Source organism: Sphingomonas hylomeconis (genome assembly GCF_025370105.1).
GTDB lineage: Bacteria > Pseudomonadota > Alphaproteobacteria > Sphingomonadales > Sphingomonadaceae > Sphingomonas > Sphingomonas hylomeconis.
The window spans coordinates 56,032-111,020 of the sequence record NZ_JANQBK010000004.1; the positions used below are offsets into that span (position 1 = coordinate 56,032).

The window sequence follows — 54,989 nt, forward strand, 5'->3', positions numbered from 1 at the left end:
TGTACGCGCAGCGCGGCTCGGGCCGCCGCTCCTCCTTCTACAGCGACTATACGTTCGGCTGCTGGACCGAGGATGGCGAACTGCTGCCCGTCGGCAAGGCCTATTCGGGGATTACCGACGAGGAGCTCAAGGTGCTCGACAAGTTCGTCCGCACTCATACGCTCAACCGGTTCGGCCCGGTGCGCGAGGTCGAGCGGGCGCTGGTGCTGGAGATCGCGTTCGATTCGATCCACGAATCGAAGCGGCACAAGTCGGGCGTCGCGATGCGCTTTCCGCGAATCGCGCGGATCCGGACCGACAAACCTGCCGCCGAAGCGGATACGGTGGCGGCACTCAAGCGGCTGATCGTCTGACCTGCTTGGGCGGATAGGCAGCGGCCATGCTGCGCGATCGCCTCCCGCCCCCCCCCAAACGAGCGCAAAGAAAAACCCGGCGCGCCGCTGGGGCACGCCGGGTTTTCTTAGACTCGAACCGGGGTCGCTTTAAGCGATCGAGGTCAGGTTCACCGCTGCATGCTTGCCACGACGATCGACTTCGAGCTCGAATTCGAGCCGGTCGCCTTCGTTGAGGCTGGTCATGCCGCCGCGCTCGACCGCGGAGATGTGCACGAACGCATCGGGCTGTCCGTCATCGCGCTGAATGAAGCCGAAGCCCTTCATCGCGTTGAAGAACTTGACCGTGCCGGTCGCCTTTTCGCCGGTCAGCTGGCGCTGCGGCGCGCCACCGGTCGCGGCGCCACGCGGGCCGCCAGGGGCCGCGGCATCACGCTCGCGCGGCGGACCGCGGTCGGTGACGGCCATCGGCTCGCCGTCGATCTTGAGATCGGTCGCCGAGATGCGGCCACCGCGATCGACCAGCGTGAAGCCCAAGGGCTGACCTTCGGCCAGACCGGTGAGGCCGGCCTGCTCGACCGCGCTGATGTGAACGAACACGTCCTCGCCGCCGTCATCGCGCACGACGAAGCCGAAGCCCTTCTGGCCGTTGAAGAATTTGACCACGCCGGTGCCTTCGCCGACGACCTGGGGCGGCATGCCGCGCCCGGCGCCACCGCCACCCGGTGCACCGCCGAAGCCGCCACCGCCGCCGCTGCGGAAACCACCACCGCCGCCGCCGCCGCCGCCGAAGCGATCGCCGCCACCGCCGAAGCGATCACCGCCGCCGCCGAAACGATCGCCGCCGCCGCCGCCGCCGAAGCGATCGCCACCGCCGCCGAAGCTGCTGCCGCTGTTAAAATCATCGCCGCCGAAACCGTCGCGCTTGTCGCGGCCACGCCCACCGCGATCCCCGCGGCGTCCTTTATCGAAACTCATGCCCTGTTCGTCTTCCCGGTTCGTCCAAACTTGCCTGTAGAAACCGCACCGCCGGACGAAAAGCGCGGGCTTCCGGACACCAAACCGATCGTGCCACCGAATCGGTTTAGCCTAAAAAGAACGAGGCGGCGAATAAATTCGTCCAAATTGCGGCAATGCTTGAATCATATGCTTGCGGGAGTGTGTCCCGAACGGCACAGATCGGCTCATGTCCCTGCTCCAATTATTCTCCGATCCCGCCACCTGGGCCGCCCTTGCCACGCTGATCGTGCTTGAGGTCGTGCTCGGCATCGACAATCTCATCTTCATCTCGATCCTGTCGAACAAGCTGCCGGCCGCCCAGCAGAACAAGGCGCGCCGGCTCGGCATCGGGCTCGCGCTCGGGCTGCGCTTGTTGCTGCTCTCGATGATCGCCTGGATCGCCGGCCTCACCGCCCCGGTATTCGATCTCGGCCTGCAGGGCGCCACCGGGGCGCATGGCGAGCCGAGCTTCGAGACGGCGTTTTCGTGGCGCGACCTGATCCTGATCGCCGGCGGACTGTTCCTGCTGTGGAAGGCGACCAAGGAAATCCATCACACGATGGACCCGGCCGAATCGGGTACGCCGCTGGACAAGAAGGGCAAGACCGCGCTCAGCTTCGGCGCGGCGATCGCGCAGATCCTGGCGCTCGATCTGGTCTTCTCGATCGATTCGATCTTGACGGCGATCGGCATGACGGACGACCTGCCGGTGATGATCGTCGCGGTGATCGTCGCGGTCGGCGTGATGCTGCTCGCCGCCACGCCGTTGGCCAATTTCATCGCCGCAAACCCGACGGTAGTGATGCTGGCGCTGGGTTTCCTGCTGATGATCGGCGTGGTGCTGATCGCCGACGGCTTCGGGGTGCATGTCCCCAAGGGCTATATTTATGCCGCGATGGCCTTTTCGGCCGGGGTCGAGACGCTCAACATCCTCGCCCGCAACCGGCGTGAGAAGCGCGAGGCCAAGGCCGGCGGCGTACCGACAAAGCATTGAGCGCTTTGCCGTTCGCGGCTAGGCGGAGTGGATGACCGTATATCTCCACGAAGAAGACATTCCCGCCGGCCTGTTCGCGGACGGCGCCGATATCGCCGTCGACACCGAGACGATGGGCCTGCTCACGCCGCGCGACCGGCTGTGCGTCGTGCAATTGTCGGATGGCGGAGCGGACGAGCATCTCGTCCGCTTCGGCCCCGCCAGCGAGTATGAGGCGCCCAATCTGCGCGCGTTGCTGGCCGATCCGGCCCGTGTGAAGCTCTATCATTTCGGGCGGTTCGATCTCGCCGCGATCGATCATTATCTCGGCGTCAGCGCCGTGCCGGCCTATTGCACCAAGATCGCCTCGCGCCTGGTGCGCACCTATACCGACCGCCACGGGCTGAAGGAGCTGGTGCGCGAATTGCTGCAGACCGACATTTCCAAGGCGCAGCAATCGTCCGACTGGGGCGGGCCGGTCCTGTCCGAGGCGCAGAAGGATTATGCCGCGTCCGACGTGCGCTACCTGCACCGGTTGCGCGAGGAGCTCGATCGCCGGCTGGCGCGCGAGGGCCGTACCGAACTGGCGCAGGCCTGCTTCGATTTCCTGCCGCACCGCGCGGCGCTGGATCTCGCCGGCTGGCCGGAGACGGACATCTTCGCGCATGTCTGACGTCGCGGCGCGGGTCCGTTCCGAACGACAGGTGTGGGCCGCGCCGGGCAGCAGCCACGACCGCTTCGTCAGGATTTCGGCAATGGGCCTGCCGATCGCGATCGGCGTGCTCGCGGCCTTTCTCGTCATGGCGCCGCTCACCACGCGCGGCGATGTTTCCTTCCTGCTCGACAAGAACAAGGTCGAGGTCGCCAAGGAGCGGTTGCGGCTGCAGAGCGCGCGCTATCGCGGCGAGGATAACGAGCGCCGGCCGTTCACGCTGACCGCCGGCTCCGCCGTGCAGCGCAGCGCCAGCGAACAGGTCGTGCAGCTCAACGCGCTGTCGGCCGAACTGCAGATGCCCGACGGGCCGGCCAATCTGGTCGCAGACAAGGGCCATTACGACATGACCAGCGAGCAGGTGAAGGTCGACGGGCCGGTCCACTTCACCGCGGCCAACGGCTATAAGATCGATACGCAGGATGCCACGGTCGATCTCAAGACACGCAAGCTGCAAAGCGGCGGCGCGGTCACCGGCACGGTACCGCAGGGCAATTTCAGCGCGCAAAGCATGAAGGCCGATCTCAACACGCATGTCGTGACGCTGGATGGCAACGCCCGCTTGCGGATCGTCCCCGGAAGGAACAGATAAGCGCGATGACCACGCCCGTCCGCCTTCTCGCGCTCGTCGCCCTTGTCTCCGCTGTCGGCGCCGGGGCGCAGCGGCACAATTCGAACGCGCCGATCGATTTCGGCGCGGACCATATCGAATTGCAGGACAAGGCCAACCGCGCCGTGCTCGCCGGCAATGTTTCGGTGCGCCAGGCGGAGATGACGCTGAGGGCCGCGCGGATGACCGTCGCCTATACCGGGCAGGTCGTCGACGGCTCCCCACAGGTTTCGCGACTCGATGCCTCTGGCGGCGTGGTGGTGACCCGCCCGGATCAGACCGCGCGCGGCCAATATGCGGTGTACGATCTCAACCGCCGCGTCGTCACGATGCTTGGCGGCGTGTCGCTCGTGCAGGGTGGCAATACGGTGAATGGCGGCCGCCTGACGATCAACCTCGATACCGGGCGCGCGGTGATCGACGGGTCGTCGGTCGGCGGCACGCGCACCGGCGCCAATGGCAGCACGACGACTGCGCCCGGTGGGCGCGTCACCGGCCGCTTCTCGGTGCCCAAGCGCAACTGACGCTCCCGCGAAAACCACCCCCCAAAACGCGCCGTCCGCCGCTTCCCACTTCCAACCCCACCCAGTCTGGGGCAATAGTCATGCACGAAGCCTGCCACATTCGCAGCGCGGGCTTCCGCTAACCCTTATGCGAGCACGGGCCCTCAGATGACCGACACCGCGACCCTCGACACGATACCGCCGATCCACGAAGTGCCGAGTGGCACCGGGCTGTCGGTCGTGTCGATCGCCAAGTCGTACGACAAGCGCGTCGTGCTCACCGATGTCTCAGTCACCGTCGGACGCGGCGAGGTGATCGGGCTGCTCGGCCCCAACGGCGCGGGCAAGACGACCTGCTTCTATTCGGTGATGGGGCTGGTGAAGCCCGATTCGGGCCGCATCATGCTCGATGGCGACGATATCACCGGCCTGCCGATGTACCGCCGCGCGATCCTGGGCCTTGGCTATCTGCCGCAGGAAACGAGCATCTTCCGCGGCCTGTCGGTCGAGAAGAACATCCTCACCGTGCTCGAACTGTCCGAGCCCGACAAGGCCGCGCGCGCCGAGCGGCTGGAGCAGTTGCTCGGCGAGTTCGGGCTGACGCGGCTGCGCGATGCGCCGGCGATGGCGCTGTCCGGGGGCGAACGGCGCCGCGCGGAGATCGCCCGCGCGCTGGCCGCCGATCCCTCGATCATGCTGCTCGACGAGCCGTTCGCGGGGATCGATCCGATCTCGATTTCGGATATTCGCGATCTCGTCTGCCAGCTCAAGGATCGCGGCATCGGCGTGCTGATCACCGATCACAACGTCCGCGAGACGCTCGACATCGTCGACCGCGCCTATATCATCTATGACGGCCGCGTGCTGTTCACCGGGTCGCCGGCCGAACTGGTCGCCGACGAGAGCGTCCGCCGCCTGTATCTCGGCGAGGGCTTCTCGCTCTAGCCCATGAGCCTCGCCCCGCGTCTCGACCTCAGGCAATCGCAATCGCTGGTGATGACGCCGCAGCTGCAGCAGGCGATCCGCCTGCTCGCGCTGTCCAACCTCGAGGTCGAAGGCTTCATCGCCGAGGAGATCGAGCGCAACCCGCTGCTCGAAGCGTCCGCACCCGAAGATGACGGCCCCACGCTCGAGCGCGAGCCGCCGGGCGAGAGCAGCGCCGATCCCGCCACCGCCGACCAATTGCTGATGGGCGGCGCGGCGACCGGCGAGGCCTCGCTCGATGTCGATTTCTCTGCCGAAAGCTTTCATCACGATAGCCCTGTCGATGGCGCCGGCATGGACGGGTCGCTCGGCCTGTCTGGCGCCAGCAGTGGCGGGATGGGCGAGGACGGCCCCGATTTCGATTCCTTCGCCGCCGCCGATACCAGCCTGGCCGATCATCTGATGGCGCAGGCCGGGCCGGTGCTCGCGGGCCCCGACCTGATGATCGCCGCGCACCTGATCGACCAGATCGACGAATGCGGCTATCTCACCGTACCGCTGCTCGAGCTCGCCAACCGGCTCGGCGTGCCGCTCGCCCGGGTCGAACAGGTGCTTGGCGTGATCCACACATTCGAGCCGACCGGCGTGGGCGCGCGTAATCTCGCCGAATGCCTCAAGCTGCAGGCGATCGAGGCGGACCGCTACGATCCGTGCATGGCGCGGCTGATCGACAATCTTGATCTGCTTGCGCGCGGCGAACTCGCCCGGCTGAAGCGTATCTGCGACGTCGACGACGAGGACATGGCGGACATGATCCGCGAGTTGCGCGGCTATGATCCCAAACCCGGATGTCGCTTTGGCGGCGAGCCGGCGCAGGCGGTGACCCCCGACATCTTCGTCGCGCGGCGCACCATCGGGGGCAAGACCGGCTGGGGGATCGAGATCAACGCCGCGACGCTGCCGCGCCTGCTGGTCAATCGCGGCTATTATGTCGAACTGTCGGGCGGCGAGCAGGACAAGGCAAGCAAGGCGTGGCTCGGCGACATGCTGGCCAGCGCCAACTGGCTGGTCAAGGCGCTCGACCAGCGCCAGCGCACGATCATCAAGGTGGCGACCGAGATCGTCAAGCAGCAGGAGGCGTTCTTCCTGCACGGCGTCGCCCATCTCAAACCGATGACGCTGCGCCAGGTCGCCGACGCGATCGAGATGCACGAATCGACCGTCAGCCGCGTGACGAGCAACAAATATCTGTCCTGCGCGCGCGGGCTCTACGAACTCAAATTCTTCTTCACCTCGGCGATCCAGTCGTCCGAAGGCGGCGATGCGGTGTCGGCGCAGGCGGTAAAGGCGGCGATCCGCGCGCTGATCGGGGCGGAAGGCAGCAAGATCCTGTCCGACGACACTTTGGTCGAGCAGCTGAACGCCAAGGGCTTCGATATCGCGCGCCGCACCGTCGCGAAATATCGCGAGGCGCTGGGCATCGGCAGTTCGGTCCAGCGTCGCCGCGCCAAGGCGCTGGAAGGGGCTGGCTGAGTCTCTTCGTCAGAAGGGCAGCTTCAGTCGCACCATGAGCCTGTTGCTGACCTGCCCGCCAAGCAACGTGGCGCTTTCCACTTCCGCAGCGCCCTTCAGTCCGCCGGCAATGCCGATCTCCGCTTTGGGCGTCTCGCGATCAGGCTCGAACCGGGCGTGATCGAGCCGCGGCAGGCGATATCGGTCGGCACGCATGTTGCCGCACACGACGATATCCTCGGTATCGGCAGTGCGCGCCACTGCGCAGGCATCGCGCGGCAAAACCGGGGCATGCGCCAGATCGGCCATCGCGTCGGGTGCGATCGGTGCCGCGGCGCTTTGCAGAAGCCACAATAGAAAGATCTGCATCCGCCATCCTTCGGCCACCGGCGCGCCAGTTTCTACTGGTATATTCAGGGGCAATGGGGCCTAATTGCGGCCGGTACAGGATTCCGCACTATAAGCGGTTCGCCGATATTCTTGGGCGATCACCGTGCGCAGGGGATGGATAGTCTAAACGATGCGAATCATCCTGACGGCGATCGCCCTGCTTGTTGCCCCCCTGCTGACCACCCCCGCCGCCGCGGCCTGGCGCGAGGCGAGCAGCGACCATTTCCTGATCTATGCCGATAGCGAAGAGCGCTGGTTGCAGGGCTTTGCCGATCGGCTCGAGCGGCTCGACAGCGCGATGCGGCTGATCCGCGCAATCGGCACGCCGCCCGGCGCACGCTCCAACCGGCTGACCATCTATGTCGTGCCGAGCGCCGATGCGGTCGCCAGATTGTGCGGCAAGGGCTGCCGCAACATTGCCGGTTTCTACGTGCCCCGCGCCGGCGGGTCGATCGCCTTCACCCCGCGACGTGGCGATGCCGAGGCGGGCACGAACAGCATGAATGCCGATATCGTGCTGTTTCACGAATATGCCCATCACCTGATGCTGGAGAATTTCGCCGCCGCCTATCCACGCTGGTTCGTCGAGGGCTTTGCCGAGTTCAACGCCACCGCCAAAATCGACAAGGACGGTTCGGTAATGATCGGCGTGGCGGCGCAGCACCGCGCCAACGGGCTGATTCTCGCCGACCCGCTGCCGATCGAGACGTTGCTCGACGACAGCAAGGCCAAGCTCAACCCGCGGCAGCAGGATGTGTTCTACGGCCGCGCCTGGCTGCTGACGCATATGTTGACGTTCGATCCCGCGCGCCGAGGCCAGCTGTCGACCTATCTCAAGCTGATCAACGACGGCACATCCAGCCTGGCCGCCGCGCGCACCGCGTTCGGCGATCTCACGGTGCTGGCGAAGGACATGGAATCCTATCTCGATCGCCGTAAACTGTCCGGGCTCAACATCCCCGCCGCTCGGCTCAAGGTCGGCGCGATCACGCTGCGCACGATGACCGACGGCGAGGCGAGCATGATGGCGGTGCGCATGCGCTCGGACCGCGGCGTGAACCAAGCCCAGGCAGCCGAACTGGTACCCGAGGCGCGCCGTCGCGCCGCCGCCTTTGCCGCCGACCCCGCCGCGCAGGGCGTGCTCGCCGAGGCGGAATATGATGCCGGCCACGACGCGCTCTGCGAGGCGGCGGCCGACCGCGCGCTGGCCGTCAACCCCAAGGACCGCACCGCCCTGCTCTACAAGGGCCGCGCACGGTTGCGCCGTGCCGCCACCGCCAAGGCGACCGATCCGGCGGTGTGGAAGGAAGCGCGCAGCTGGTTCGTCAGGGCCAACCGGCTGGATACGGATGCCGCCGAGCCGCTGATGCTGTTCTACACCAGTTTCCTCGCCGCCGACCAGAAACCGAGCGCGAGCGCGGTGACCGGCCTGCTGCGCGCATTCGAACTGTCGCCGCACGATGATGGGCTGCGCATGCTGGTGGTGCGCCAGCTGCTGACCGACGACCAGCCCAGGCAGGCGCGCGTCGCGCTGCTGCCGCTGGCCTATGATCCGCACGCGCCGGCGGACAATGCCGCGAGCAAGCTTGTGGCGTTGATCGATGCCGGAACGTCGGGCCCGGCGATCCTCGCGACGATAGAGAAAAAGGGCAAGGAGACGCCCGCGCCAAACAAGCCCGCCGCTTAGTCGTCCTCATCCTCATAGCCGACCAGCGCCAGCGCGCGCGCCTTGATCTGCCGCGTCATGCACCAATGGACCAGCGCATCCTCGCGCCCGTGCGTCACCCATACTTCCTTGGGCGCGATCTCGGTCAGCGTGTCGGTCAGTTCGTCCCAGTCGGCGTGATCGCTGAGGATCAGCGGCAGCTCGACATTACGCTGCACCGCGCGCTGCCGCACGCGCATCCACCCGCTCGCCATCGCGGTGATGGGATCGGGCAGCCGCCTGGACCAGCGATCGTTGAGCGCGCCCGGCGGCGCCACCACCACCTTGCCCATCAGTTCCGCCTTGGGCGTGTCCGCGACCAGGCGCAGCTCGCCCAGATCAACGCCGAGCTCGACATAGAGATCGCACAGGCGCTGCACCGCGCCGTGCAGATAGATCGGATCGTCATGCCCGCGGTCGCGCAGCTCGCGGATCACGCGCTGCGCCTTGCCCAGCGCATAGGCGCCGACCAGCACGCAGCGCGTCGGGTTGGCGCGCAGCGCGGCGGTCAGTTTGTCGATCTCGTCGCCGGTTTCGGGATGACGGAACACCGGCAGGCCGAACGTCGCCTCGGTAATAAACACATCGCATTTGACCGGCTGGAAACCGGTGCAGGTCGGATCGGCGCGGCGCTTGTAATCACCCGACACGACGACCCGCTCGCCGCGATGATCGAGCACGATCTGTGCCGATCCGAGTACGTGGCCGGCCGGCACGAACGTCGCCTCGACCCCGCCGCCGCAATCGACCGTCTCGCCATAGGCCACCGGCACGCCGGCCTGCGGGCCGTAGCGCACGTCCATGATCGCCAGCGTCTCCGGCGTTGCCCATACCCGCTCATGCCCGCCGCGCGCGTGATCGGCATGGCCGTGCGTGACCAATGCGCGCGGCACCGGGCGCGAGGGATCGACCCAGATATCGGCGGGTTTGATGTAGATGCCGTGCGGTTGCGGATCGAGCCAGTCGCCGAGCTTTGCCATCGTCCCTATATGGTTGGGATGACTGGTTGTTCCATGCCTCGCCTTTTCTCCACGGCCGTCACCCTGAACTTGTTTCAGGGTCCACCGTGCAACCAGGGCCGATCGGGCATGAGGCGCGATGGATGCTGAAACACGATCAGCATGACGACAGTGGCGGTGAACCGACTGCCCTCCCCGCCCCCCTCGCCGCCTGGTTCGCCACGCGCGGCTGGGCGCCCCGGCGGCACCAGCTCGCCATGCTCGAGGTCGGTCGCGCCGGGCATCACGGCCTGCTCGTCGCCGCGACCGGGGCGGGCAAGACGATGGCCGGCTTCCTGCCCACGCTGACCGAGCTGATCGAGCAGCCGACCGAGGGTCTGCACACGCTGTACGTCTCGCCGCTCAAGGCGCTGGCGGTCGACGTGCAGCGCAACCTGATCAACCCGATCGAGGAAATGGGTCTCGACCTGCGCGTCGAAACCCGCACCGGTGACACGCCCAGCGACCGCAAGGCGCGCCAGCGCGTCCGCCCGCCGCAGATCCTGCTGACCACCCCCGAATCGCTCAGCCTGCTGCTCAGCTATCCGGACAGCGACCTGATCTTCGGGACGCTCAAGACGATCGTGGTCGATGAGGTCCATGCCTTCGCTACCGGCAAGCGCGGCGATCTGCTGGCCTTGTGCATGGCGCGGCTGCAACGCCTGTCGCCGAGCTTACGCCGCGTGGCCTTGTCCGCCACCGTCGCCGATGCCGATGGCTATCGCGCCTGGCTGGCGCCGGACGGCGATATCGACACGGTCGATCTGGTGCAGGGCGAACCCGGCGCGCCGGCCAAGATCGACATCCTGCTGCCCGAGGGTCGCGTGCCCTGGACCGGCCATTCCGGGCGCTACGCCGCCGAACAGGTGATGGCCGAGATCGAGACGCACAACACCTCGATCGTGTTCTGCAACACGCGCAGCCTGGCCGAGCTGATCTTCCAGGATCTGTGGAAGGTCAACGCGATGAGCCTGCCGATCGGCATCCATCATGGCTCCCTGTCGCTGGAGGCGCGGCGCAAGGTCGAGTCCGCCATGGCCGACGGCAAGCTGCGCGGCCTGGTCGCCACCGCGAGCCTCGATCTCGGGGTCGATTGGGGCGATGTCGATCTGGTCATCCAGATGGGCGCGCCGAAGGGTTCGTCGCGGCTGCTGCAGCGCATCGGCCGCTCCAACCACCGCATGGACGAGCCAAGCGAAGCGGTGATCGTGCCCGGCAATCGCTTCGAATATCTCGAGGCGCGCGCTGCGCTCGACGCGGTCGATGCGGGCGAGCTTGATCCCGACATCTTCCGGCAGGGCGGGCTCGACGTGCTCGCGCAGCACATCATGGCCTGCGCCTGCGCCGCGCCCTTCACGTCTGCCGACATGCTCGACGAGATCCGCTCGGCGCTGCCCTATTCGGCGCTGACCGTGGAGACGTTCGATCGCGTGCTCGGCTTCATCCGCGACGGCGGCTATGCGCTCAAAGCCTATGACAAGTTCAAGCGGCTGACGCAGGACGAAGAGGGGCTGTGGCGTGTCAGCCATCCGAAGTTCGTCGCCCAGCACCGGCTCAATGCCGGGATCATCGTCGAGGCGACGATGCTCACCGTACGCTTCAAGAACGGCCGCTCGCTCGGCAAGGTCGAAGAAGCGTTCGCCGCCACCCTGATGTCGGGCGACACTTTCTTCTTCGCGGGCATGAGCCTGGAGGTGATGGGCGTCTCGACCGAGGACCTGCTGGTCCGCGCCACTGCCCGGCCGGCGCGGATCCCGACCTATGGCGGCGCGCGCATGGCGCTGTCGACCAACCTGGCCGAGCGCGTCCGCGGCTTCCTCGCCGATCCCGCCCAATGGTCACGCTTTCCGAACGACGTGCGCGAATGGCTCGACATGCAGATGCGCCGCTCGACCCTGCCCAATCCCGGCCAGCTGCTGGTCGAAACCTTCCCGCGCGAAGGGCGGCATTACATGGTCGCCTACAGTTTCGAAGGCTGGAACGCGCACCAGTCGCTCGGCATGCTCGTCACGCGCCGGATGGAGACTTTGGGGCTCAAACCGATGGGCTTCGTGTCGAACGATTATGCGCTGGCCTGTTACGGGCTGGAGCCGATCACCGATCCGCAATCGCTCTTCTCGCCCGACATTCTGGAGGACGAATTCGTCGATTGGGTGCAGAGTTCGGCATTGCTCAAGCGCGCGTTCCGCGAGGTCGCGGTGATTGGCGGGCTGGTCGAGCGCCAGCATCCGGGCAAGCGCAAGACCGGCAAGCAGGTGACCTTCTCGACCGACCTGATCTACGACGTGCTGCGCAAATACGAGCCCGGCCATCTGCTGCTGCAGGCCGCCTGGGAAGACGCGCGCGCCAGGATGACCGATGTCGGGCGGTTGGCGAGCCTGCTCGACCGCGCGGTGGACACGATGCTTCACGTCGATCTCGATCGCGTCTCGCCGCTCGCCGTGCCGGTGCTGACCCTGATCGGGCGCGAGAAGATCGCCACGGGGCTGGCGGACGACGCGCTGCTGATCGAGGCCGAGGCACTTGCCGAGGAAGCCATGCGGCTCGACTGAGCCGGGCGGTCGCGGGCCGCGCGGCGTACGTGCGATGACATCTTGCGTTAGGGCCGATTCGGGCGCACCATCCGCCGATGGTGTTCAAGTCCGCTTTGCTGATTGTGCTTCTCGCCAGCGCACCGCCGCTCCAGGCGCCGCCCGATCCTGGGGCCACCGACCCGGTGCCCGATCCCGCCGCCGCCGCGCTCGACTTCGCGACCGAGCAGGATCGCATGACGCTCCCGGTCAAGATCGCCGACTCGGGCCCCTACGCCTTCATCGTCGATACCGGATCGCAACGCACCGTCATCTCGCGCCAGCTCGCCCAGCTGCTCAAGCTCAGCCCCGGCCGCGACGTGCGGATGACGGCGATGACCGGCGCCAGCACCGTCGCCACCGCGATCATCCCGCTGATCACCGTCGGCACGCTGGGCGGCGCGCGGATCGAGGCGCCCGCGCTCGAGGCCGAACATCTCGGCGCGGATGGGCTGCTCGGGCTCGATACGCTGCAGGGCCGCGCGCTGACGATCGACTTCGATCGCCGCCGCATGACCGTCGCCGCCGCGCGCCCCCGCGGGCGCAGACCCGCGCCCGCCGCGGACGAGATCGTCGTGACGGCCAAGAGCGTGCTCGGCCAGCTCGTTGTCACCGATGCGCTGTACGCCGGCACCCGGGTGCGCGTGATCCTGGATACCGGATCGGCGATCACGATGGGCAATCTTGCGCTCAAGAAGCGCGTGTCCCGCCCGGCGATGACGCCCATCTCGGTGATGAGCGTCACCGGCGCATGGCTCAGCGCCGACGCGACGCAGATCCGGCAGATCAAGGTCGGCGGCGTGACCTTCCAGAACCTGCCGATCGCGTTCGCCGACGCCGCGCCGTTCGAGCGGTTCGGGCTGCAGAAGCGCCCCGCGCTGATGCTCGGCATGGATGCGCTGCGGCTGTTCCGCCGCGTCGATATCGATTTCGCCAATCGCGAGGTGCGTTTCGCACTGCCCCGGAACGCCCATCGGCTCTAGCCCGTTGCGCGCCGCGCGCGCGCCGTTACCTTGGTCGCTCAACGATAGAGGGGTGCGACGATGCGGACGACCAAGCTGGCGACTTTGGGCATGGCCTCGATCCTCGCGCTGCAGCCCGCCGCGCTCCCCGCCCAGGCGCTCAGCCCCGACCAGCAGCGCTTCTTCGGCCTGTACAAGGAGCTGGTCGAGACCAACACGACGCTGTCGGTCGGCTCCTGCACCCAGGCCGCCGCGCAGATCGCCACGCGGCTCAAGGCGGCCGGCTATGCCGATGCGGACATCGTCCCCTTCTCCGTCCCCGATCACCCGCGCGAGGGCGGGCTGGTTGCGATGCTGCGCGGCAGCGACGCGGCGCTGAAACCGATGCTGCTGCTCGCGCATCTCGACGTGGTCGAGGCCAAGCGCGAGGATTGGGTGCGCGATCCGTTCACGCTGATCGAGGAGGACGGCTATTACTACGCCCGCGGCACGGTCGACGACAAGGCGATGGCGGCGGTGTGGGCGGACAGCATGATCCGCTTCAAGACCGAGGGCTATCGCCCCAAGCGCACGATCAAGCTGGCGCTGACCTGCGGCGAGGAAACCACTTTCGCGTGGAACGGCGCCCAGTGGCTGGCCAAGAACAAGCCGGACCTGATCGCCGCCGAATTCGTGCTCAACGAAGGCGGTGGCGGGCGGCTGGATGCGCAGGGCAAGCGCCAGGTGCTCGCCATGCAGGTCGGCGAGAAGGCAGCGCAGAACTATACGTTCGCCGCCACCAATCCCGGCGGGCACAGCTCGCAGCCAGTGCCCGACAATGCGATCTACGAGCTCGCCGACGCGGTCGAGGCGGTGCGCGGCCACGAATTCCCGGTCAAGTTCACCGATACGACGCGCGCCTTCTTCGCTGCCACTGCCAAATCCATGCCCGGCCCGATCGCCACCGCGATCACGCAGTTGCTCGCCAACCCGGCCGATGTCGCCGCGGACAAGATCGTCAGCCAGGACAAGACGTTCCATTCCACGCTGCGCACCACCTGCGTCGCCACGTTGCTGAACGCCGGCCATGCCGAGAATGCGCTGCCGCAGCGCGCCACCGCCAACATCAACTGCCGCATCTTCCCCGGCGAAACGGTCGAGGCGACGCTCGCCAAATTGCAGGAACTGGCCGGGCCCAAGGTCAAGGTGACGATCAACCAGCCGGTCCGCCCGACCGCGATCCCGACGCCGCTCGATCCCAAGATCCTCGGCCCGGCAACCACGCTGGCCGCTCGGCATTTCCCCGGCGTACCGGTCGTGCCCCTGATGTCGACTGGCGCCACCGACGGCATCTTCTTCCAGGCGATTGGCATCCCGGTCTACGGCGTGCCCGGCTTCTTCATCGACAGCGATTTCAACGGCGTCCACGGCCTCAACGAACGCATCCGCGTGAAGTCGCTGTATGACGGGCGGGCGTATCTGCACGATCTGGTCAAGGTTTATGCGGGCTAGCTATCCCACTGCCGTCATTCTGAACTCGATTCAGGATCCATCGTGCCGCACACTCGCGGCCGCTAATCATGCGGCACGATGGATCCTGACTTGCGTCAGGATGACGGTTTCGCGCTTTCAGCGCTCAGACCGTCACCTGTTCGCCCAGTTCCAGCACCTTGCCCGGCGGGATCTTGAAGAAATCGGTCGGGTCGCTCGCGTTGCGCTGCAGGAACATGAACAGCTGGTCCTGCCATAGCGGCATGCCCTCGTTGGCCGATGCCTTGAGCGTGTTGCGGCCGATGAAATAGCTCGTCTTGGCCGGGTTCAGCGTCTTCTTGTGCGCCGCCGCCTGCAGCCCGAGATCGGCTGGGACGTCGGGCGTCTCCATGAAGCCGTAGGTCAGCGTGACGATCGCGAAATTGGCATCGACCTTCTCCATCTTCACGCGATCGGCGTCCGCTGCGACCGGGCGATCGGTGGTGCGGATGCTGACCACCAGGTTGCGCTCGTGCAGCACCTTGTTGTGCTTGAGATTGTGCAGCAGCGCACCCGGCGCGTTGTGCGGGTTGGCGGTGAGGAACACTGCGGTGCCCTCGACGCGCTCCGGCGGCCGCCGCTCGAGCGCCGCCGCCAGATCGGCCAGCGGCACGCTCTGCCGCTCTTCGAAGGAACGCACGATTCCGCGCCCGCGCACCCAGGTATAGACCAGCAGCCCGATCAGCGCCGCCACCACCAGCGGCACCCAGCCGCCCTCCACCACGCGCAGGATGTTCGCGCCGAAAAACACGCTGTCGAGCGCGAGGAACGGCAGGATCACCGCCAGCGCCAGCGGGCGGCTCCAGTGCCAGCGATGCCGCACGACGATATAGGCGAGCAGGGTGGTCACCACCATCGTGCCGGTCACCGCGATGCCGTACGCCGCGGCCATCGCCGAGGACGAGCGGAATTGCGTGACAAGCACCAGCACGCCGGTCAGCAGCAGCCAGTTGATCGCCGGAAGATAGATCTGCCCGGCATGATGCGCCGAGGTCTGGCGGATGCGCAGCCGCGGCAGCAGCCCCAGCTGGATCGCCTGCTGGGTCAGCGAATAGGCGCCGGTGATCACGGCCTGGCTGGCGATCACCGTCGCGAGCAGCGACAGACCGACCAGCCAGGGCCGCAGCGCGTCCGGCGCCATCAGGAAGAACCAGTCCTGATTGACGAACGTCGCGCCGCTGGTCTCCGCCGCCTCCAGCGCGGCGAGCGCGAACGCGCCCTGCCCGAGATAGTTGAGCGACAGCGCCGGAAACACCAGAACGAACCAGCCGAGCCGGATCGGTGCGCGCCCGAAATGCCCCATGTCCGCGGTCAGCGCCTCGGCACCGGTCACCGTCAGGAACACTGCGCCGAGCACGAACAACCCGGTCACGCCATGGTTGAAGAGGAACAGCACGCCATAATGCGGCGAAAAGACGCGCAGGATCGAAGGCTCGTCGGCGATGTGCCACAGCCCGAGGCCGCCGATCGCCACGAACCACAGCACGCAGACCGGCCCGAACAGCGCCGAGATCCGCGCCGTGCCGCGCGCCTGGACCATGAACAAGGCGACCAGGATGACGATCGTCAGCAGCAGGATGCCGCGCTGGTCGATCGCCTGTTCGAGACCGGGAATCGTCTTCAGCCCCTCGACCGCGGACAGCACCGACAGCGCCGGCGTGATGATCGCATCGCCGTAGAACAGCGACGCGCCGCTCGCGCCCAGCACGATCGCGACCAGCGAGCGCTTGCCGAGCGCGCGTCGCGCCAGCGCGGTCAGCGCGAGGACGCCGCCTTCACCCTGATTGTCCGCGCGCATCAGGAACACGACATATTTGAGCGTCACGACGATGATCAGCGACCATAAAGCCAGGCTCAGCACACCGAGGATTTCGGCGGCGTCGATCCCGCCCTCCTTGGTCTGGCCCAGCGCTTCGCGGAATGCGTAGAGTGGGCTGGTGCCGATATCGCCGAACACCACGCCGATCGCGCCGACCGTTAGCGCCAGCAAGGCGGGGTGTGGCAGCGCGACCTGCCCGGGCGGTTGAGCGACGGATGACATGGGCGTTTGGCCTGTGGTGAAGCAGCGCGCGCTCTACGCCCGTTGCAGTGCAGCGCAAGGGAATAGATCATGCGGCGATAGCGCGTATCCCATACTGAACCATTGATCCCGGCCCGGTGCCGCGGCATAGCCGGTCCATGGTTCCCTTTTCGTTCGCCGGCCACTCCCTCTGCGCCTTGCCGCAAGGCGCCTTATACTGGCCGGCACGCAGGGCATTGCTGGTCGCCGACCTGCATTTCGAAAAGGCCAGCTGGTTCGCCGGCCGCGGCCAGATGCTGCCGCCCTATGACACGCTCGCCACGCTCGCCGATCTCACCGCGCTGGTCGCGGCGACCGGCGCCGAGGAGGTCTGGTGCCTGGGCGACAGCTTCCACGATTCCGCGGGCTGCGATCGCCTGCCTGCCCAGGCGCAGGACATGCTGCGCACGCTGACCGGCAGTACGCGCTGGGTGTGGATCACCGGCAACCACGATCCGCGCATCGATCGCTGCGGCGGCGAGGTGCTGGACGAAGCGGTGGTCGACGGGCTGGTGCTGCGCCACGAAGCCGACCGCCAGGAGCCGCGCCCCGAACTGTCCGGCCATTTCCATCCCAAGCTGCGCGTTCGCGTGCGCGGCCGCCTGGTCTCGCGCCGCTGCTTCGTGATGACGCCGACCAAGATGATCTTCCCGGCGTTCGGATCGCTGACCGGCGGGCTGGATGCCGGCCACCCCGAGATCGTTCGCGCGGTGGGCGGCGGCGCACAGGCGGTGATCGCGGTGGAGGATCGGCTGCTGAGGTTTGCGCTGGCGGCCTGAGATGATCGCCACCCGCTACCTACCGTCATCCCGGACTTGATGCGGGATCCATCGCGCCGCAATGGGCGGTTGCCAAGGGGCGAGATGGACCCTGAACCAAGTTCAGGGTGACGCCACTTTGGGGACCAGTTACCGCGCCAGCGTCGGGAAGCCGGCCTTGAACGCCGCGACCTTCGGCTTGTCCCACATCACGATATAGGGATGCCGCGGGTTCCGGTCGAAGAAGTTCTGGTGATAGGCCTCGGCCGGGAAGAAGGCGCCCGATTCCAGCCGGGTCACGATCGGCTTGGGAAACACCCTGGCCTGGCCCAGCTGGGCGATATAGGCCGCGGCCACCGCCTTTTGCTGCGCGCTCTGCGGGAAGATCGCCGAACGATAGCTCGGGCCCGTGTCCGGCCCCTGCCGGTTGAGCTCGGTCGGGTTGTGCGCGATCGAGAAATAGACGCGCAGCAACGTGCCGTAGCTCACCTGCTGCGGGTCATAGACCAGCTTCACCGCTTCGGCATGGCCGGTCTGCTCGGTGCTGACCGCATCGTAATTGGCCGTCGCCCTGGTCCCGCCGGCATAGCCCGCGGTGACCGCCTTGACGCCCTTCACGCGCTCGAACACCGCTTCCAGCCCCCAGAAGCAGCCACCGGCGAAGATCGCGGTCTGCAGCCCCGGCGCCTTGGGCACGTCGAGCTTGGCGGCGGGAATCGGCACGGCGCGTTCGGCCTGTGCGATGCCGCAGGCGGACAAGGTGGCGGCAAGGACCGCCGCGGCGATGAGCTTGTTCATGGGCACGGCCTCTACAGGAGCGACGCCGGATACGCTGGCGTCCACGTGACACGAATATAGTAAGGCGGATCGACGACCGCCAGATGCCGGGGGCTTAGCGGACCGGCTGCGTGGTGGTGGCGAACGGGCTGGTGACGGTGTCGGCCGGGGTCAGCGTGACCATGCCGAGCGCGCCGAGCGCGAAGCCGGCGGCGAACTGCCAGAGGAAGCTGGATTTGATGATACCGCGCATGATGTGATCCTTTGCGGCCCCCGCATTGCGTGCGCGGCGGCCATGAAACCTGTCGCCGCTGCAGATCGACCCTCGACCTGCAACCGACAATAGCGTTTTACGAAACCCTCGGTTGACCGCGCCTGAAGCGCGCGTTCATCGCGGGGATAGGTTGGCGAGGGCCGACGTCTCCCCGGCGGAGGCCGGCCGCCGCGCGGCACCCTATCGAATTAGCGGCCCCGGCCTGCGACGGGGCGACGCGTTACCTGAGCGCCGCGCACGCCGCCTGGATCCGCGTGCATGCCTCGCGCAGCAGCGCATCCGACGTCGCATAGGAAATGCGCATCGCCGGCGACAGGCCGAACGCCGCGCCCTGCACCGCCGCCACCTTGGCGTCGTCGAGCAGATAGCCGACGAAATCCTCGTCCGTCGCGATCCGCCGCCCGTTCGGCGTGGTCTTGCCGATCAGCGCGGAGAATTCCGGATAGACGTAGAACGCGCCCTCGGGCTTGGGGCAGGTGATGCCGACCGTGTCGTTGAGCAGGCCGACGACCAGATCGCGGCGCGACTGGAACAAGGCGGCATGGTCCTTGAGGAAGCCCTGATCGGCGGTCAGCGCCGCGACGCTCGCCGCCTGCGCGATCGAGCACGGGTTGCTGGTCGATTGCGATTGCAGCTTGGACATCGCCTTGATCAGCCACGGCGCGCCGCCGGCAAAGCCGATCCGCCAGCCGGTCATCGCATAGGCCTTGGAACAGCCATTGGCGGTCAGCGTGCGCTCGTACAGCGACGGGCAAACCTGTGCGATGGTGGTGAATTCGAAATCGTCGAACACGATATGCTCGTACATATCGTCGGCGAAGATCCACACGTGCGGATGGCGCTCGAGCACCGCGCCTAGCGCCTTCAGCTCGTCGCGCGAATAGGCCGCGCCGGTCGGGTTGGACGGCGAGTTCAGGATCACCCACTTGGTGCGCGGCGTGATCGCCGCTTCCAGTTGCTCGGGGCGCAATTTGTAGTTCTGCTCGGCGCCGGCCGCGACGAACACCGGCGTGCCGTTCGCGAACAAAACGACGTCGGGATAGCTCACCCAATAGGGCGCCGGGATGACGACCTCGTCGCCCGCATCGAGCGTCGCGACCATCGCGTTGAACAAGGTGTGCTTGCCGCCGGCATTGATCGTGATCTGGTCGCGCGTGTAGCTGAGGCCATTGTCGCGCTTGTACTTCAGGATCACCGCATCCTTCAGCTCGGGCGTGCCGTCGACATTGGTATATTTGGTCTTGCCGTCGCGGATCGCCTTGATGCCGGCTTCCTTGATGAAGTCGGGCGTATCGAAATCGGGTTCGCCGGCACCCAGGCCGATCACGTCCACGCCCTGCGCCTTGAGTTCCGCGACACGCGAGGTGATCGCCAGCGTCGGCGACGGCTTGATGCGGGCGAGCGCGGCGGAGGGCTGCATGATCGGGTTCCTGACGTTAGGGAAGCGCCGCGGCTATAGACGCGGGGGCGATCCATTCGCAACCGCAACAATCGCCGGAAACGTCCCGCGCAGCGCGTTGCCGAGTAGGAAGCCGTTGCTCAGGTCGCCGGGCACCAGATCCGCCTCGATCGCCGCGCCGGTGGCAAGCAGTTCGGCGCGCAGCACGCCGGGCAGCAGCCCGCGCGACAGCGGCGGGGTCAGCAGCACGCCATCGCGCGGCACGAAGATGTTCGTATAGCTGCCTTCGGTGAGGAATCCCTCGGCGTCGACGAACACCACTTCGTCGCGGCCCGCGGCGCGGCGCGCCGTATCGTAGAACGCCCGATCGCTGGTCTTGTGACGCAGGCGGAAATCGTCGCTGGCGACTGGCAGCGGGACGATCGCCACCTCGAGCGGCGCGGTGATCGCCGGCGGCAGCGGCGCGACCTCGATCGCGACCACGCCGCTGCGCGCGAGCAGCAGGCGCAGGCGCCGGCCGGCGCGCAGCCGGAAGGTCGCCGCCTGCAGCTCGTTGCGCACGGCATGGCGGTCGAACGCGAAACCGAACAGTTCGGCGCTCGCCTTCAGCCGCGCGAGATGCCGTTCGAGCTGCAGCACGCCGATCTCGGGGTCGAACGCCATCGTCTCGATCAGGTCGAAGCCGGTCTGCCCGGCGGTCAGGAAGGCACCCTTGGCCAGTGTCTCGTCCCATTCCTCGGCGGCGCGCGAATCGGCCACGATGCCTCCTCCTGCACCGAACGTGGCATGAGCGTCACCGTTCCGAATCGTCAGCGTGCGAATCGCTACGTTGAACAGCGCGCTCCGACCCGCCGGGCCATCGCCGTCGATCCGCCCGATCGACCCGGTATAGGCGCCGCGCGGGGTGCGCTCGATCGCGCCGAGCGCCTGCATCGCGCGAATCTTCGGCGCGCCGGTGATCGATCCGCACGGGAACAATGCGGCCAGCACGTCGATCGCGTCCTTTCCCGGCGCGAGCGTCGCGGTGACGGTCGAGACCATCTGGTGCACCGTCGGATAGGCTTCGATCTCGAACAGGCTCGGCACGGCGACGCTGCCGGGCGCGGCGATGCGCGACAGATCGTTGCGCATCAGATCGACGATCATCAGATTCTCCGCGCGCTGCTTTGTGTCGCTGGCGAGCGCCATGGCGAGGGCCTGGTCTTCCGCGGGCGTGGCGCCGCGCCGCGCCGTTCCCTTCATCGGCCGGCAGGTCAGCTCCCCCTGCTCCAGCCCGAAGAACAGTTCGGGCGACAGCGACAGCAACGCCTCCTGCCCGGTCCACACGACCGCACCGTAGCCGGCCTTCGCGCGCTGGCGCAGCTGCGCATAGAGCGCAAGCGGGTTGCCGGCGATCGCACAGGTCGCACGGTAGGTCAGATTGGCCTGGTAGAGATCCCCCGCCGCGATCAGATCGAGCACCGCGGCCAGTTGCGCGTCATACGCCGCACGGCTGACCAAGGGTACCGGCGCGCCGATCCACGCCCCCGCCGGGTCGGGCAGCAGATCGCCGACGTCCGCCACCGTCTCGTACCCATCGAACACGCCGAACCACAGCAGCGGCCCGCCCGGCGCCGCCCCGCCGACCGCCGGCTCCAGCCCCGCCCCCGCCTCATAGGCCAGGAATCCAGCGAGCGACGCGCCAGCCACATCGCGCATCGCCGCCAGCGCCGCGCCGACCTCATCGGTCCGCGACGCCGTGATGATGCGCCGCGGATCGCGGTACAGCCGCGCCCCCGCGCCGCCCGCGCGGGCGTCGTCGAGCAGGACGAAAGGGAGATCGAGCGCAAGCATGCCGCGACCGAGATGCAATGCGGCGTGCGCCACGGCAAGCGAAGGTTGCCGCAATAGCGCCGCGCGCCTATTTCGCGGTCATGGCACATCCTCCCTTGCGCGCTGCAATCATCCCCGTCACGCCGCTGCAGCAAAACTGCACGCTGCTGTGGTGCACCGAAACGATGCGCGGCGCGTTCGTCGATCCCGGCGGCGATCTGCCCAAGCTGACCGCCGCTGCCGCACAACACGGCGTGACGATCGAGAAGATCATCCTGACACACGGCCATTTCGATCATTGCGGCGAGGCCAAGCCGCTCGCCGAGCAGTTGGCGGTGCCGATCGAGGGCCCGCACGAGGCCGATCTGTTCCTGCTCGAAACGCTCGCCGAGGATGGCGCCCGCTTCGGCATCATGGGCGGCAAGGCCTTCGTCCCCGATCGCTGGCTGGTCGAAGGCGACATGGTGACCGTCGGCAAGCTCAAGCTCGACGTGTACGAAACGCCTGGCCACACGCCGGGCCACGTCATCTTCCATCACCGCGAATCGAAACTCGCTTTGGTCGGCGACGTGCTTTTCCAGGGCTCGGTCGGCCGCACCGATTTTCCGCGCAGCAACCATGCCGATTTGGTCGAATCGATCGTCACCAAGCTCTGGCCACTGGGCGACGACACCACTTTCCTGCCCGGCCATGGGCCGACCAGCACGTTCGGCCATGAACGGCAGTACAATCCGTTCGTCGGCGCAGGCGCCACGGGGTAGGCGCGCGCTCCATACCTCCGTCATCCCGAACTTGGTCCGGGATCCAAAGTGCCGCACTGGCGGCACTCACGCCTCTAAGCCCGGCCTAGCCGCCCGCTGGATCCCGGACCAAGTCCGGGATGACGAGAAGGGCGGCGGACCTCATCCTGCCGCCGGAACCGCCTCGACCGCGCCGTGCGGCGCACCATAATAAGCGATCAGCGGCAGCGCGATGGCATAGCCGCCCAGGCCGAGCAGCAGCACGAAGGTGATCAGGATGCCGATCATCCGGCCGCCCTTCATCCCGTCCATGCCCAGCGCATGCAGCGCGCGCGCCACCAGAAAGAGGATTGCCGCGATCCACAGCCAGGTCGACGTGCCGGTGGTGAATTCCAGCACCGCGATCAGCGCGACGATGAACGGCGCATATTCGGTATAATTGGCCTGCGCGCGCATCCGCGCGATCAGCGCCGCATCGCCGCCATCGCCGATGTCGATCCTCGCCTTGCTGCGCACCCAACCCGTGCGCAGCCCCAGCCACAAGGCGATAAACGCCGCGCCGCCGGTGGTCGCCAAGGTGATCGGTAAAGTGATGGTCGGCATGATATTCCCCCAAAAGATGTCGTCTCGCTTACCCTGCCGATTGCCGCAGCGGCTTGCAACGCCGGTAGGAATCGCTATAGGCGCAACGCTTCGCGACGTGTCCGGCCGCTGGTGCCACTGCGGCCGACTTCATGTCGGTTGCGTGGAACCCTCGAACGGGTCGGCGCAATGTACACCGATCAAGCACAAGGTTTCGCCGAAATGGCCGTCCCCAAAAGAAAAACCACGCCGTCCAAGCGCGGCATGCGTCGTTCACACGATTCGCTGACCGTCGCGTCGTTCCAGGAATGCCCGAATTGCGGCGAGCTGAAGCGCCCGCACAATCTGTGCGCGTCGTGCGGCCACTATAACGGCCGCGAGATCATCTCGGTCGAAGGCTGAGTCAGCACAGGAACGGAATCGACGTGACTGACAGTTCCCGGATTGCCGTCGATGCGATGGGCGGCGACAAGGGGCTTGCGGTCATGCTGGCCGGGGTCGCGCGCGCACGCCGCAACTTCCCGGATATGGGCTTCATCCTCGTCGGGGATGAGGCGCAGATCCGCGAAGGGCTGCAGTCGCATCCCAATCTGAGCGCCAATTCCGAGATCGTACACGCCCCCGAGGTGGTCGGCTCTAGCGATAAGGCCGGCCAGGCGCTGCGCCGCGCCAAGAAGACTTCGATGGGCATCGCGATCGATCTGGTCAAACAGGGTCGCGCCGGCGCCGCCGTGTCGTCTGGCAATACCGGCGCGCTGATGGCGATGGCCAAGCTCAGCTTGCGCATGCTGCCCGGAATCGATCGCCCCGCGCTCGCCGCGATGTTGCCCACGCTTGGCGACAACGACGTTGTGGTGCTCGATCTCGGCGCCAATACCGAGTGCGATACGCGCAATCTCGTGCAGTTCGCGGTGATGGGCGCGGCCTATGCCCGCACCAATCTCGATCTTGCCTCGCCGCGAGTCGCGTTGCTCAACATCGGCAGCGAGGACCAGAAGGGTACCGACGAGATTCGCGATGCGGCGCAGGCGTTGAAGGCCGCGACGCATCTGCCGATGACCTTCACCGGCTATATCGAGGGCGACAAGCTGTCGCGCGGCGATGTCGACGTGATCGTCTGCGACGGCTTTTCCGGCAACATCGCGCTGAAGACCGCCGAGGGCACTGCGCGCTTCGTCGCCGATCTGCTCAAGCGGGCATTCAGCTCGTCGATCCGCTCGAAGATCGGCTTCCTGATCTCCAAGCCGGCGACCGAATTGCTGCGCCACCATCTCGATCCCAATGTGCACAACGGCGCGGTCTTCCTGGGCCTCAACGGCATCGTGGTGAAGAGCCATGGCGGCGCCACCGAACTCGGTGTGGCCACGGCGATCGCCGCCGCCGCCAAGATGGTACGCGACGATCTGACGCGCCGGATCAGCGAGGATCTCGGCAATTTCGAAGCGGAAGCAGGTATGTTGATTCCTAAGGCGTCCGGCCTGTGATTCGCAGCGTCATCATCGGCACCGGCTCGGCACTGCCGGCGCGCCGTGTCTCCAATGCCGAGCTCGCCGAAACCGTCGACACGACCGACGAATGGATCGTCGAGCGCACCGGCATCCGCTTCCGCCATATCGCCGGCCCCGACGAAACCACCGCGACGCTCGCGGCGGACGCGTGCAAGGCCGCGCTCGGCGCCGCGGGCAAGTCTGCGCAGGAGGTCGACCTGATCGTGCTGGCCACTGCCACGCCCGACCAGACGTTCCCGGCCAGCGCGACCAAGGTCCAGGCGATGCTCGGGATCGACGATTGCGTCGCCTTCGATGTCGCCGCGGTCTGCTCGGGCTTTCTCTATGCGCTGCAGGTCGCCGACAGCATGATCCGCGCTGGCGCGTACCGCTGCGCGCTGGTGATCGGTGCCGAGACGTTCAGCCGCATCCTCGATTGGGAGGATCGCACCACCTGCGTGCTGTTCGGCGATGGCGCCGGCGCTGTCCTTTTGGAAGCGCAGGAAAGCGCGGACAGCGACGGTCGCGGCATCCTCGCGACCAAGCTGCACGCCGACGGGCGGCACAACGAACTGCTCTATGTCGATGGCGGCCCCTCCACCACCGGCACGGTCGGCAAGGTGCGGATGAAGGGCCGCGAGGTCTTCCGCCATGCGGTGGTCAATCTCGCCAGCGTGATGGGCGAGTCGCTCGCCATTGCCGGGCTCGGTGCTGAGCAGGTCGATTGGGTCGTGCCGCACCAGGCCAATGCCCGTATCCTCGATGCCACGGCGCGCAAGCTCGGGCTGGCGCCGGGCAAGGTCGTGGTTACCGTCGATCAGCATGCCAATACTTCCGCAGCCTCCGTGCCGCTCGCACTGGATACCGCGGTGCGCGACGGGCGCATCAAGCCCGGGCAGCTGATCGTGCTGGAAGCCATGGGCGGCGGCTTCACCTGGGGCGCCAGCGTCGTCCGCTTCTGATTGAGTCGGCAGGCATGCTGCCACCAAGGTACTTCACGACAAGGCCATGAATGTGTTAGGCAGTTTCTCTGCCACGTTCGTGAAGAAGGGGAGCGCATGGCGTCCGCGGGTACTTTGACTAGGGCCGATCTGGCCGAAGCGCTGCACCATCAGGTGGGATTGTCGCGTGCCGATTCGGCCAAGCTGGTCGAGGACATTCTCGGCCATATGTGCAACGCGCTGTCCAAGGGCGAAAACGTCAAGATATCGGGGTTCGGCACGTTCGTGCTGCGCGACAAGGGCGAACGTGTCGGTCGCAATCCCAAGACCGGCATCGAAGTCCCGATCGCGCCGCGCCGCGTGCTGACGTTCCGGGCGAGCCAGATGATGCGTGATCGCATCGTCAGCGGCGGCTGACGATGGCGCTGCCCGGCGCGCCCGACAAGGCGGCCGGCGCGTTCCGGACGATCGGCGAACTGTCGCGCGAGACGGGATTGCCGCAACATATCCTACGCTATTGGGAAACGCGCTTCCCCGAATTGCGCCCGCTGCAGCGCGCCGGCAACCGGCGGTATTATCGGCCGGCCGATGTCGCGCTGGTGCTGCGCATCAACAATCTGCTCGCCCAGGAAGGCTATACGATCCGCGGCGTGCAGAAATTGCTCGCGGCGGAACGCAAGCGGCCGGTGCCGGGCAGCGGGAAATCGCCGGGCGCCGGTGTCGACCAGGATGCCCTTCAGGCGGTGCGCGACGATCTGGCCCGCGCGCTCGACAAGGACGCCGAATAGCCCGCTCGGGTCAGGCGGTCACCGCGCGAAACGCTTGCCGCACGGCGGCATCGCTCACCGGTTTGGACAGGATACATGCAGGCGACGGGCACGGCCGGCACGCTGCCGGCGTCGCCGTGATGAAAATGACCGGCATCGCGCCCAGTTCGCGCTGGATCGCTGCCACGGCCTCGGGGCCGGAGCCTTCGCGCAACATCACGTCCGATGTTATCACGTCGGGCCGATGCAATCGCGCCGCGTCGATCGCCTCCTGCTCGGTTTCGGCAAAGGAAAAGGTCGTCGCACCGGTCCCGGCCAGAATGTCCTGGAGATCGAGGGCAATCAGCGCCTCGTCTTCGATAATCAGGACATGGCACACAAGAACAACTCCTTAAGGTGCTCCAACGGCCGGACGACAGAGATGGGTACGGTATAAACCATGTTTCTTTCCGCGCCTTAACGAAGGTCAGATCGCCATCCGGAAAGTGAAGCAGGTGCGCTCAGGCGACGACACCACGCCCAGCGTGCCACCATGTGCCGTGGCGATCTCCGACGCGATGTACAGGCCGAGCCCAAGCCCGGCCTTGTCACCGCGGCCGGCGCCGCGCTCGAACGGCTGAAACAGACGCGCGATCGCCCCCGGCGGGATTTCCGCACCACTGTTGGTGACGGACAGTTCGAACACGCCGTCCGCCGCCACGCCGATCACTTCGATCGGCGCATCGGTGGCACCGTGGCTCAACGCATTGCCGAGCAGGTTGGACAGCATCTGCGCGATGCGGCTGCGATCGCAATGCACAGGTTCGGCGAGATAGAGCCGCGCCTCGATCACGCGCAGCGGGTTGGCCGCCTGCAACTCCTCCACCACCAACGCAAGCACGTCGCTCAGATCCACGGTCTCGCGCTGCATCGCCAGCCCGCCGCCCAGCCGCCCGCGCGCCAGATCGAGCACATTGTCGATCAGTTTCGCCATCCGCACGACGCTCGATTGCATCATGCCGAGCACCGCGGTGGCTTTCGCCGGATCGGGGTTGCGCGACAGCAGCCGCGTGCCCGCGTCCAGCGCGGCGAGCGGATTGCGCAGATCATGCCCCAGCACGGCAATGAACTGTTCGCGCAGCTCGGCGGTCTTCTGTTCGTCGAGCAGGTTCGCCTCGCTCCGCTCGATCCGCGCCTGCGCATCGAGATGGAAGGCGATCAGATCGGCGAACATGCGAAACATGCCGATCGTCTCGGGATTGTGCAGCTTGGCCGGGCGCGGGTCGATCGCGCACAACGTGCCGAAGAACTGGCCGTCGGGCAGGTTGATCGGCACCGAGATATAGGATTGGAAGCCGTACAGCGCGGGCGTGCGATGCGCGCGGTACGCTTCGTTTTCGGCGACATGATTGATCACCACCAGTTCGCCGCTCTCGCGAATCTCGCTGCAGATCGTCGTCTCGACCGCGAGTTCTCCGCCTGGCGTCAGGCCGAACGCGATATCGTCTTTGACCGAACAGGCGATCCAGCGATCGCTGGTCACCCGCGCCACCGCGGCGAAGCCCATGCCGGTGATCCGGCAAACCGTGTCCAGGATCGTCGGCACCGCCGCGATCTTCTGGATCAAGTTTACATCGTCGCTGGTCGTTCGAGGCGGCGTATCGGAATGCACGCACTCATCTATACCACGACGCGACGTGCGTCACTCACTGGTTACCGCGCCGTGATTGACATTTTGCAGCGCAACATGCATAGCGCGCTCATCGAGGCGTCATGCAGCGTGATGGGACTAAGGTCCGGCTCCGCTTCGGTTGTTTGCAAACAGACTTCCCATTTCACGCGGGGTGTCACACTCCCCCGCCATTCGTGCGTCCGCTCAGCGGCGTGCGCCGATGGCCATTAGGCTATTAACTCCATGAATTTCGCACAACTCGGCCTTGCCGAACCTTTGGTCCGCGCGCTCGAAGCCAAGGGCTATACCACCCCCACCCCGATCCAGGCGCAGTCGATCCCCACGCTGCTGCAGGGCCGCGATCTGCTCGGCATCGCGCAGACCGGCACCGGCAAGACCGCAGCCTTCGTGCTGCCGTCGATCCAGCGCATGGTCGAGGCGCCCAAGCAGGTGCACCCGACGCATTGCCGCATGCTCGTGCTTGCGCCGACGCGCGAACTGGCCAGCCAGATCGCTGACAGCGCACGCGACTATGGCAAGTTCAGCAAGATGAGCGTCGCCACCGTGTTCGGCGGCACCAGCATCAACAAGAACCGCCAGGACATGGCACGCGGCGTCGACATCCTGGTCGCCACGCCGGGCCGCCTGCTCGATCTGATCGAGCAGCGTTTCGTGTCGCTTGCGATGCTCGAGATCCTCGTGCTCGACGAAGCCGACCAGATGCTCGATCTCGGCTTCATCCATGCGCTGCGCAAGATTGTTCGCATGCTGCCCAAGCAGCGCCAGACGTTGTTCTTCTCGGCGACGATGCCGAACGCGATCCGCGAACTCGCCGACCAGTTCCTGAAGGAGCCGGTGACGGTCAAGGTCGCGCCGGTTTCGACCACGGCCGAGCGCGTCGAGCAGTTCGCCACGCACGTCAACCAGTCGGAAAAGCAGGCGCTGCTGACGATCCACCTGCGCAATCCCGAGATCGAGCGCTGCCTGGTGTTCACCCGCACCAAGCATGGCGCCGACCGCGTCGTGAAGCTGCTCGGCCATGCCGACATCCCCGCCAACGCGATCCACGGCAACAAGAGCCAGCCGCAGCGCGAACGCGCTTTGGCCGAGTTCAAGTCGGGCAAGGTCAAGGTGCTGATCGCGACCGACATCGCCGCGCGCGGCATCGACGTGTCGGGCGTCAGCCATGTCTTCAACTTCGAACTGCCCAATGTGCCCGAGCAATATGTCCACCGCATCGGCCGCACCGCGCGCGCCGGCGCATCGGGCGTGGCGATCAGCTTCGTGGCGGATGACGAGCGTCCATATCTGCGCGACATCGAGAAGCTGACGCGCGTCAAGCCGACCGCCCTGCCGCTGCCCGAGGGCTTCCAGAACGAAGCCGCCAAGATCAAGGCCGCGCGCCCGGCCGGCGCCGACGATGATCGTCGCCGCGACGATTCGGGTCGTCACCGCGCGCCGCCGCGCGCCACGCATTCGGCACGGCCGACCGGCGAGCGTCCCGCGGGCGGCGCCGGTCGTCCGGCCGGTGGCGCGCGCCCGGGCGGTCCCGGCCGTCCCGGCGGCAATGCCGGTCGCCCGGCCGGCGGCCCGCGCCGCCAGGGCTCGGGCAATGGCGGCGGCGGTGGCCGTCGCTCGCCGGCTGGCTAAGCTCAACGCCTCCCCGGCACGGCGTGCCGGGGAGGATTACAGATGGCGCAAGACCCGCTATCCTTGCTGAAACCAGAGCAGGAGCAGCCGGATGGACATCGCCCACACCCCCGCCGTCGAGCGGATCGCTCGCGTGCTGACCGGCATGCTGGTCAGCGCCAATGGCGACGGCGACAATGCGTCCGCCAGCGATCTGGTCGATCGGCAATGGCGCGATCATGTGCCCGATGCACTGTGCGTGCTCCGGACGTTGCGCGAACCGTCCGAGGCGATGGCGGCCGCCGGCGATCTGGCGGTGTGGGAACGCATGATCCTGGCCGCAATCGCGGAAGCTGAGAAACCGGTGGTCGTGCTGTAGTTTTTTCCTCCCCGGCACGGGGAGGAGGACCATTCGCGTTCTTTACGCGAATGGTGGAGGGGGGCCTCCGCAAGCGCTGCGCTGCCGCCCCCCCTCCGTCAGCCTCCAGCTGTGTTTGGGCGAGATCGTATCCCCGGGATACTATCTCGCCCAAACACTCCCCGTGCCGGGGGGGGATTAGCTACGCTCGGTCAGCCACTCTTCCGTCGGTGCCCGCGCGGCGCGCAGACGGTTGGCCGGCTCGTCGACATCCTCATAGCCGATCGCCATGCCGCAAAACAGCATCCGCTCGGCCGGCGTGTCCAGGAACCCGGTCACCGTCTTGGGATAGACCGCCCAGCATTCCTGCGCGCAGGTCGCCAGCCCGGCCTCGACCGCGAGCAGCATCACGCTCTGCAGATACATGCCCAAATCGGCCCATTGCGGCGGCCCCATCTGCCGGTCGACCGTACAGAACAAGGCGGACGGCGCGCCGAAGAACTGGAAGTTGCGCGCGAACCACAGCCGGCGGGCCGCCTTGTCCTCGCGCGGGATGCCGATCTCGCCGTACATCGCCTCGCCGAGCGCAAAGGTCCGGTCGCGATACGGCGCGGTGAGACCGCGCGGATAGACGTCATAGGCCGGCGTCTCGGTCTCGCCCGCCCTCAGCTTGGCCATCATGATCCGCTTGAGCTCGTCGAGCGGCGCGCCCGAGACGAGATCGATGTGCCAGGGCTGGATATTGCCCCCGGTCGCCGCGCGCGACGCCTTGGTCGCGATCGCGCGGAGCAGCACCGGATCGACCGGCGTGTCGAGAAACCCGCGTACCGATCGTCGCGCCGCCATGGCTTCGGTGACCGTCATCATCCACTCCTCGTCTTTTACCAACCCCTTGCCCAGCGCGCGCGATTGGGCAAGAGAGGTTGCAAAGAAGAACTGATTGGGAGAGTCGAAATGGCCGAAGCCTATATCGTCGAAGCCGTCCGCACCGCCGGCGGCAAGCGCGGCGGTAAACTCGCCGGCTGGCACCCTGCCGATATGGGCGGCGCGGTGCTCGACGCAGTGGTCGATCGCACCGGGATCGATCCCGCCGCGATCGAGGACGTGATCATGGGCTGCGTCAGCCAGGGCGGCGAACAGGGCTTCCAGGTCGGGCGCGGCGCAGTGCTCGCCTCCAAACTGCCCGAAAGCGTCCCCGCCGTATCGATCGACCGGCAGTGCGGCTCGAGCCAACAGGCGATCCAGTTCGCCGCGCAGGCCGTGATGTCGGGCACGCAGGACGTGGTGATCGCCGCCGGCGTCGAATCGATGACCCGCGTTCCGATGGGCTCGACCGGCATGCTGTTCGCCAAGGCCGGGCTCGGCTCGTCCAAGTCCACGCGCCAGGAAGCGCGCTACCCCGGCGTGCAGTTCAGCCAGTTCGTCGGCGCGCAGATGATCGCCGACAAATACGGCTTCACCCGCGAGCAGCTCGACCACTATGCGCTCGAATCGCACCGCCGCGCCGCCGCGGCGACCGAGCGTGGCGACTTTCGCGACGAGATCGTCGGGCTCGAGATCGAGACGCCCGAGGGCGAAGCCTGCCACCTGACCGACGAGGGCATCCGCTTTGACGCGACCTATGAAGGCATCCATTCGGTCAAACTGCTGCAGGAAGGCGGCGTGATCTCCGCCGCCAATGCCAGCCAGATCTGCGATGGCGCCTCCGCCGTGATGGTGGTCAGCGAACGCGCGCTGAAGGAGCATGGCCTGACGCCGCTCGCACGCATCCACAACCTCACCGTCACCGGCGGCGATCCGGTGGTGATGCTGGAGGAGCCGCTGTTCGCCACCGACAAGGCGCTGAAACGCGCTGGGCTCAGCATCCAGGATATCGACCTGTACGAGGTCAACGAGGCATTCGCCCCCGTCCCGCTCGCCTGGCTGCGGCATACCGGCGGCGATCACGCCAAGCTCAACGTCAATGGCGGCGCGATCGCGCTCGGCCACCCGCTCGGCGCGTCGGGCACCAAGCTGATGGCGACGTTGGTGCACGCGCTGCACAAGCGTGGCGGCCGCTACGGCCTGCAGACGATGTGCGAAGGCGGCGGCCTCGCCAACGTGACGATCATCGAGCGGTTGTAACAGGCCGAGAAGCACTGCGTTACGCCGGCGGAAGCTGGGGTATCACGGTGGCGCGCGAACCGACCGCCCCTGCACATCCCGGCGTCCGCTCAGATGACGGTATAGGAAAACCATGGCCAGACCCGAAGCATGGCGGCTCGATCCCGCTTCCTACCCGCACCGTACGGTGATCCAGACACGCTTTCAGGATCTCGATCCGCTCGGCCATATCAACAATGTCGCGATGGCCGGCCTGTTCGAAACCGCGCGCGTGCGCTTCAATCGCGCGATGGGCCTGGCCGGCTGGCACGGGCATCGCTGGCTGGTCGCCAACATCACGCTAAACTATCTCGCGGAAAGCTATTTTCCCGAAGATCTCGAGGTCGCGACCGGCATCGGGCAGGTCGGCACGCGCAGCTGGCAGATCCTCAGCGCGGGGTTCCAGAAGGACGAATGTGTTGCCACCTGCGACGCCGTGATCGTGATGAGCGGCGGCGGCGGCGCCACCGCGCTGGCGGAGGATTTCCGCGCCGGGCTGGAGGCCAATCGGGTGATCAGGATCGGCGCATAAAGCGATTGAACGCATTGCCCGGTCGCGGCGTTTAGCGGGCATGACCGATCTCTTTCCCTTGGTGCTGCTGGGCGTTGCCGCCGGGCTGATCGCTTCCGCCGTGATGGAGGCATTCCAGGCGCTTGCGGCCACGCCGTTCGGGCAGACCGGCGGCGGCGATTCCGCCACGGTGAAGCTCGCCGACCGGATCAGCATCGCGCTGACCGGCGCGCCGGTGACGCAGAAGCGTCGTGCGCGGGCCGGGCAGGTCGTGCACTACGTCACCGGCATCGCGCTCGGCATCGTCTATGTCGTCGCCGCGGCGGACTGGCCGACGATCACCTTATGGTTCGGCGTCGCCTACGGCATCGGGGTGGCGATCGTGCTGGACTATATCGTCGTTCCCGCGCTCGGCCTTGGCCCCCCGGCATGGAAGACACCGCCCGCCACCCATGCGTACGGCCTGCTGTCGCACGCGGTATTCGGCGCCGCCTTGCAGGCCGCGCGCGAGATCGGCTTCCTGCTCTTCTGACGGTTACAGCGCGGCGCGCAGCACAGCGCGGACGCCGCCATGAGCGACGTCATATTCGACGATCGACTGCAGGCTCTGCGCCATCGCCCGGATCAACTTGGTGCCGAGCCCGGTGCCGCGCGGCGTAGCACCCGGGACCATGCCGATCCCGTCATCCTCGACCGCCAGCACGAAATGGCCCTCGCCATCTTGGCTGAGCGCGACGCGCACTTCGCCGGCGCGCGCGGGATAGGCATATTTGCAGGCGTTGCTGACCAGTTCGGTGACGATCACGCCGAGCGATACGGCGCGATCGGTGGTCAGCCGGATCGGCTCGGCGCTGAGCGAGAGCGTGCGCGGCGCGTCCGGCGTCGACCAGGTCTCGCCGAGCTCGCCGACCAGCGCCCCGAGATATTCCCGCATGTCGACGCTCTCGACCTGGTTCGACGTGTAGAGCCGGCGATGCACCTGCGCGATCGCCGCGATGCGGCGCTGCGTATCGGCCAGCGCATCGCGCGCCGCGCCGTCGTCGAGCACGCCGGCCTGCATGCCGACCATCGCCGAGACGAGCTGCAGGCTGTTGGCAACGCGGTGGTTGACCTCGCTGAGCAGTGTCTCCAGCCGGGCGTTGCTGGCGCGCAACTGCTCCTCGGCCACGGCCTTGTCGCGCTCCAGCGCGGCGCGCGCGATGACCTGTTCGAACGCCGACGCCAGCAGGTCGAAGAAATCCTCGCCGACCGTCTTCACGACATAGTCCGCCGCGCCGGCTTTCAGCGCGGCGACCGCAATGCGGCCTTCCTCCGAACCGGTGACATAGACCACCGGCGGCGGCGCCGGCAGCGTGCGCAGTCGGGCGAGCGTCTCCAGCCCGTCCATGCCGGGCATGTAGTGATCGACCGCGATCAGATCGAACGTGTCGGCCGCGGCCAGCGCGCAGCCCTCCGCGCCGCCTTCCGCCAGCGTCACGGCATAGCCGCGCCGCGCCAGCGACTTCGCCGCCAATCGGCGCAGTCCGGCATCGTCGTCGATATAGAGAACGCGGGTCAGGTTCACCCCTGCCCCTCGAGATCGGGCACCTGGATGACCGATAGGAACAGGCCGAGCTGGCGGATCGCCTGGGCGAAGCTTTCGTAATTGACCGGCTTGGTGATGTAGACGTTGCAACCGAGATCGTAGCAGCGCTGGATCTCGACCTTGTCGTCGGTGGTGGTCAGCACCACGACCGGGGTGCGCTTGAGCGCCGGCTCACTCTTGATCTTGGCCAGGATGTCCGTCCCGCTCATGTCCGGCAGGTTGAGATCGAGCAGCACCAGCGCCGGGCCGTTCAGCGCCGGGCCGTCGCTATGGTTGAACAGATAGTCGAGCGCCGTCGTGCCATCGGTGAAATGGGTGATCTCGTTGAGAATGCCGGCGCGGCGGATGTTCTTCTCGATCAGGCGGGCATGACCTTCGTCATCCTCGATCATCACGATGCTGACGGAATGATGGTCGGTCATTGTTTGCCCTCTACGTCTTGAAGTATTGCGGGAAGGTTGAGCCGGAACGTGGCGCCCTTGCCCAGTTCCGAACGCACGTCGATCACGCCGCCCAGGCGATAGGCCAGCGCGCGGACATGCGCGAGCCCGATCCCCTCGCCCGGCTGATCCTGATTGCCGGCGCGGCGAAACAGGTCGAACACGCGCTGGTGATCGGCCGGGCCGATGCCGCGGCCATTGTCCTCGATCTCATAGGTCACACGCGCGCCGACGCGCTGTCCGCGCACCACGATCCGCCCCGGACGCCCGGGCTGCAGATATTTGACCGCATTCTCGATCAGGTTGGAGAAGATCTGTTCGATTGCCAGCCGATCGGTGACGAGATCGGGCAGGTCGCCCTCGATGCTCAGCGCCGCGCCCTTGTCGTCGATCATATGCTGCAGTGAGCGGCCGATCGTCGCGACCAGCTCGGTCATCCCGACCTTGCCCGGCGCGAGCACGCGGCGGCCTTCGCGCGACAGTTTCAGGATCGCGTTGATCAGCCGGTCCATCTTCTGCGTCGAGGTCCGGATGAAGCCGATCGCCTCGGGCAGGTCCTCGCGCGCCGCCAGCCTGGCGTCCTCGGTGACGAGCCCGGGCGCGTCGCGCTCGGCGCGGTCGATCAGGTCGGTGATCGCCGCCGCCGCACTGTCCAGTTCGGCAGTGAAGCCCATCACGTTGACCAGCGGGCTGCGCAGATCGTGGCTGACGATATAGGCGAAGCGCTGGATCTCGTCATTGGCGCGGCTGAGATCGGCGGTGCGTTCCTCGACCTGCTCCTCGAGACTGTCAGCGAAATCGCGCAGCATGTCGCGCGACGCGCCGAGATCGCGCGTATAGCGCACGATCGTCGCGATCGACGCCAAGGCGGCGAGCAGCAGGAACAGGCCGGCAACGCCCAGGGTGATATAGAATAGACGGATATTGGCCTGCTGTTCGGCGTCGCGCCGCACCAGCAGCTGCTTCTCGCGGTCGCGCATCGCCGCGCCCATCGCCCGCAGCGTCGTCATCCGGCGCAGCACCGTTTCGCCCGAGAAGGAGGCGATCGCCTGTTCGATCCGACCCGCTTTGGCGAGCGCCAGTGTCATGTCGCGCTGCGCCTTCAATTCCGCGGCATGCGCCTTGAGCTGGGCGATCGCGGCCTGCTGCACGGGATTGTCGATCGTCAGCTGCTGCAGCCGGTCGAACGCCGGGCGGAGTTTGGCGGCGACGTCGGCATAGGTATCGAGATAGGGCTGTTCCCCGGTGAGCAGATAGCCGCGCCGCGCGGTCTCGCCGCGTTCGATCAGCGTGCCGACCTCGGCGATCGCGATCTCCACCTCATAGGTGTGGTTGACCCAGTGCGTGTGCTCCTGGTTGCGCGACGTCAGCCACGCCGCGCCCACGCCCGCCGCGATCAACGCAACGAAGCCCAGGATCATGCAGACGATCAGAAATCGCCGGGCAAGGCTCTCGCGCACGCCGAAGCGACTGACTAGGGATGGCACCATCGCCGGCCTGTTACGCAGCGACAACGACAAATACCAGCAATGGCTCGTTGAGCGACATCAATCGTCCCAAGCGAGGCTGCCCTGCGGACTCTGCCGACCGACCAATCCGCCGCCGCGGCGTCGCGCCAGCTCGGTCTCGGCCGTGTAGCGGACATCGATGTCGCGATCGCCGAGAAACTTGGTCAGGCTGTCGTCGTCGATCTCGGTCCAGGCCTTGCCGCGATCCGGCCCGAAGCGCACGCGCGGCAGCAGCCCGGGAATGTTCGACCAGTCGATCAGCTGCTTGAGGCTCGATTCGTTGAGCATGTCGCGCAGGTGGAAGGCAGTGACATAGGCATCGGGAAAGGCGCGATGCGCGGGCAGCCCGCGCTCATGCTCGATCCCGTGCGGCTTGCGCCAGTAGCGCAGCACCTGGTTGGAAAAGCTCGGGCTGTCCGGCCACAGCCGCAGTGCGCATTTCCACGTACAGATCCAGTCCGCGCCGCGGGTCAGCGCGGGCGTGCAATATTGCTGCTCGAAATCGGCGCGATGCGCGGCCAGCGCCACGCGCCGCGGATAGGGATCGAGCACCGGCCGCGCGACATCCTGCCAGAACGGCGCATCGGCGACCTGCTCGTCGAGGATGTGATGGATCGCCTGCGTGATCGGCGGGATCGGGCGGCCCGGGTTCACGTAACGCTGCCCGCCCTCGCCATACACTTCCCAACGCCCATCCGGGCCCAGCACGACATCCTGCCAGCCGATCTCGCACACGCCGTGCGCCGGCGGCGCCTGGCCGGTGGTTTCGAGATCGATGACGCGGATGATCGAGGGTTGCGAAGGAGGCATTGCCCTAAATGGCGGGTTTGCCTGGCGAATGCCAGCCCTGCCCGGCCTATCCGCGCTTGGTGGCCACGCCGGCGACGATGTCGAACCGGATCCGTACCCACACGCCGATCTGCGGACGGCCGCCGATCCGCGGCGGCAGCACGCGGAATTGCCACGCCGCCAGCCGCATCGCGCGCGAAATGCCCGCGCCCAGCGGCGATTCACCGAGCGAGCGGCAATTGTCGACGCGGTTGCCGGGGATCGTCTTGCACGCGACCAGGCCCCATCCCTCCTGCTGGTTCACGCCCTGCATGTAGAAGGCCATTTCCGCCTTGGTCGGCTCGCGTTCCCACTCGGCTTCATACAGGCGTTCGCCGCCCGGCCCCGCCCCCGGGCCGTAGACCGACCCGCTGTCCTTGCCGGAGCCCGAACCGCTGTCGCCGCCGCCGCGCTGTGGCAGATTGGCGATGTCGGCGGCCTGGAACAGTTCGTGCCCGCCGATCAACGTCGGCGTCGGCGGCGTCGGCGGCACCGGCGGCGCCTTGGCCGGCGCAGGCGTCGGCGCACGGCCGGGCGCGCCGCTTGCCGCGGTGGCCGGCTTCTTTTTCTCGATCTCGATCTCTTTCGCGCCGGGATCGGGCACCGGCCCGGGCACGTCGAACATCGTGAAGGCGGTCGGGTCCTTCTTGTCCGGGGTCATTAGTTTCGGCGCCATCGTCAGCATGATGACGAGCACGATGAGATGCGCGGCGACCGCCAGCCCGAGCCCGATCGCGCGGCGCCGCTTCGACGAGGATTGATAGGACGTCGACGGCATAGGCTGCGCCTAGACCGGTGGCTTGTGCGCTGCAACGAGAAGTGCGGACACAATCCGTTACAAAGAAATCCTTCCCCGCCGCGGGCGGGGAAGGATCGGCATTCAACTCAATGCCCGGCTTGTTCGCCGCGCTCCAAGCCGCTCGCCGCCAGTTGCTCGTCGATCATGGCGAGCAGGCGATCGAGCGCGGCCTGGTCCTTGGCTTCGGCCCGCGCGACCAGCACGTCCTGTGTGTTCGAGGCGCGCAGCAGCCACCAGCCGTCGGGCGTGTTGACGCGGGCGCCATCGGTGCGATTGACGTCGGCTCCCGAGGCTTCGAGCCGCTCGAGCACTTCCTCGATCACCGCGAACTTGCGACTCTCGTCGACCTGGAAGCGCATTTCCGGCGTGTTGACCAACGCGGGCATCTCACCGCGGATCTCGGTCATCGACTTGCCGATCATGTGCACCGCCCGGATCAGGCGGACAGCGGCATATTGCGCATCGTCGAAGCCGTAATATTCGTGCGCGAAGAAGATGTGGCCGCTCATTTCGCCGGCGAGCGGCGCATGCGTTTCCTTCATCTTGGTCTTGATCAGCGAATGGCCGGTCTTCCACATCAGCGGCTCGCCGCCCAGTTCGGCGATGCGGTCATACAGCATCTGGCTTGCCTTCACGTCGGCGATGATCGTCGCGCCGGGCAGTTCCTTCAGCACAGGTACCGCCAGAATGGAGAGAAGCTGATCGCCCCAGATCACGCGGCCCTGGCCGTCGATCGCGCCGATCCGGTCGCCGTCGCCATCGAAGGCCAGTCCGAAATCGAGCTGCTTCTCGGCGACGAGACGCTTGAGATCGGCGAGGTTCTTTTCCTCGGTAGGATCGGGATGATGGTTGGGAAAATCGCCGTCGACATCGGTGAACAACAGATGATGCTCACCCGGCAGGAGCTTGACGAGTTTCTCGATTACCGGGCCGGACGCGCCGTTGCCGGCATCCCAGCCGATCTTGTACGTGCCACCGGCATAGCCGGCGAGCAACCGGCCGACATAATCGTCCTCGATATCGGCGCTGCTGACCGTGCCTTCGCCCTCTTCCCAGTCGCCGGCTTCCGCCAGGCGCGCCAGATCCTGGATGTCGTCGCCGAAAAACGGCAGATGCTGCAGCACCATCTTGAAGCCGTTATACTCGGCGGGATTATGGCTGCCGGTTATCTGGATGCCGCCATCCACTTCTAGGATCGCCTCGGCATAATAGAGCATCGGCGTCGGCCCCATGCCGATCCGCACCACGTCCACGCCGCCAGCGATCAGCCCTGCGACCAGCGCCGCTTCGAGCTCGGGCGAGGAATGCCGACCGTCATAACCGACCGCGACGCGGGTGCCGCCGACGCGCCGCACGCGGGTCGCGAAACCGCGCCCGATCGCCGTCGCATCGGCCGCGCCGAGCGTTTTGCCGACGATGCCGCGGATATCGTATTCACGCAGCGACGTGGGATCGAAACGGTGCGTCATTCTGGCTCCTCGGTAAGTCTGTCGGTTCGATGGCGTAATGAGCGAACCGTGACTTTGGTTCAAATCTATCGCTTGAGCAGCGCGTCGCGCGCGGCGTTGATGCGGCGCGTCAGATCGGCCGAGCCGCCCTTGTCGGGATGCACCGCGTTGAGCAACCGGCGATGCGCGGCGCGCACTTCATCGGCATTGGCGGCGGCATCGACGCCCAGGATCGAGCGCGCCTCCTGTTCGTCGAGCCGCTCGGTCTTGGTCGTCCGGCGCAGCAGCAGCCAGCCGGCGAACAGGATCAGCCCGATCAGGATGATTTTCGACATCAGGCGGCGAACAAGGGCAGGGTAGCGTTCTGCTGCGTCGGTTCGGGCAGTGCCAGCGCCGCCATCATCTCGCGCAATTCCTGGCGCGCCGCGACATGGCTCAGGCCCATGCCGCCGAATTCGCCGGCATCGAGCATCGTCAGCCCCTTGGGAAACAGTTCGCGGTAGATCACGCGCTCGCCGAGCCCCGGGATGATGCGGAAGCCGACGCGCTTGGACAGCTGATCGAGCGCTTCGGACACGCGGCGCATGTTGCGCGCCTCGATATGCTGGACGCGGTTGCGCAGCACGACCCAGTCGATCGTCGAGCCGTCGGTCTTCGCGCGGGTCTTGCGCGCATCCCAGATCAGTTCGGCATAGAAGCTCGGCCGCGTCACCTTGTAGGTATCGGGATCGACCTGCCCGATCAGGTCGAAATCGACGAAGCTGTCGTTCATCGGCGTGACCAGCGTGTCGCCGCGCTCGGCGGCCAGCCGCGCGAAGCGGTCGTCGCGCCCCGGCGTGTCGATCACCAGGAAATCGCTGCCCTCGGACAGGGCGGCGAACACGTCCTCGAAACGCTCGAGCGTCTCGCCGTCATGCGTCGCATGGCGCGGGATCGGCAGCTCGCGCCCGGTGCGCTTCTGCGTCTCGGCGCGATTATCGAGATACCGCCCCATCGTCCGCTGCCGGTGGTCGAGATCGAACGCCGCGACGCGCGCGCCGCGTGCCTGCAGCGCGATCGCGACATGCACCGCGGTGGTCGACTTGCCCGTGCCGCCCTTTTCGTTGGCGAAGACGATGATGTGTGGCTTTTGCGCAACCGTAGACACGTCGCAAAAATTCCTTTGGTTGCTTGGTTGAGATGCCCCCCATAGAAGGCCCGGCCCATCCTTTACCCAAGGCCACACGCGCGTGCAAACCATCCGTCAGCTTGACCTGCTCCGCAACGGGATCGCCGATCTCCGCAGCGATGGCAGCCGCATCGCGCTGGTCCCGACCATGGGCGCGCTGCATGCCGGTCATATCGCGCTGATCGAGGCCGCCAAGCGCCCCGGCACCCGCGTCGTGGCGTCGATCTTCGTCAATCCCAAGCAGTTTGGCCCGAACGAGGATCTCAGCCGCTATCCGCGCAAGGAACTTGCCGATACGCGCATGCTGAACGAAGCAGGCTGCGACCTGCTGTGGATGCCGCCGGTCGAGATCATGTATCCGGAAGGCTTCGCCACCAACGTGTCGGTCGCCGGGGTCAGCGACGGGCTCGACGGCGCCGCGCGGCCCGGCCATTTCGATGGTGTGGCGACCGTGGTGACCAAGCTGTTCAACCAGGTCCGCCCGGATCTCGCCTATTTCGGCGAGAAGGATTTCCAGCAGCTCGCCGTGATCCGCCGCATGGTCGCCGATCTCGACATGGGGATCGAGATCATCGGCGTGCCGACGCAGCGCGAGGATGACGGGCTCGCTTTGTCCTCACGCAACATCTATCTCGACGAGGCCGAGCGCGCCAAGGCGGTCGCCCTGCCGCGCGCGCTTGGCGTCGCCGCCCGCGCGATCCAGAAGGGTGATGATGCGGAAGCCGCGCTGGCCGTCGCCCGCGAATCGCTGATCGCTGCCGGCTTCGTCATCGACTATGTCGAACTGGTCGATGCCGAGACGCTCGGCCGTCCCGATGCCGGCCGTCCCCGCCGGCTGGTCGCTGCCGCCCGGCTGGGCCAGACGCGGTTGATCGACAACCTCGCGGTGGAGCCCGTCGAATCTGCCTAACTGCCGTTAACCATTCCTTGAGACCGAGTTGGCATGGTCGATCCAGGGAAAATGGTTAACAGGGGTTAAGGGCATGGGCAACAGCCTGAAGAGTGCGCAGTTCTTGATCGACAGCCGCATCGCGGATGCCGCGCGCGGGAATATCGACGCCTATTACGATCTTGGCATGGCCTATTCGAGCGGCGCGGCCGGGCTCGATATCGATCTGATCGAAGCGCACAAATGGTTCAATCTCGCCGCCGTCGCCGGCAGCGAAGCGGCACAGGCGTGCCGCGCGGAAATCGCCGAGGACATGAGCGCACGCGAGATCGCCACGGCCCAGGCCGCCGCACGTGCCTGGCTGCGCAGCACGGAACGCCGCGCGGCCTAAAGCTCCTCCCCGTACGGGGAGGCGCCTTAGGCCACCGCCTTCTTCGCGGCAGGCTTCTTCGCGGCCGGTTTCTTCGCCGCCGGCTTCTTGGCCGCGACCTTTGTCGCCGGTGCCGCACCATCGGCCGCCTTCGCCGCAGCCGGCTTCTTCGCTGCCGCCTTCTTGGGCGCGGCCTTCTTCTTGACCTTCTTGGTCGGTGCCGCCGCGGCGCGCGCGTCGATCAACTGTGCGGCTTCCTCCAGCGTCAGCGCGTCCTTCTCGATCGACTTGGGCAGCGTGGCATTGGTCTCGCCGTCGGTGACGTAGGCGCCGTAGCGGCCCTCCATTAGCTTGATCTCCGCCTCGGTGCGCGGGTGCAGCCCCAGCATCTTGAGCGGCGCCTGGGCGCCGCGCTGCGGCCGCCCGCCGCCCGCCGCCGCTTCGGCGAGTTTCACCACCGCCGCGTTCATCCCCGTCTCGAACACATCGTCGGTCGAGGTCAGCCGGGCATATTTGCCCGCGTGCTTGAGGTACGGGCCATAGCGGCCGATCGCCGCGGTGATCGGCTCGCCGGTTTCGGGATGCGTGCCGATGGTGCGCGGCAGCGACAGCAATTTGAGCGCCCATTGCAGGTCAAGCTCGCCGATATCCTTCGGGATCGACGCCATCTTGCGCGTCTCGCCCTCGCCGATCTGGATATACGGCCCGAACCGCCCGGATTTGCGCTCGACCGGCAGGCCGGTTTCAGGATCGTTGCCGAGCGTCTCGGGGCCCGTATCGACACCCTCGCCATCGGCACCCGGCTGGCCGAAGCGGCGGGTATATTTGCACTCGGGGTAGTTGGAGCACGCCACGAACGCGCCGAACTTGCCGCCGCGCAGCGCCAGCCGCCCCTGCCCGCAATTCGGGCAGAGCCGCGCGTCGCCGCCATCGGCCTGCGCCGGGAACAGATAGGGCTCCAGGAAGATGTCGAGCGCCGCGGTCACTTCGGACGGCTTCTGCTCCATCACTTCGGTCGTGCGCGGCTTGAAGTCCTGCCAGAACGCCGCCAGCACCGCCTGCCATTCGGCGCGCCCGCCCGAGACTTCGTCGAGCTCGTCTTCCAGCCCCGCAGTATAGTCGTAACCGACATATTTCTCGAAGAAGCGCTCGAGGAACGCGGTCACCAGCCGGCCAGATTCCTCGGCGAAGAAGCGGTTCTTCTCGACGCGGACATAGGCGCGGTCCTTCAGCGTCTTGATGATCGAGGCATAGGTCGATGGCCGCCCGATGCCGAGCTCCTCCATCCGCTTGACCAACGAGGCTTCGGAGAAGCGCGGCGGCGGCTGCGTGAAATGCTGCTCGGCATTGACGGCTTTCTTGGCCGGCGCATCGCCCTCGCGCAACCGCGGCAGGCGGCGCGCGTCTTCGTCCTGGCTGTCGTCCGAGCCTTCCTCGTACAAAGCGAGATAGCCGGGGAACAACACGACCTGCCCGGTCGCGCGCAGGCCGGTATGGCCCGAACCGTCGAGCAGCTCGACGGTCGTCCGCTCCATCCGCGCGCTCGCCATCTGGCTGGCCAAAGCGCGCTTCCAGATCAGATCGTACAGCCGCGCATGATCGCCCGCGCCGACCTTGTCCTTGCCGAAATCGGTCGGGCGGATTGCCTCATGCGCTTCCTGCGCATTCTTCGCCTTGGTGGTATAGACGCGCGGCTTGTCGGGCACGTAGCTGGCATCGTAGCGATTGGCGACGGCGAGCCGCGCGGCGGAGATCGCGCTCGAATCCATCTGCACGCCGTCGGTACGCATATAGGTGATCGCGCCGTCCTCGTAGAGGCCCTGCGCGATGCGCATCGTGTGATCGGCCGAGAAACCGAGTTTCCGCGAGGCTTCCTGCTGCAAGGTCGAGGTGGTGAACGGCGGCGGCGGGTTGCGCGATGCGGGCTTGGTCTCGACGCTCTGGACGCTGAACCGCCCTTCCTCGACCGCGGCCTTGGCGCGCAGCGCGGTGCCTTCCTCGCCGATCGACAGGCGATCGAGCTTCTTGCCCTCGAACGTCACGAGGCGCGCCTGGAACGGCGTGCCGTCCTGTTCGAGATCGGCGGTGATCGACCAATATTCCTGCGCCCGGAACGCTTCGATCTCGCGTTCGCGGCTGACGATCAGGCGCAGCGACACCGATTGCACGCGCCCGGCGGACTTGGCGCCGGGCAGCTTGCGCCACAGCACCGGGGAAAGCGTGAAGCCGACCAGATAATCGAGCGCGCGGCGCGCGCGGTACGCATCGATCAGATCGTCGTCCAGTTCGCGCGGATGCTTCATCGCCTCGGTCACCGTTGCCTTGGTGATCGCGTTGAAGGTCACGCGCTGCACGTCCTTGGGCAGCGCCTTGCGGTTGCGCAGCACTTCCTGGACATGCCAGCTGATCGCTTCGCCCTCGCGATCCGGATCGGTCGCCAGGATCAGTCGGTCGGCGGTCTTGGCGAGATCGGTGATCGCCTTCAGCTGCTTCGACTTGTCCGCGTAATTTTCCCATTCCATCGCGAAGCCCTCGTCGGGATTCACCGAACCATCCTTGGGCGGCAGATCGCGGACATGGCCGTAGGACGCCAGGACGCGGTAATCGCTGCCGAGATATTTCTCGATGGTCTTGGCCTTGGCGGGCGATTCGACGATGACAAGCTGCATGGGGAAAGTGCGTCCTTACGTGTACGCGCGAGGATGGAGAGGCCGACCGGGCCGCGTCAAGCGGATCGATCGCCCCATCCGGGCGTGCATCGGCGCTCGCTAGTCGGCGCGGCGCGCAGCGTAAAGCGCTCAGGGCCCGTCGGCACCACGACGGCGCCTGAAAGATCAGCCCAGAATGTCGGCCTGCTGCGCCAGGATCGCGTCGATGGTCTTGGTCGTCCGCGCGCGCCCCTGTTCGGACAAGGCGATCCATTGCCCGTCCGCGCCTTCGCTGATCTGCACCAGGCCGTGTTGCTCGAGCGCGCGCACCCAGCGCGCGGCAACGCTCGGCGCCACCGTGGTGGCGGCGCAGGCCGCCTCGATCCGCATCGAGCCCGATGCGCCGGCGGTAAATAGCGACAAGAGAATTTCGACCGCCGGGTCCTGGGTCAGCCCGGCGGGCAGTGTCTCACGCAGCGTCTGCTTGGTCGCCAGGATGCTACGGGCGGCGATCAGCCGGATCTCGTGCGTTGAGGGTCGTGGTGCACCAGTCCAGAATTCGACGACGGCAGCAAGATCAGGCATGTTCGCTTCCCCCGGACGGTCCACCCGTATCGCATCAGCGCTATCGCGGTTTTAGGGCGCAACTCATCATAACATGGATCAGTCCAAGCGTCGGCTTACGAAACGTCACTCTTCCGCTTTCGCGCTGGTGCCGCCATTGCTAAGACCCGCTCGATCGGCATACCTGCGCATATGATGGTGCGGGAGCAGAATCCTTTCGAATTTTTTCAGTACGGTGCGGAGCATTTCCCCGGCGCTATAGCCGATGGCCTGGCCGATTTGCGGGCGGCGCTCGCGCACCTACCTTCGGAGCGGGCCGGTGTTCGCATCTGCGGCATCAAGGCACTGCGCCCGTTTCTCGCCTCCGATGGTGCAATTGGTTCGATTGCCGCGAACGTGCTGGGATCAAAGTGCCGTGCGGTGAGAGCGATATTCTTCGATAAGACCGTTGAAACGAACTGGTCGCTTGCTTGGCATCAGGACCGCACCATTTGCGTGAAGCAACGTATCAATGTGAATGGCTTTGGCCCTTGGACCACAAAGAGCGGTATGCAGCACGTTGCTCCTCCATTCGATCTGCTCACGCGCATGGTCACTTTGCGCGCTCATCTCGACGATGTTCCTGCAACCAATGCCCCGCTCATGATAGCGCCCGGCTCGCATACTGAAGGGCGCGTCCCCGTTGACGCGATCGAACAGGTCGTTAGCCGATGCGGCAAGCGGGTGTGCATCGCTAATGCCGGCGATGCGTGGCTCTATGCCACGCCGATTTTACATGCGTCTGAAACGGCCAGTCGTCCGGCGCATCGACGCGTCCTCCAAATCGATTTCGCCGCTGAGGAGTTGCCCAGTGGTTTGGAGTGGCTTGGCGTGTAACATCGGCTCTGCAGCAACGCCGCCGCGCTCAGATAAGGCTGACGCGGCCGCCGGCATGCCGCTCCAGCCGCCCGGCCAGCTCCAGTTCGAGCATGATGGTCTGCACGATCGCCGGCGCGAAGCCGGATTGGCGGATCAGTTCGTCGACCGCGACCGGCACCGGCCCGAGCAGGCCGATCATCACGCGACGCTCGCCGTCGCTGGCATCCTCCGGTGCCGCCGCGGCGAACCCGCGGTCGGGCGAGCGTACCATGCGGCGATCGATCGGGCCGATTGTCTCGACGATGTCCGCGGCCGATTGCACCAGCACGGCACCGTCACGGATCAGCCCGTTACAGCCTTGCGCGCGCGGATCGAGCGGCGAGCCCGGCACCGCCATCACGTCGCGCCCCGCCTCGCCCGCCAGCCGTGCGGTGATCAGCGATCCCGAGCGTGGCGCCGCCTCGATCACCACCGTGCCTACCGAAAGGCCGGCGATGATGCGGTTGCGATAGGGAAAATGACGCGCGCGCGGCTCGACGCCGGGCGGCTGCTCAGCGATCAGCAGCCCGTCCGTGGCGATCCGCTCCTGCAGCGCGGCATTCTCCGGCGGATAGGCAATGTCGAGCCCGCCGGCGATCACGCCGATCGTGCCGCCGCTCAACGCGCCGACATGCACCGCGGTATCCACGCCGCGTGCCAGCCCCGAAACCACGGCAATGTTCTGCTCGGCCAGCTGACAGGCGAGCTGTCGCGCGAAGCGGCATGCCGCGGCAGACGCATTGCGCGCGCCGACCATCGCCACCGCGGTGCGCTCGAGCAGCCCGGCCTGCCCGCGCATCGTCAACACGGGGGGCGCATCGTCGAGCTCGGCGAGCAGCGCGGGATAGGCGGGATCGTCGATGAACAGATGTCGCCCGCCGAGCCGCGCGACCTTGGCCAGTTCGCGTTCGGCGAGCGCCGCCTCCGCCACTGCCGGCGCGCGCCCGCCGCCGCGCTGCGCGAGGCCCGGCAGCGCTTCGATCGCCGCCGCCGCATCGCCGAAGCGCAGGATCAACTGGCGATAGGTGATCGGGCCGATCTGCGCCGTGCGGATCAACCGCAGCCGCGCGACCGTGCCCGCATCAGCCATGCTTGCGCCCGAGGCGCGGTTCGGTGCCGCTGAACAAACGGTCGATATTCTCGCGATGCTTGAACAGCACCAGCAGGCACAAGACCAGCAGCAGGACCACCAGATCGAAGCGCGAGAACAGCGCCGCGCTGACCGGCGCGCTGATCGCCGCCGCCATGCCCGCGACCGAGGAGATGCGCAGCACACCGAGCAGGCCGAGCCACACCACGGCGTAGACCAGGCCGCACGGCCAGTGCAGCGCGAGCAGGATGCCCATCAGCGTCGCCACGCCCTTGCCGCCACGGAATTTCAGCCACACCGGATAGAGGTGGCCGAGAAAGGCCGCCGCCGCCGCGAACAGCGCGGTGCCGGGGAACAGCCATTCGCACAGCAATACCGCCACGCCGCCCTTGGCGCCGTCGAGCAGCATGGTCGCCGCCGCCAGGCCCTTCCGTCCGGTGCGCAGCACGTTGGTCGCGCCGATATTGCCGGAGCCAATCGTGCGCAAATCGCCCGCACCGCCGAGCCGCGTCAGGATCACGCCAAACGGAATCGAGCCGAGCAGATAGCCCAACACCAGCGCCGCAAGCGGCGCCACCCAGAGATAGTCGGTCTGCAAAATCGTTCCCCGTGGCCCCCTTATGTTCGCGTATAGCCGAGTGCGTGCGGGAGTGCCAACAGTCTACCCATTTTCGCATCATCCTGGCGAAAGGCAGGATCCATCAGGATGGCGGCCTGCTGGGAGCCGCCCCTCGACATCAAGCAACGTTCGCCTAAATGGCCACTATGAACGACACGCGCCCGATCCTGTTCTTCGATTCCGGCGTGGGCGGCCTGTCGGTCCTCGCCGCGACGCGTGCGCTGCTCCCGGCGGCATCGATCGTCTATGCCGCCGATTCTGCCGGCTTCCCTTACGGCACCAAGAGCGAGGCAGAGATCGCCGTGCGCGTCCCCGCCTTGCTTGGCCGTCTCGCCGAGCGGTATCGCCCGCGCCTCATCGTCATCGCCTGCAACACCGCCTCGACGATCGCGCTGGCCGAGGTGCGCGCCGCACTGGATCTGCCCGTGGTCGGCACCGTCCCCGCGATCAAGCCCGCCGCCGCGATCAGCAAGACGCGCACGATCGGGGTGCTCGGCACCGATGCCACGGTGCGCCAGCCTTATGTCGACGATCTCGCCCGGCGCTTCGCCGGCGATTGCCTGGTGCTGCGCCACGGCTCGGCCGAACTGGTCCGTCTGGCCGAGGCGAAATTGCATGGCCACGCCACCGATCCGGCGCGCTATGCGGCGATCCTCGCCGGGCTGTTCGGCCAGGCGGGCGGCGATCGCATCGATACGATCGTCAACGCCTGCACGCATTTCCCGCTGGTCGCCGACGAACTGGCCGCCGCCGCACCGCCGGGCGTGGAATTCGTCGATGGCAGTGCAGGAATCGCGCGCCGGGTCGCCCATCTCACCGCCGGGCAGGATTGGGGCGCGGCACCGGGCGAGGGCATCGCCGTATTCACCAGGGGCGATGCTGACACGGCGGCGCTTGCCCCGGCCCTGGAGCGCTTCGGGCTGACGCGGCTCGAGTCGCTCTAGGCGAGCTCGGGCTCGCGGCTCAGTTCTGCGTAGCGCTTGGCCAGTTGCTCGTGCGCGATGCGCGCGCCGGGATCGGTGGCGCGCTGGCACAGCGCGCGCTCCTGCGCTTCGCGGCGGGCAAAATAGTCGGTACTGGCGGTGTTCATCCTGCGGCTGTCGGTCACGGCACATTCCTGGCGGCAGAGCGGGAGCGCAAACCCTCTCTCGGTCGCGGACCTGCTCTGAAGCGAACGTCCACGATGGATCGATCTTAACATGATCGATCCGATTCGGCACTTGATTTGAGGCAAGTCGACCGCGCGCAAATTGCTAGAATTCCGCGCCCGATACGTTTAGGGCGCTGGCTATGGACGCGGACCTCAAGGCCGTGCGCGGAGTCGACTATTCGCGCATCTTCACCCAGGCGATCGATCGCCTGCATGTCGAGGGCCGCTACCGCGTGTTCATCGATATCCTGCGCAACAAGGGCGCGTTTCCCAACGCGCGCTGCTTCGCCGGGCATAACGGCCCCAAGCCGATCACCGTCTGGTGTTCGAACGACTATCTCGCGATGGGCCAGCATCCGGACGTGATTGCGGCGATGGAAGCGGCACTGCATGATGTCGGCGCCGGCTCGGGCGGCACGCGCAACATCGGTGGAAACACCCATTATCACGTCGATCTCGAGGGCGAGCTTGCCGATCTGCACGGCAAGGAGGGGGCCTTGTTGTTCACCTCCGGCTATGTCTCGAACGAGGCGACCTTGGCCACGCTCGCCAAGGTGCTGCCGGGCTGCATCATCTTTTCCGACGAGCTCAACCACGCATCGATGATCGCCGGGATTCGAAATTCCGGCTGCGAAAAGCACGTCTTCCGCCACAACGACGTCGCGCATCTCGAGGAATTGCTCGCCGCGGCCGATCCCGCCGCGCCGAAGCTGATCGCGTTCGAGAGCGTCTATTCGATGGACGGCGACGTCGCGCCGATCGCGGCGATCTGCGACCTCGCCGATCAGTATAATGCGCTGACCTATCTCGACGAGGTCCATGCCGTCGGCATGTACGGCGCGCGCGGCGGCGGCATTTCGGATCGCGATGGAGTGGCCGATCGGCTGACCATCATCGAAGGTACGCTGGGCAAGGCGATCGGGGTGATGGGCGGCTATATCAGCGCCGATCAGACGATCATCGACGTGATCCGTAGCTACGCGCCGGGCTTCATCTTCACGACCTCGCTGTCGCCGGTGCTGGTCGCGGGCGCGCTGGCGTCGGTGCGACACCTCAAGGCGTCGAGCGTCGAGCGCGACGGGCAACAGGCCGCCGCGGCGATGCTCAAGACGCTGTTCGCCGATGCCGGGCTGCCGGTGATGGAATCGACCACGCACATCGTACCGCTGATGGTCGGCGATCCGGTCAAGGCGAAGAAGATCAGCGACATCCTGCTCGCCGAATATGGCGTTTACGTCCAGCCGATCAATTATCCGACCGTCCCGCGCGGCACCGAGCGGCTGCGCTTTACGCCCGGCCCGGCGCATGATGAGGCGATGATGGTCGATCTAACCAATGCACTGGTCGAGATCTGGAGCCGCCTGGAACTGCGCAAGGCCGCCTGATGCCGACGCGCAAGGCCGAAGACTGGACGCTCGCCCAGGGCAAGGCGGGCGACAATATGACGATCGTGCGCGCGCTGGCGCGCGTGCCTCTGGCCGAGCAGCGCGCGGCACGCCCGGTGCTGGTCACCATCACCTGGTCTTATGACGGCGAAGCGAGCGCGGGCATGCCGTCGCGCGCGCTCTACGATCGGATGGAGGGCTTCGAGGAAGTTCTGTTCGCCGCGCTGGACGAATCCGACTGGGCAACCGAGGCAGCGGCGATCACCGGTAACGGCGCCCGGCAATGGCGCTTTTATACCGCCGATGCCGAGGAGTTCGAAGCCCGGTTCAGCGCCGCGTTCACCGGCCACGCACTCTATCCGATCGAGCTGGAAGCGACCCCCGATCCCGAATGGCAGGGCCTGCGCGAGGTGCAGCCCGCGCCCTGACGCCGATGCGGCCGCAGAGCGCCGCATGCGCAACGGTCTACCGCTGCTCCCGCCACGGGGTCAGAGTATGACGATCGACTGCTCGGTCCCGGGCACCGCCAGCGCCTCGCCGAACCGCACGGTGCGCACGGAGGCATATTCGCCTGCAACCGGATCGGCATAGACATGCACGATCGAGCGGTCGCCATCGACCACCCAATACTGCGCGATGCCGGCATCGGCATAATCGACCCGCTTGTAGCCGAGATCGCGCCGGATCGTCGTCTCCGCCACTTCGACGACCAGCAGCATCTCGTGCGGGCGCATCCAGCGATCCTGCTCGGGCACGGCGCGCAGGATCGCCACGTCGCACCCGCGCACGGTATCGTTGCCGAGGTCGATGCCGATCTCCGCCGTCGCCTTCAGCGTCGTGCCGTCGATCGCGCGGGTCAGCGCGAACAACAATTGGGTCTGGCGGATGGAATGCCGCGATTTGGGAAAGTTCACCCGCTCCAGCCCCCCCTTGACCAGTTCGACCTTCATGTCGTCGAACGCCCCCGAAGCAGCCATGTGCGAGAACTCTGCGGTGGTAAACCGGGCGCAGGACTGCTGCGCCATGTCTGAACCTGCGACCCTGCTCATGCTTGGCAGATATCATGCCATCCGAGTCGTCGCGAGGGGAATTCAATCCGCGAAGCGGCCGGCGCGGTAGAGCAGGGTGATCGCGACACGGCGGTTGCGCGGGTCGGACGGGTGGTTGACGATCATCGGCTCGCGATCCGCCACGCCTTCGATCCGCTCGAACCGCTGCTCGGGAATGCCGCCATAGAACAGCCGTCGCCGTGTCGCCTCGGCGCGGCTCGAGGACAAGATCCAGTTGTTCATCGCCAAGGGATCGCCATAGGCCAGGCTATCGGTATGGCCACGGATCATGATCGGGTTCTGCATGCCGGTGATCGATTCGGCGATCAGCCCGATCAGCTTCGATGCTTGCGGATCGAGCTGCGTCGTGCCGAGCGCGAACATCGAATAATCGGCGTCATCGAGCAGATCGATCCGCATCCCGTCGCGCGTGCGCATGAAGCGGACATGCTTGCCCAGCCGCGCGAGCTTGGGATTGGCCGCCATCTCGCTTTCCACGCGACGGCGCATCTTCTCGAAATTGCGCTGGTCTTCGGCGCCGAGCTGCGCCTTGTTCTTGAGCGACCCCTTTTGCCCGGTGCCGACCGACAGGCCGCCGGATGCATCGGCCGGCACGGTCAGCGATTTGGTGCCGGTCTGCGCCGCCTTGTGAGGATAATTGTCCTTGTCGATCAGTGATTCGCCGCCGAACAGCCCGTCCGAACCGGCGCTGTTCTGCTTGAAATCGATCAGCGTCGGCGCGAAATAATCCGCCAGCGCCTTGCGCTGCTTCTCGTTGGTCGCACCGAGCAACCACATCAGCAGGAAGAACGCCATCATCGCCGTGACGAAATCGGCATAGGCCACTTTCCAGGCGCCGCCATGATGGCCGCCATGCCCTTCGATATAGATCTTCTTGTAGATGATCTTCGGCGGCTGGTTGCTGCCATGCGGTGCGCGCGCCGTCACGTTAGCGCCCTCTCAGTCCGTCGAACACTTCCGCGAAACCGGGCTGGTTGCTGTGCGCGATGCCCGAACGTGCCGCCTCGATCACCAGCGGCTGCGGATGCCCGTGCAGCGAGGCGATGATGATCTGCTTGACCACGTGATAGATCGCCGCATCGGCGTCGATCACCTGCTTCAGCCGATTGGCGAGCGGCGCGACGATGCCGTAGGCCAGCAGCACGCCCATGAACGTGCCGACCAGCGCTGAGCCGATCATCGCGCCCAGGATCGCCGGCGGCTTGTCGATCGAGCCCATCGTCTTGACCACGCCGAGCACGGCGGCGACGATGCCGAGAGCCGGCAATGCATCGGCCAGGCTGGCCAGCGTGGTGTGCGGGCTTTCCACCTCGTGGTGATGGGTCTTGATCATATTGTCCATCACGTCCTCGACCGCATGCACGTCGAGCGTGCCCGACGAGACGACGACCAGCCGCAGCGTGTCGGCGATCAGGTTGACCAGCGTATGATCGGCGAGCAGGCGCGGATATTCGGCGAAGATGGCGGAGGATGCAGGATCCTCGACATGCGGCTCGAGCGCGATCGGCCCCTCGGTGCGCAGCATCTTCATCAGCTTCGACACGAGGAAGATCGTGTCGAGATAATCCTGCTTCTTGTATTTCGGGCCCTTGAACACTTTGCCCAGGCCCGAGCCCAGCGCCTTCAGCTCCTTGCCCGAATTGCCGATGATCAGCGCGCCGACCGCGGCGCCGCCGATGATCAGCATCTCGTGCGGGATCGCTTCCATCACGGGGCCGAGAGCTCCGCCGGTGATGGCGAATCCGCCGAAGATCATCACGAGGAGGACGACGAGGCCGATGACCGGAAACATGGTGTGTGGAAATTCCCCCTAGGCAGGTAAGCGCCTGTCGTATCGAGCGTTAACCGGTCTTCGTAGCCAAGCGGTTAACCAAGCCGCCTCAGCTGAGATAATTGAACAAGGAGAGCGAGCTGAGCTTCGAAAAGCTCGCCTGCGTCGCTTCCAGCACCGTCATCATCTTTTTCAGCTCGGTGATCGCGGCGGTCGCGTCGGTATCCTCCAGCCCGACGCGATCCGATTCACGCGTGATCGCGGTATCGCTCAACCGATCGAGTTCGAGATCCAGCCGCGCGCCGCGCGCGCCGACCGAACCGCGGGCGGAGGCGACCTGGGTCAACACCGCCTTGAGATCGGTCCCCGCTTGGGTCGCGGCGGCGGTCGCGGCGGCGGTCGCGTCAGTATCGCTGGTAAGCGCCTCGGCAAGCGTGGAAATGATCGCGAACATGTCACTGGTGCCAGACCCGCTGGCGATCCCGCCGAACAATCGCGCCGCGCTGTCGTTCGCTTGCACGGTAACGCCGTCGCCAACCGGGATCGGTGCGGATTCGCCGGTTCCGGTAAAATGCACGCTGCCGTCGGCCCCCTGCGTCACTGCCGTGTCGCCGGTGGCGGCGCCGAACAGCGGCTGGCCGCGCACGTCCTTGGTGTTGGCGAGGCCGACCAGATCCTGCACGATGCCCTTGAGCTGCTCGCCGATCACCTTGCGGTTTTCCGGCGACAATGTGCCGTTGTTCGCCTGCGTCGCAAGCTCGGCGGCGCGCTGCAGCTGGTTTTCGATCGACGCCAGGGTCGTATCGGATTGCGCGAGTACCGATGTCGCGACGTTGATGTTCGCGGTATAGGCTTGGTCGTTGGCGCCGGCGCGCTTGAGCGTCGCCAGCTTCTGATAGGCGACGACGTCGTCGGACGGCGCGGTCAGCCTGATACCGGTCGAAATCTGCGTCTGCAGCTTGTCGGCGCGCGCCGACAGCGATTGCATCATGGCGGTCGATCGGTCGTAGAGCTGGCTGGTGCTGATCTGCATCGCTATCACCGTATATCGAGGATCGACTGCATCGTTTCGCGCGCCACCTGGATGATGCGTGCCGATGCCTGATAGGCTTGTTGGAAGCGCAGCAGGTCGACCGCCTCGCTATCGAGGTTGACGCCGGTCGCACTGTCGAGCGCGGCCACGGCATTGTCGCGGATCGCGCCCTGTGCCTCGGCCACCGCCTGCTTGCCCGACAGGGCCGAGGCGTTGCCGGCAACGAGCGCGGTGACGCCCGCTTCGATCTGGCTGCTGTTGCGCAGCGTTTCGAACTTGGCGAGATTGCTGTTGTCGCGCGCGCCGCCGCCGGCCGCCGCTGCGGCCAGGCCCCGTGGATCGCGCAACACCATGCTGACGTCGCTCGGCGTCGCGCCGGCGGCGAACATCGCAGCACCGGGGCCGCCGTCCAGGTCCTGACCCTGTGCCTGCACCGCATTGATGCCGTCGACGAACGTTGTGGCGAGCGTGTTCAATTGATCGCGCGCCGCGGCGACCCGCTGGACGCCCTCGGCAATACCGGCGAGCACGCCGCCATTGGGGCTGAGCGTGCTGTTCGTTCCCGCGCGTTCAACGGCGAACGACACCGCGCCCTCCTCATTGCGGACATAGCTGACATGCCCCGCCTCGCTGCCGGCGACGAATACCGGCCCGGCGGCGCCGCCGAGCCTGACGGTCGCGCGCCCGGCGGCGTCGGTGACCACCGAGACGTCGCTGATCGCGCTCATCTGTTCGAGCAGTTGGTCGCGCTGATCGGCCAGTTGCGCCGCACCGGCAGTGCCTGGTTGCGTCCGTCCGAGCGCATCGTTGATCTTGGCCAGCGAGGCGCCGAGCCCATCAAGGCCGGCAGCCGCCTCCGTTGCCGTGACGTCCAGCTCGGCCGCGACCGCATCGAGCTGCTTGCCGGTGCCGGTGAACGCCTGCGCCACCGCGGTTGCGGATTCGAGCATCGCCTGGCGCGGCGTGCTGGCCGAGGGATCGGCGGCCACTGCCTTGGTCGCGTTGAAGAAACTGGTCAGTCGGTTGCCCAGTTGATTGCCGGTCAACGCGGTCTGGATCGCGCCGAGCGATCCGATCGCCGTCTCGGACCGCGCCAGATCGGCGCCCGCCGCGCGGACATCCGCCGCGCGAAACGCATCGG

The 54,989-nt window shown here is 66.7% G+C and carries 59 protein-coding genes (2 of these 59 only partly in view); 29 read left to right on the forward strand and 30 right to left on the reverse strand.

Annotation, left to right across the window (positions count from 1 at the left end; all coding sequences use genetic code 11):
• Positions 1–353, forward strand: partial view of a cisplatin damage response ATP-dependent DNA ligase gene (locus NV401_RS06730; RefSeq protein WP_261293637.1) — the 3' portion only. It extends 1,243 nt beyond the left edge of the window; 353 of the gene's 1,596 nt are visible here — the last part of the coding sequence; its start codon lies beyond the left edge, outside the window; the stop codon is at positions 351–353.
• A gap of 129 nt (positions 354–482) precedes the next feature.
• Here the strand turns inward: NV401_RS06730 and NV401_RS18775 are convergent, their stop codons facing one another.
• The gene (locus NV401_RS18775; RefSeq protein ID WP_315369059.1) at positions 483–1,310 is read right to left on the reverse strand and encodes a cold-shock protein; all 828 of its coding nucleotides are present in this window, start codon (positions 1,308–1,310) and stop codon (positions 483–485) included.
• A gap of 208 nt (positions 1,311–1,518) precedes the next feature.
• On the opposite strand from NV401_RS18775, the gene NV401_RS06745 reads away from it, so the two are divergent.
• From NV401_RS06745 to rpoN, 6 genes are all read left to right on the forward strand, one after another.
• The gene (locus tag NV401_RS06745) at positions 1,519–2,325 is read left to right on the forward strand and encodes a TerC family protein (protein ID WP_261293638.1); all 807 of its coding nucleotides are present in this window, start codon (positions 1,519–1,521) and stop codon (positions 2,323–2,325) included.
• Between the two features lie 31 nt (positions 2,326–2,356).
• Positions 2,357–2,977 carry a ribonuclease D gene (locus NV401_RS06750; protein ID WP_261293639.1) on the forward strand — a complete coding sequence of 207 codons (621 nt, stop codon included), beginning with the start codon at positions 2,357–2,359 and terminating at the stop codon, positions 2,975–2,977.
• A complete protein-coding gene (lptC, locus tag NV401_RS06755) occupies positions 2,970–3,608 on the forward strand; it encodes an LPS export ABC transporter periplasmic protein LptC (RefSeq protein WP_261293640.1) in 639 nt (212 codons plus the stop codon). The genes NV401_RS06750 and lptC overlap by 8 nt, the downstream gene beginning before the upstream one ends.
• A gap of 5 nt (positions 3,609–3,613) precedes the next feature.
• Positions 3,614–4,150, forward strand: a complete 537-nt coding sequence (locus NV401_RS06760) for an LptA/OstA family protein (protein ID WP_261293641.1) — start codon at positions 3,614–3,616, stop codon at positions 4,148–4,150.
• Positions 4,151–4,297: 147 nt separating this feature from the next.
• The gene (gene lptB / locus NV401_RS06765; protein ID WP_261293642.1) at positions 4,298–5,074 is read left to right on the forward strand and encodes an LPS export ABC transporter ATP-binding protein; all 777 of its coding nucleotides are present in this window, start codon (positions 4,298–4,300) and stop codon (positions 5,072–5,074) included.
• 3 nt (positions 5,075–5,077) lie between these two features.
• Positions 5,078–6,586, forward strand: a complete 1,509-nt coding sequence (gene rpoN / locus NV401_RS06770; RefSeq protein ID WP_261293643.1) for an RNA polymerase factor sigma-54 — start codon at positions 5,078–5,080, stop codon at positions 6,584–6,586.
• A gap of 9 nt (positions 6,587–6,595) precedes the next feature.
• Here the strand turns inward: rpoN and NV401_RS06775 are convergent, their stop codons facing one another.
• A complete protein-coding gene (locus NV401_RS06775; protein WP_261293644.1) occupies positions 6,596–6,934 on the reverse strand; it encodes a hypothetical protein in 339 nt (112 codons plus the stop codon).
• A gap of 151 nt (positions 6,935–7,085) precedes the next feature.
• On the opposite strand from NV401_RS06775, the gene NV401_RS06780 reads away from it, so the two are divergent.
• Complete coding sequence (locus NV401_RS06780; RefSeq protein ID WP_261293645.1) at positions 7,086–8,642, forward strand: hypothetical protein; 1,557 nt, start codon at positions 7,086–7,088, stop codon at positions 8,640–8,642.
• Here the strand turns inward: NV401_RS06780 and NV401_RS06785 are convergent.
• A complete protein-coding gene (locus NV401_RS06785; protein ID WP_261293646.1) occupies positions 8,639–9,640 on the reverse strand; it encodes a ligase-associated DNA damage response exonuclease in 1,002 nt (333 codons plus the stop codon). The genes NV401_RS06780 and NV401_RS06785 overlap by 4 nt on opposite strands.
• A gap of 122 nt (positions 9,641–9,762) precedes the next feature.
• Here NV401_RS06785 and NV401_RS06790 point away from each other — a divergent pair, with 122 nt between their 5' ends.
• The 3 genes from NV401_RS06790 (at position 9,763) to NV401_RS06800 (ending at position 14,681) form a co-directional block, all read left to right on the forward strand.
• Positions 9,763–12,210 (forward strand): ligase-associated DNA damage response DEXH box helicase, encoded by a 2,448-nt coding sequence (locus NV401_RS06790; RefSeq protein ID WP_261293647.1) that lies wholly within the window; start codon positions 9,763–9,765, stop codon positions 12,208–12,210.
• A gap of 80 nt (positions 12,211–12,290) precedes the next feature.
• Positions 12,291–13,211, forward strand: a complete 921-nt coding sequence (locus NV401_RS06795; RefSeq protein ID WP_261293648.1) for a retroviral-like aspartic protease family protein — start codon at positions 12,291–12,293, stop codon at positions 13,209–13,211.
• A 60-nt stretch (positions 13,212–13,271) separates the two neighbouring features.
• Entirely contained in the window at positions 13,272–14,681 is a 1,410-nt protein-coding gene (locus tag NV401_RS06800; protein WP_261293649.1) for a M20/M25/M40 family metallo-hydrolase, read from the forward strand.
• A 124-nt stretch (positions 14,682–14,805) separates the two neighbouring features.
• On the opposite strand, the gene NV401_RS06805 is transcribed toward NV401_RS06800, so the two are convergent.
• Entirely contained in the window at positions 14,806–16,740 is a 1,935-nt protein-coding gene (locus tag NV401_RS06805; RefSeq protein ID WP_261293650.1) for a potassium transporter Kup, read from the reverse strand.
• 137 nt (positions 16,741–16,877) lie between these two features.
• On the opposite strand from NV401_RS06805, the gene pdeM reads away from it, so the two are divergent.
• Entirely contained in the window at positions 16,878–17,537 is a 660-nt protein-coding gene (gene pdeM / locus NV401_RS06810; protein ID WP_261293651.1) for a ligase-associated DNA damage response endonuclease PdeM, read from the forward strand.
• Positions 17,538–17,666: 129 nt separating this feature from the next.
• Here pdeM and msrA read toward each other — a convergent pair whose 3' ends face one another.
• The 4 genes from msrA to pabB form a co-directional block, all read right to left on the reverse strand.
• The gene (gene msrA / locus NV401_RS06815; RefSeq protein ID WP_261293652.1) at positions 17,667–18,314 is read right to left on the reverse strand and encodes a peptide-methionine (S)-S-oxide reductase MsrA; all 648 of its coding nucleotides are present in this window, start codon (positions 18,312–18,314) and stop codon (positions 17,667–17,669) included.
• Between the two features lie 94 nt (positions 18,315–18,408).
• Positions 18,409–18,546, reverse strand: a complete 138-nt coding sequence (locus NV401_RS06820; protein WP_261293653.1) for a hypothetical protein — start codon at positions 18,544–18,546, stop codon at positions 18,409–18,411.
• A gap of 241 nt (positions 18,547–18,787) precedes the next feature.
• Complete coding sequence (locus NV401_RS06825; RefSeq protein WP_261293654.1) at positions 18,788–19,987, reverse strand: pyridoxal phosphate-dependent aminotransferase; 1,200 nt, start codon at positions 19,985–19,987, stop codon at positions 18,788–18,790.
• Between the two features lie 33 nt (positions 19,988–20,020).
• Positions 20,021–21,799, reverse strand: a complete 1,779-nt coding sequence (gene pabB, locus NV401_RS06830; protein WP_261294051.1) for an aminodeoxychorismate synthase component I — start codon at positions 21,797–21,799, stop codon at positions 20,021–20,023.
• A gap of 80 nt (positions 21,800–21,879) precedes the next feature.
• Here pabB and NV401_RS06835 point away from each other — a divergent pair, with 80 nt between their 5' ends.
• Positions 21,880–22,539 (forward strand): MBL fold metallo-hydrolase, encoded by a 660-nt coding sequence (locus tag NV401_RS06835; protein ID WP_261293655.1) that lies wholly within the window; start codon positions 21,880–21,882, stop codon positions 22,537–22,539.
• Between the two features lie 141 nt (positions 22,540–22,680).
• On the opposite strand, the gene NV401_RS06840 is transcribed toward NV401_RS06835, so the two are convergent.
• Positions 22,681–23,121 carry an MAPEG family protein gene (locus NV401_RS06840; RefSeq protein ID WP_261293656.1) on the reverse strand — a complete coding sequence of 147 codons (441 nt, stop codon included), beginning with the start codon at positions 23,119–23,121 and terminating at the stop codon, positions 22,681–22,683.
• A gap of 201 nt (positions 23,122–23,322) precedes the next feature.
• Here NV401_RS06840 and rpmF point away from each other — a divergent pair, with 201 nt between their 5' ends.
• The 5 genes from rpmF to NV401_RS06865 all read left to right on the forward strand — a co-directional run bounded on the left by rpmF (position 23,323) and on the right by NV401_RS06865 (position 26,316).
• Complete coding sequence (gene rpmF, locus NV401_RS06845) at positions 23,323–23,502, forward strand: 50S ribosomal protein L32 (RefSeq protein WP_261293657.1); 180 nt, start codon at positions 23,323–23,325, stop codon at positions 23,500–23,502.
• Positions 23,503–23,525: 23 nt separating this feature from the next.
• Positions 23,526–24,584, forward strand: coding sequence for a phosphate acyltransferase PlsX (gene plsX / locus NV401_RS06850; RefSeq protein ID WP_261293658.1), 1,059 nt, complete (start codon positions 23,526–23,528; stop codon positions 24,582–24,584).
• Positions 24,581–25,549: a beta-ketoacyl-ACP synthase III gene (locus tag NV401_RS06855; protein ID WP_315369060.1), complete on the forward strand. Its 969-nt coding sequence runs from the start codon at positions 24,581–24,583 to the stop codon at positions 25,547–25,549. The genes plsX and NV401_RS06855 overlap by 4 nt, the downstream gene beginning before the upstream one ends.
• 96 nt (positions 25,550–25,645) lie before the next feature.
• Complete coding sequence (locus NV401_RS06860) at positions 25,646–25,945, forward strand: integration host factor subunit alpha (RefSeq protein ID WP_261293659.1); 300 nt, start codon at positions 25,646–25,648, stop codon at positions 25,943–25,945.
• Between the two features lie 2 nt (positions 25,946–25,947).
• Positions 25,948–26,316 (forward strand): MerR family transcriptional regulator, encoded by a 369-nt coding sequence (locus NV401_RS06865; RefSeq protein WP_261293660.1) that lies wholly within the window; start codon positions 25,948–25,950, stop codon positions 26,314–26,316.
• A gap of 10 nt (positions 26,317–26,326) precedes the next feature.
• Here NV401_RS06865 and NV401_RS06870 read toward each other — a convergent pair whose 3' ends face one another.
• Positions 26,327–26,674: a response regulator gene (locus tag NV401_RS06870; RefSeq protein ID WP_261293661.1), complete on the reverse strand. Its 348-nt coding sequence runs from the start codon at positions 26,672–26,674 to the stop codon at positions 26,327–26,329.
• A gap of 87 nt (positions 26,675–26,761) precedes the next feature.
• On the reverse strand, positions 26,762–27,946 hold the full coding sequence (locus NV401_RS06875; RefSeq protein ID WP_261293662.1) for a GAF domain-containing sensor histidine kinase: 1,185 nt from the start codon (positions 27,944–27,946) through the stop codon (positions 26,762–26,764).
• Positions 27,947–28,189: 243 nt separating this feature from the next.
• Here NV401_RS06875 and NV401_RS06880 point away from each other — a divergent pair, with 243 nt between their 5' ends.
• Together NV401_RS06880 and NV401_RS06885 are read left to right on the forward strand one after the other, a co-directional pair.
• Positions 28,190–29,596, forward strand: coding sequence for a DEAD/DEAH box helicase (locus NV401_RS06880; RefSeq protein ID WP_261293663.1), 1,407 nt, complete (start codon positions 28,190–28,192; stop codon positions 29,594–29,596).
• A gap of 91 nt (positions 29,597–29,687) precedes the next feature.
• Entirely contained in the window at positions 29,688–29,954 is a 267-nt protein-coding gene (locus NV401_RS06885; RefSeq protein WP_261293664.1) for a hypothetical protein, read from the forward strand.
• A gap of 177 nt (positions 29,955–30,131) precedes the next feature.
• Here the strand turns inward: NV401_RS06885 and NV401_RS06890 are convergent, their stop codons facing one another.
• Entirely contained in the window at positions 30,132–30,797 is a 666-nt protein-coding gene (locus NV401_RS06890; protein ID WP_261293665.1) for a nitroreductase, read from the reverse strand.
• A gap of 90 nt (positions 30,798–30,887) precedes the next feature.
• Here NV401_RS06890 and NV401_RS06895 point away from each other — a divergent pair, with 90 nt between their 5' ends.
• The 3 genes from NV401_RS06895 (at position 30,888) to NV401_RS06905 (ending at position 33,118) form a co-directional block, all read left to right on the forward strand.
• Positions 30,888–32,057, forward strand: a complete 1,170-nt coding sequence (locus tag NV401_RS06895) for an acetyl-CoA C-acetyltransferase (RefSeq protein ID WP_261293666.1) — start codon at positions 30,888–30,890, stop codon at positions 32,055–32,057.
• A gap of 112 nt (positions 32,058–32,169) precedes the next feature.
• On the forward strand, positions 32,170–32,607 hold the full coding sequence (locus NV401_RS06900; RefSeq protein ID WP_261293667.1) for an acyl-CoA thioesterase: 438 nt from the start codon (positions 32,170–32,172) through the stop codon (positions 32,605–32,607).
• 40 nt (positions 32,608–32,647) lie between these two features.
• Entirely contained in the window at positions 32,648–33,118 is a 471-nt protein-coding gene (locus NV401_RS06905; protein ID WP_261293668.1) for a DUF1440 domain-containing protein, read from the forward strand.
• A 3-nt stretch (positions 33,119–33,121) separates the two neighbouring features.
• On the opposite strand, the gene NV401_RS06910 is transcribed toward NV401_RS06905, so the two are convergent.
• The 8 genes from NV401_RS06910 to NV401_RS06945 all read right to left on the reverse strand — a co-directional run bounded on the left by NV401_RS06910 (position 33,122) and on the right by NV401_RS06945 (position 40,341).
• Positions 33,122–34,150, reverse strand: a complete 1,029-nt coding sequence (locus NV401_RS06910) for a sensor histidine kinase (RefSeq protein WP_261293669.1) — start codon at positions 34,148–34,150, stop codon at positions 33,122–33,124.
• Positions 34,147–34,593, reverse strand: a complete 447-nt coding sequence (locus tag NV401_RS06915) for a response regulator (RefSeq protein WP_261293670.1) — start codon at positions 34,591–34,593, stop codon at positions 34,147–34,149. Before NV401_RS06915 ends, NV401_RS06910 begins: the two co-directional genes overlap by 4 nt.
• The gene (locus NV401_RS06920; RefSeq protein ID WP_261293671.1) at positions 34,590–36,101 is read right to left on the reverse strand and encodes a sensor histidine kinase; all 1,512 of its coding nucleotides are present in this window, start codon (positions 36,099–36,101) and stop codon (positions 34,590–34,592) included. Before NV401_RS06920 ends, NV401_RS06915 begins: the two co-directional genes overlap by 4 nt.
• A gap of 57 nt (positions 36,102–36,158) precedes the next feature.
• Positions 36,159–36,929 (reverse strand): 3'-5' exonuclease, encoded by a 771-nt coding sequence (locus NV401_RS06925; protein ID WP_261293672.1) that lies wholly within the window; start codon positions 36,927–36,929, stop codon positions 36,159–36,161.
• A 46-nt stretch (positions 36,930–36,975) separates the two neighbouring features.
• The gene (locus NV401_RS06930; protein ID WP_261293673.1) at positions 36,976–37,725 is read right to left on the reverse strand and encodes a hypothetical protein; all 750 of its coding nucleotides are present in this window, start codon (positions 37,723–37,725) and stop codon (positions 36,976–36,978) included.
• Positions 37,726–37,832: 107 nt separating this feature from the next.
• Positions 37,833–39,215 (reverse strand): phosphoglucomutase/phosphomannomutase PgmG, encoded by a 1,383-nt coding sequence (gene pgmG, locus NV401_RS06935; RefSeq protein WP_261293674.1) that lies wholly within the window; start codon positions 39,213–39,215, stop codon positions 37,833–37,835.
• A gap of 65 nt (positions 39,216–39,280) precedes the next feature.
• Entirely contained in the window at positions 39,281–39,529 is a 249-nt protein-coding gene (locus NV401_RS06940) for a DnaJ domain-containing protein (protein ID WP_261293675.1), read from the reverse strand.
• Positions 39,529–40,341 (reverse strand): division plane positioning ATPase MipZ, encoded by an 813-nt coding sequence (locus NV401_RS06945; protein WP_261293676.1) that lies wholly within the window; start codon positions 40,339–40,341, stop codon positions 39,529–39,531. The genes NV401_RS06940 and NV401_RS06945 overlap by 1 nt, the downstream gene beginning before the upstream one ends.
• Before the next feature lie 82 nt (positions 40,342–40,423).
• On the opposite strand from NV401_RS06945, the gene panC reads away from it, so the two are divergent.
• On the forward strand, positions 40,424–41,272 hold the full coding sequence (panC, locus tag NV401_RS06950) for a pantoate--beta-alanine ligase (RefSeq protein ID WP_261293677.1): 849 nt from the start codon (positions 40,424–40,426) through the stop codon (positions 41,270–41,272).
• Positions 41,273–41,345: 73 nt separating this feature from the next.
• On the forward strand, positions 41,346–41,642 hold the full coding sequence (locus NV401_RS06955) for a hypothetical protein (RefSeq protein WP_261293678.1): 297 nt from the start codon (positions 41,346–41,348) through the stop codon (positions 41,640–41,642).
• Between the two features lie 26 nt (positions 41,643–41,668).
• Here the strand turns inward: NV401_RS06955 and topA are convergent, their stop codons facing one another.
• Positions 41,669–44,290: a type I DNA topoisomerase gene (gene topA, locus NV401_RS06960; protein ID WP_261293679.1), complete on the reverse strand. Its 2,622-nt coding sequence runs from the start codon at positions 44,288–44,290 to the stop codon at positions 41,669–41,671.
• 165 nt (positions 44,291–44,455) lie between these two features.
• Complete coding sequence (locus NV401_RS06965; RefSeq protein WP_261293680.1) at positions 44,456–44,854, reverse strand: hypothetical protein; 399 nt, start codon at positions 44,852–44,854, stop codon at positions 44,456–44,458.
• A 171-nt stretch (positions 44,855–45,025) separates the two neighbouring features.
• Between NV401_RS06965 and NV401_RS06970 the strand changes: the two genes are divergently transcribed.
• Positions 45,026–45,709, forward strand: a complete 684-nt coding sequence (locus NV401_RS06970) for a phytanoyl-CoA dioxygenase family protein (protein WP_315369061.1) — start codon at positions 45,026–45,028, stop codon at positions 45,707–45,709.
• Positions 45,710–45,737: 28 nt separating this feature from the next.
• On the opposite strand, the gene dprA is transcribed toward NV401_RS06970, so the two are convergent.
• Together dprA and plsY are read right to left on the reverse strand one after the other, a co-directional pair.
• Entirely contained in the window at positions 45,738–46,820 is a 1,083-nt protein-coding gene (gene dprA, locus NV401_RS06975) for a DNA-processing protein DprA (protein WP_261293681.1), read from the reverse strand.
• Positions 46,813–47,418: a glycerol-3-phosphate 1-O-acyltransferase PlsY gene (gene plsY / locus NV401_RS06980; RefSeq protein ID WP_261293682.1), complete on the reverse strand. Its 606-nt coding sequence runs from the start codon at positions 47,416–47,418 to the stop codon at positions 46,813–46,815. The genes dprA and plsY overlap by 8 nt, the downstream gene beginning before the upstream one ends.
• Positions 47,419–47,585: 167 nt before the next feature.
• Here plsY and murI point away from each other — a divergent pair, with 167 nt between their 5' ends.
• Positions 47,586–48,383 (forward strand): glutamate racemase, encoded by a 798-nt coding sequence (gene murI, locus NV401_RS06985; RefSeq protein ID WP_261293683.1) that lies wholly within the window; start codon positions 47,586–47,588, stop codon positions 48,381–48,383.
• Here murI and NV401_RS06990 read toward each other — a convergent pair.
• Complete coding sequence (locus NV401_RS06990; protein WP_261293684.1) at positions 48,380–48,547, reverse strand: hypothetical protein; 168 nt, start codon at positions 48,545–48,547, stop codon at positions 48,380–48,382. The genes murI and NV401_RS06990 overlap by 4 nt on opposite strands.
• Positions 48,548–48,729: 182 nt before the next feature.
• Between NV401_RS06990 and hemA the strand changes: the two genes are divergently transcribed.
• Complete coding sequence (gene hemA, locus NV401_RS06995) at positions 48,730–49,974, forward strand: 5-aminolevulinate synthase (protein ID WP_261293685.1); 1,245 nt, start codon at positions 48,730–48,732, stop codon at positions 49,972–49,974.
• A complete protein-coding gene (locus tag NV401_RS07000; RefSeq protein ID WP_261293686.1) occupies positions 49,974–50,402 on the forward strand; it encodes a DUF695 domain-containing protein in 429 nt (142 codons plus the stop codon). The genes hemA and NV401_RS07000 overlap by 1 nt, the downstream gene beginning before the upstream one ends.
• A gap of 60 nt (positions 50,403–50,462) precedes the next feature.
• On the opposite strand, the gene NV401_RS07005 is transcribed toward NV401_RS07000, so the two are convergent.
• The 5 genes from NV401_RS07005 to flgK all read right to left on the reverse strand — a co-directional run.
• Positions 50,463–50,951 (reverse strand): Uma2 family endonuclease, encoded by a 489-nt coding sequence (locus tag NV401_RS07005; protein WP_261293687.1) that lies wholly within the window; start codon positions 50,949–50,951, stop codon positions 50,463–50,465.
• A gap of 114 nt (positions 50,952–51,065) precedes the next feature.
• Positions 51,066–51,971 carry a flagellar motor protein MotB gene (locus tag NV401_RS07010; RefSeq protein ID WP_261293688.1) on the reverse strand — a complete coding sequence of 302 codons (906 nt, stop codon included), beginning with the start codon at positions 51,969–51,971 and terminating at the stop codon, positions 51,066–51,068.
• Position 51,972: 1 nt separating this feature from the next.
• Positions 51,973–52,836, reverse strand: a complete 864-nt coding sequence (gene motA, locus NV401_RS07015) for a flagellar motor stator protein MotA (RefSeq protein ID WP_261293689.1) — start codon at positions 52,834–52,836, stop codon at positions 51,973–51,975.
• Between the two features lie 88 nt (positions 52,837–52,924).
• The gene (gene flgL, locus NV401_RS07020; RefSeq protein WP_261293690.1) at positions 52,925–53,848 is read right to left on the reverse strand and encodes a flagellar hook-associated protein FlgL; all 924 of its coding nucleotides are present in this window, start codon (positions 53,846–53,848) and stop codon (positions 52,925–52,927) included.
• Between the two features lie 5 nt (positions 53,849–53,853).
• Positions 53,854–54,989, reverse strand: partial view of a flagellar hook-associated protein FlgK gene (flgK, locus tag NV401_RS07025; protein ID WP_261293691.1) — the 3' portion only. Its footprint extends 211 nt past the window's final position; the window shows 1,136 of its 1,347 coding nt (coding positions 212–1,347); its start codon lies off the right edge, out of view; it ends in the stop codon at positions 53,854–53,856.

Bases quoted from the DNA above. Each gene is read 5' to 3' on its own strand.
- NV401_RS18775 (WP_315369059.1), bottom strand. From the start codon at position 1,310: ATGAGTTTCGATAAAGGACGCCGCGGGGATCGCGGTGGGCGTGGCCGC.
- NV401_RS06745 (WP_261293638.1), top strand. From the start codon at position 1,519: ATGTCCCTGCTCCAATTATTCTCCGATCCCGCCACCTGGGCCGCCCTT.
- NV401_RS06750 (WP_261293639.1), top strand. From the start codon at position 2,357: ATGACCGTATATCTCCACGAAGAAGACATTCCCGCCGGCCTGTTCGCG.
- lptC (WP_261293640.1), top strand. From the start codon at position 2,970: ATGTCTGACGTCGCGGCGCGGGTCCGTTCCGAACGACAGGTGTGGGCC.
- NV401_RS06760 (WP_261293641.1), top strand. From the start codon at position 3,614: ATGACCACGCCCGTCCGCCTTCTCGCGCTCGTCGCCCTTGTCTCCGCT.
- lptB (WP_261293642.1), top strand. From the start codon at position 4,298: ATGACCGACACCGCGACCCTCGACACGATACCGCCGATCCACGAAGTG.
- rpoN (WP_261293643.1), top strand. From the start codon at position 5,078: ATGAGCCTCGCCCCGCGTCTCGACCTCAGGCAATCGCAATCGCTGGTG.
- NV401_RS06775 (WP_261293644.1), bottom strand. From the start codon at position 6,934: ATGCAGATCTTTCTATTGTGGCTTCTGCAAAGCGCCGCGGCACCGATC.
- NV401_RS06780 (WP_261293645.1), top strand. From the start codon at position 7,086: ATGCGAATCATCCTGACGGCGATCGCCCTGCTTGTTGCCCCCCTGCTG.
- NV401_RS06785 (WP_261293646.1), bottom strand. From the start codon at position 9,640: ATGGCAAAGCTCGGCGACTGGCTCGATCCGCAACCGCACGGCATCTAC.
- NV401_RS06790 (WP_261293647.1), top strand. From the start codon at position 9,763: ATGCTGAAACACGATCAGCATGACGACAGTGGCGGTGAACCGACTGCC.
- NV401_RS06800 (WP_261293649.1), top strand. From the start codon at position 13,272: ATGCGGACGACCAAGCTGGCGACTTTGGGCATGGCCTCGATCCTCGCG.
- NV401_RS06805 (WP_261293650.1), bottom strand. From the start codon at position 16,740: ATGTCATCCGTCGCTCAACCGCCCGGGCAGGTCGCGCTGCCACACCCC.
- pdeM (WP_261293651.1), top strand. From the start codon at position 16,878: ATGGTTCCCTTTTCGTTCGCCGGCCACTCCCTCTGCGCCTTGCCGCAA.
- msrA (WP_261293652.1), bottom strand. From the start codon at position 18,314: ATGAACAAGCTCATCGCCGCGGCGGTCCTTGCCGCCACCTTGTCCGCC.
- NV401_RS06820 (WP_261293653.1), bottom strand. From the start codon at position 18,546: ATGCGCGGTATCATCAAATCCAGCTTCCTCTGGCAGTTCGCCGCCGGC.
- NV401_RS06825 (WP_261293654.1), bottom strand. From the start codon at position 19,987: ATGCAGCCCTCCGCCGCGCTCGCCCGCATCAAGCCGTCGCCGACGCTG.
- pabB (WP_261294051.1), bottom strand. From the start codon at position 21,799: ATGCTTGCGCTCGATCTCCCTTTCGTCCTGCTCGACGACGCCCGCGCG.
- NV401_RS06835 (WP_261293655.1), top strand. From the start codon at position 21,880: ATGGCACATCCTCCCTTGCGCGCTGCAATCATCCCCGTCACGCCGCTG.
- NV401_RS06840 (WP_261293656.1), bottom strand. From the start codon at position 23,121: ATGCCGACCATCACTTTACCGATCACCTTGGCGACCACCGGCGGCGCG.
- rpmF (WP_261293657.1), top strand. From the start codon at position 23,323: ATGGCCGTCCCCAAAAGAAAAACCACGCCGTCCAAGCGCGGCATGCGT.
- NV401_RS06860 (WP_261293659.1), top strand. From the start codon at position 25,646: ATGGCGTCCGCGGGTACTTTGACTAGGGCCGATCTGGCCGAAGCGCTG.
- NV401_RS06865 (WP_261293660.1), top strand. From the start codon at position 25,948: ATGGCGCTGCCCGGCGCGCCCGACAAGGCGGCCGGCGCGTTCCGGACG.
- NV401_RS06880 (WP_261293663.1), top strand. From the start codon at position 28,190: ATGAATTTCGCACAACTCGGCCTTGCCGAACCTTTGGTCCGCGCGCTC.
- NV401_RS06885 (WP_261293664.1), top strand. From the start codon at position 29,688: ATGGACATCGCCCACACCCCCGCCGTCGAGCGGATCGCTCGCGTGCTG.
- NV401_RS06890 (WP_261293665.1), bottom strand. From the start codon at position 30,797: ATGACGGTCACCGAAGCCATGGCGGCGCGACGATCGGTACGCGGGTTT.
- NV401_RS06895 (WP_261293666.1), top strand. From the start codon at position 30,888: ATGGCCGAAGCCTATATCGTCGAAGCCGTCCGCACCGCCGGCGGCAAG.
- NV401_RS06900 (WP_261293667.1), top strand. From the start codon at position 32,170: ATGGCCAGACCCGAAGCATGGCGGCTCGATCCCGCTTCCTACCCGCAC.
- NV401_RS06905 (WP_261293668.1), top strand. From the start codon at position 32,648: ATGACCGATCTCTTTCCCTTGGTGCTGCTGGGCGTTGCCGCCGGGCTG.
- NV401_RS06915 (WP_261293670.1), bottom strand. From the start codon at position 34,593: ATGACCGACCATCATTCCGTCAGCATCGTGATGATCGAGGATGACGAA.
- NV401_RS06920 (WP_261293671.1), bottom strand. From the start codon at position 36,101: ATGGTGCCATCCCTAGTCAGTCGCTTCGGCGTGCGCGAGAGCCTTGCC.
- NV401_RS06925 (WP_261293672.1), bottom strand. From the start codon at position 36,929: ATGCCTCCTTCGCAACCCTCGATCATCCGCGTCATCGATCTCGAAACC.
- NV401_RS06930 (WP_261293673.1), bottom strand. From the start codon at position 37,725: ATGCCGTCGACGTCCTATCAATCCTCGTCGAAGCGGCGCCGCGCGATC.
- pgmG (WP_261293674.1), bottom strand. From the start codon at position 39,215: ATGACGCACCGTTTCGATCCCACGTCGCTGCGTGAATACGATATCCGC.
- NV401_RS06940 (WP_261293675.1), bottom strand. From the start codon at position 39,529: ATGTCGAAAATCATCCTGATCGGGCTGATCCTGTTCGCCGGCTGGCTG.
- NV401_RS06955 (WP_261293678.1), top strand. From the start codon at position 41,346: ATGGGCAACAGCCTGAAGAGTGCGCAGTTCTTGATCGACAGCCGCATC.
- topA (WP_261293679.1), bottom strand. From the start codon at position 44,290: ATGCAGCTTGTCATCGTCGAATCGCCCGCCAAGGCCAAGACCATCGAG.
- NV401_RS06965 (WP_261293680.1), bottom strand. From the start codon at position 44,854: ATGCCTGATCTTGCTGCCGTCGTCGAATTCTGGACTGGTGCACCACGA.
- NV401_RS06970 (WP_315369061.1), top strand. From the start codon at position 45,026: ATGATGGTGCGGGAGCAGAATCCTTTCGAATTTTTTCAGTACGGTGCG.
- dprA (WP_261293681.1), bottom strand. From the start codon at position 46,820: ATGGCTGATGCGGGCACGGTCGCGCGGCTGCGGTTGATCCGCACGGCG.
- murI (WP_261293683.1), top strand. From the start codon at position 47,586: ATGAACGACACGCGCCCGATCCTGTTCTTCGATTCCGGCGTGGGCGGC.
- hemA (WP_261293685.1), top strand. From the start codon at position 48,730: ATGGACGCGGACCTCAAGGCCGTGCGCGGAGTCGACTATTCGCGCATC.
- NV401_RS07000 (WP_261293686.1), top strand. From the start codon at position 49,974: ATGCCGACGCGCAAGGCCGAAGACTGGACGCTCGCCCAGGGCAAGGCG.
- NV401_RS07005 (WP_261293687.1), bottom strand. From the start codon at position 50,951: ATGGCTGCTTCGGGGGCGTTCGACGACATGAAGGTCGAACTGGTCAAG.
- motA (WP_261293689.1), bottom strand. From the start codon at position 52,836: ATGTTTCCGGTCATCGGCCTCGTCGTCCTCCTCGTGATGATCTTCGGC.
- flgL (WP_261293690.1), bottom strand. From the start codon at position 53,848: ATGCAGATCAGCACCAGCCAGCTCTACGACCGATCGACCGCCATGATG.